Annotated in this window: 51 protein-coding genes and 1 tRNA gene (1 of these 52 running past the window's edge); 20 read left to right on the forward strand and 32 right to left on the reverse strand. The window is 52.9% G+C overall.

The genetic code is table 11. From position 1 onward, the window contains the following. The first annotated feature begins 1,097 nt into the window (after positions 1–1,097). Positions 1,098–2,873 carry a M23 family metallopeptidase gene (locus tag BM258_RS11085; protein ID WP_175528035.1) on the forward strand — a complete coding sequence of 592 codons (1,776 nt, stop codon included), beginning with the start codon at positions 1,098–1,100 and terminating at the stop codon, positions 2,871–2,873. A 100-nt stretch (positions 2,874–2,973) separates the two neighbouring features. Here BM258_RS11085 and clpB read toward each other — a convergent pair whose 3' ends face one another. Beyond that, a complete protein-coding gene (gene clpB, locus BM258_RS11090; RefSeq protein ID WP_090072242.1) occupies positions 2,974–5,559 on the reverse strand; it encodes an ATP-dependent chaperone ClpB in 2,586 nt (861 codons plus the stop codon). A gap of 275 nt (positions 5,560–5,834) precedes the next feature. On the opposite strand from clpB, the gene BM258_RS11095 reads away from it, so the two are divergent. Next, entirely contained in the window at positions 5,835–6,602 is a 768-nt protein-coding gene (locus BM258_RS11095) for an MOSC domain-containing protein (protein WP_090072244.1), read from the forward strand. Positions 6,603–6,724: 122 nt separating this feature from the next. On the opposite strand, the gene glpK is transcribed toward BM258_RS11095, so the two are convergent. From glpK to BM258_RS11115, 4 genes are all read right to left on the reverse strand, one after another. Beyond that, complete coding sequence (gene glpK / locus BM258_RS11100; RefSeq protein WP_090072246.1) at positions 6,725–8,218, reverse strand: glycerol kinase GlpK; 1,494 nt, start codon at positions 8,216–8,218, stop codon at positions 6,725–6,727. 71 nt (positions 8,219–8,289) lie between these two features. After that, complete coding sequence (locus tag BM258_RS11105; protein WP_090072670.1) at positions 8,290–8,997, reverse strand: MIP/aquaporin family protein; 708 nt, start codon at positions 8,995–8,997, stop codon at positions 8,290–8,292. A gap of 263 nt (positions 8,998–9,260) precedes the next feature. Then, a complete protein-coding gene (locus tag BM258_RS11110) occupies positions 9,261–10,877 on the reverse strand; it encodes an FAD-dependent oxidoreductase (protein ID WP_090072247.1) in 1,617 nt (538 codons plus the stop codon). 439 nt (positions 10,878–11,316) lie between these two features. Then, positions 11,317–12,117 carry a DeoR family transcriptional regulator gene (locus tag BM258_RS11115; protein ID WP_090072249.1) on the reverse strand — a complete coding sequence of 267 codons (801 nt, stop codon included), beginning with the start codon at positions 12,115–12,117 and terminating at the stop codon, positions 11,317–11,319. A gap of 503 nt (positions 12,118–12,620) precedes the next feature. Here BM258_RS11115 and BM258_RS11125 point away from each other — a divergent pair. Both BM258_RS11125 and BM258_RS11130 read left to right on the forward strand, forming a co-directional pair. After that, positions 12,621–13,532 carry a DUF707 domain-containing protein gene (locus tag BM258_RS11125; protein ID WP_090072253.1) on the forward strand — a complete coding sequence of 304 codons (912 nt, stop codon included), beginning with the start codon at positions 12,621–12,623 and terminating at the stop codon, positions 13,530–13,532. A gap of 158 nt (positions 13,533–13,690) precedes the next feature. Then, complete coding sequence (locus BM258_RS11130) at positions 13,691–14,674, forward strand: aldo/keto reductase (protein ID WP_090072671.1); 984 nt, start codon at positions 13,691–13,693, stop codon at positions 14,672–14,674. A gap of 137 nt (positions 14,675–14,811) precedes the next feature. Here the strand turns inward: BM258_RS11130 and BM258_RS11135 are convergent. The 5 genes from BM258_RS11135 to hemC form a co-directional block, all read right to left on the reverse strand. After that, positions 14,812–14,887: transfer RNA gene (locus BM258_RS11135), tRNA-Thr, on the reverse strand. Between the two features lie 267 nt (positions 14,888–15,154). Next, a complete protein-coding gene (locus BM258_RS11140) occupies positions 15,155–16,960 on the reverse strand; it encodes a heme biosynthesis protein HemY (RefSeq protein ID WP_090072256.1) in 1,806 nt (601 codons plus the stop codon). A gap of 18 nt (positions 16,961–16,978) precedes the next feature. After that, the gene (locus BM258_RS11145; RefSeq protein ID WP_090072258.1) at positions 16,979–18,646 is read right to left on the reverse strand and encodes a hypothetical protein; all 1,668 of its coding nucleotides are present in this window, start codon (positions 18,644–18,646) and stop codon (positions 16,979–16,981) included. 279 nt (positions 18,647–18,925) lie between these two features. After that, positions 18,926–19,639, reverse strand: a complete 714-nt coding sequence (locus BM258_RS11150; protein WP_175528036.1) for a uroporphyrinogen-III synthase — start codon at positions 19,637–19,639, stop codon at positions 18,926–18,928. 41 nt (positions 19,640–19,680) lie between these two features. Continuing rightward, on the reverse strand, positions 19,681–20,622 hold the full coding sequence (gene hemC / locus BM258_RS11155; RefSeq protein ID WP_090072673.1) for a hydroxymethylbilane synthase: 942 nt from the start codon (positions 20,620–20,622) through the stop codon (positions 19,681–19,683). Between the two features lie 186 nt (positions 20,623–20,808). On the opposite strand from hemC, the gene tsaD reads away from it, so the two are divergent. The 4 genes from tsaD to BM258_RS11175 are packed head-to-tail and all read left to right on the forward strand — an operon-like array spanning position 20,809 to position 23,718. Continuing rightward, complete coding sequence (gene tsaD / locus BM258_RS11160) at positions 20,809–21,909, forward strand: tRNA (adenosine(37)-N6)-threonylcarbamoyltransferase complex transferase subunit TsaD (protein ID WP_090072675.1); 1,101 nt, start codon at positions 20,809–20,811, stop codon at positions 21,907–21,909. Continuing rightward, a complete protein-coding gene (locus tag BM258_RS11165) occupies positions 21,906–22,958 on the forward strand; it encodes an NAD(P)H-dependent glycerol-3-phosphate dehydrogenase (protein WP_090072261.1) in 1,053 nt (350 codons plus the stop codon). The genes tsaD and BM258_RS11165 overlap by 4 nt, the downstream gene beginning before the upstream one ends. A 22-nt stretch (positions 22,959–22,980) precedes the next feature. Further along, complete coding sequence (locus tag BM258_RS11170; protein ID WP_090072262.1) at positions 22,981–23,265, forward strand: YciI family protein; 285 nt, start codon at positions 22,981–22,983, stop codon at positions 23,263–23,265. A gap of 33 nt (positions 23,266–23,298) precedes the next feature. Further along, positions 23,299–23,718, forward strand: coding sequence for an EVE domain-containing protein (locus BM258_RS11175; protein WP_090072264.1), 420 nt, complete (start codon positions 23,299–23,301; stop codon positions 23,716–23,718). Positions 23,719–23,840: 122 nt separating this feature from the next. On the opposite strand, the gene BM258_RS11180 is transcribed toward BM258_RS11175, so the two are convergent. Beyond that, positions 23,841–24,071, reverse strand: a complete 231-nt coding sequence (locus BM258_RS11180; RefSeq protein WP_090072266.1) for a putative antibiotic biosynthesis monooxygenase — start codon at positions 24,069–24,071, stop codon at positions 23,841–23,843. Positions 24,072–24,153: 82 nt separating this feature from the next. Here BM258_RS11180 and BM258_RS11185 point away from each other — a divergent pair, with 82 nt between their 5' ends. Further along, entirely contained in the window at positions 24,154–24,759 is a 606-nt protein-coding gene (locus tag BM258_RS11185; protein WP_090072268.1) for a TetR/AcrR family transcriptional regulator, read from the forward strand. Between the two features lie 27 nt (positions 24,760–24,786). On the opposite strand, the gene BM258_RS11190 is transcribed toward BM258_RS11185, so the two are convergent. From BM258_RS11190 to BM258_RS11210, 5 genes are all read right to left on the reverse strand, one after another. Next, positions 24,787–25,254, reverse strand: a complete 468-nt coding sequence (locus BM258_RS11190) for a GNAT family N-acetyltransferase (protein ID WP_090072270.1) — start codon at positions 25,252–25,254, stop codon at positions 24,787–24,789. A gap of 281 nt (positions 25,255–25,535) precedes the next feature. After that, positions 25,536–26,942 carry a 3-isopropylmalate dehydratase large subunit gene (gene leuC, locus BM258_RS11195; protein WP_090072272.1) on the reverse strand — a complete coding sequence of 469 codons (1,407 nt, stop codon included), beginning with the start codon at positions 26,940–26,942 and terminating at the stop codon, positions 25,536–25,538. Between the two features lie 287 nt (positions 26,943–27,229). Beyond that, positions 27,230–27,688 (reverse strand): 50S ribosomal protein L19, encoded by a 459-nt coding sequence (gene rplS / locus BM258_RS11200; RefSeq protein ID WP_090072274.1) that lies wholly within the window; start codon positions 27,686–27,688, stop codon positions 27,230–27,232. A gap of 277 nt (positions 27,689–27,965) precedes the next feature. After that, on the reverse strand, positions 27,966–28,940 hold the full coding sequence (locus BM258_RS11205) for an MBL fold metallo-hydrolase (RefSeq protein WP_090072276.1): 975 nt from the start codon (positions 28,938–28,940) through the stop codon (positions 27,966–27,968). Positions 28,941–29,104: 164 nt separating this feature from the next. After that, complete coding sequence (locus BM258_RS11210; RefSeq protein ID WP_090072278.1) at positions 29,105–29,551, reverse strand: Lrp/AsnC family transcriptional regulator; 447 nt, start codon at positions 29,549–29,551, stop codon at positions 29,105–29,107. A 123-nt stretch (positions 29,552–29,674) separates the two neighbouring features. On the opposite strand from BM258_RS11210, the gene BM258_RS11215 reads away from it, so the two are divergent. Next, positions 29,675–30,514, forward strand: a complete 840-nt coding sequence (locus tag BM258_RS11215) for a PhzF family phenazine biosynthesis protein (RefSeq protein WP_090072279.1) — start codon at positions 29,675–29,677, stop codon at positions 30,512–30,514. Positions 30,515–30,539: 25 nt separating this feature from the next. On the opposite strand, the gene trmD is transcribed toward BM258_RS11215, so the two are convergent. From trmD to BM258_RS11245, 6 genes are all read right to left on the reverse strand, one after another. Beyond that, a complete protein-coding gene (gene trmD, locus BM258_RS11220; RefSeq protein WP_090072281.1) occupies positions 30,540–31,292 on the reverse strand; it encodes a tRNA (guanosine(37)-N1)-methyltransferase TrmD in 753 nt (250 codons plus the stop codon). Between the two features lie 14 nt (positions 31,293–31,306). Then, positions 31,307–31,918 (reverse strand): ribosome maturation factor RimM, encoded by a 612-nt coding sequence (gene rimM, locus BM258_RS11225; protein WP_090072283.1) that lies wholly within the window; start codon positions 31,916–31,918, stop codon positions 31,307–31,309. Positions 31,919–32,012: 94 nt separating this feature from the next. After that, a complete protein-coding gene (gene rpsP, locus BM258_RS11230; RefSeq protein ID WP_090072284.1) occupies positions 32,013–32,420 on the reverse strand; it encodes a 30S ribosomal protein S16 in 408 nt (135 codons plus the stop codon). Between the two features lie 114 nt (positions 32,421–32,534). Next, positions 32,535–34,091, reverse strand: a complete 1,557-nt coding sequence (ffh, locus tag BM258_RS11235) for a signal recognition particle protein (RefSeq protein ID WP_090072286.1) — start codon at positions 34,089–34,091, stop codon at positions 32,535–32,537. 292 nt (positions 34,092–34,383) lie between these two features. After that, positions 34,384–35,013 (reverse strand): HAD family hydrolase, encoded by a 630-nt coding sequence (locus BM258_RS11240; RefSeq protein WP_090072288.1) that lies wholly within the window; start codon positions 35,011–35,013, stop codon positions 34,384–34,386. A 42-nt stretch (positions 35,014–35,055) separates the two neighbouring features. After that, positions 35,056–36,219, reverse strand: a complete 1,164-nt coding sequence (locus BM258_RS11245; protein WP_175528037.1) for a GGDEF domain-containing protein — start codon at positions 36,217–36,219, stop codon at positions 35,056–35,058. 394 nt (positions 36,220–36,613) lie between these two features. On the opposite strand from BM258_RS11245, the gene BM258_RS11250 reads away from it, so the two are divergent. The 3 genes from BM258_RS11250 to BM258_RS11260 all read left to right on the forward strand — a co-directional run bounded on the left by BM258_RS11250 (position 36,614) and on the right by BM258_RS11260 (position 39,155). Further along, positions 36,614–37,708, forward strand: coding sequence for a saccharopine dehydrogenase (locus BM258_RS11250; RefSeq protein ID WP_175528038.1), 1,095 nt, complete (start codon positions 36,614–36,616; stop codon positions 37,706–37,708). A gap of 311 nt (positions 37,709–38,019) precedes the next feature. Then, complete coding sequence (locus tag BM258_RS11255; protein ID WP_090072293.1) at positions 38,020–38,463, forward strand: c-type cytochrome; 444 nt, start codon at positions 38,020–38,022, stop codon at positions 38,461–38,463. A gap of 83 nt (positions 38,464–38,546) precedes the next feature. Next, on the forward strand, positions 38,547–39,155 hold the full coding sequence (locus BM258_RS11260; protein WP_090072676.1) for a cytochrome b/b6 domain-containing protein: 609 nt from the start codon (positions 38,547–38,549) through the stop codon (positions 39,153–39,155). A 22-nt stretch (positions 39,156–39,177) separates the two neighbouring features. On the opposite strand, the gene BM258_RS11265 is transcribed toward BM258_RS11260, so the two are convergent. Beyond that, entirely contained in the window at positions 39,178–39,621 is a 444-nt protein-coding gene (locus BM258_RS11265; protein WP_090072295.1) for an Lrp/AsnC family transcriptional regulator, read from the reverse strand. A gap of 250 nt (positions 39,622–39,871) precedes the next feature. Here BM258_RS11265 and BM258_RS11270 point away from each other — a divergent pair, with 250 nt between their 5' ends. Then, on the forward strand, positions 39,872–40,942 hold the full coding sequence (locus BM258_RS11270) for an ornithine cyclodeaminase (RefSeq protein WP_090072296.1): 1,071 nt from the start codon (positions 39,872–39,874) through the stop codon (positions 40,940–40,942). A 456-nt stretch (positions 40,943–41,398) separates the two neighbouring features. Further along, positions 41,399–43,339, forward strand: a complete 1,941-nt coding sequence (gene acs, locus BM258_RS11275; RefSeq protein WP_090072298.1) for an acetate--CoA ligase — start codon at positions 41,399–41,401, stop codon at positions 43,337–43,339. Between the two features lie 63 nt (positions 43,340–43,402). Here acs and BM258_RS11280 read toward each other — a convergent pair whose 3' ends face one another. The 4 genes from BM258_RS11280 to cowN form a co-directional block, all read right to left on the reverse strand. After that, positions 43,403–43,906 (reverse strand): GNAT family N-acetyltransferase, encoded by a 504-nt coding sequence (locus tag BM258_RS11280; RefSeq protein ID WP_090072300.1) that lies wholly within the window; start codon positions 43,904–43,906, stop codon positions 43,403–43,405. A 23-nt stretch (positions 43,907–43,929) separates the two neighbouring features. Then, on the reverse strand, positions 43,930–44,439 hold the full coding sequence (locus BM258_RS11285; RefSeq protein WP_090072302.1) for a cyclic nucleotide-binding domain-containing protein: 510 nt from the start codon (positions 44,437–44,439) through the stop codon (positions 43,930–43,932). A gap of 109 nt (positions 44,440–44,548) precedes the next feature. Continuing rightward, entirely contained in the window at positions 44,549–45,232 is a 684-nt protein-coding gene (locus tag BM258_RS11290; RefSeq protein WP_090072303.1) for a response regulator transcription factor, read from the reverse strand. 187 nt (positions 45,233–45,419) lie between these two features. Next, the gene (gene cowN, locus BM258_RS11295; protein WP_090072305.1) at positions 45,420–45,725 is read right to left on the reverse strand and encodes a N(2)-fixation sustaining protein CowN; all 306 of its coding nucleotides are present in this window, start codon (positions 45,723–45,725) and stop codon (positions 45,420–45,422) included. Positions 45,726–46,054: 329 nt separating this feature from the next. Between cowN and BM258_RS11300 the strand changes: the two genes are divergently transcribed. Then, positions 46,055–46,585 carry a L,D-transpeptidase family protein gene (locus BM258_RS11300; protein ID WP_244544682.1) on the forward strand — a complete coding sequence of 177 codons (531 nt, stop codon included), beginning with the start codon at positions 46,055–46,057 and terminating at the stop codon, positions 46,583–46,585. A 40-nt stretch (positions 46,586–46,625) separates the two neighbouring features. On the opposite strand, the gene BM258_RS11305 is transcribed toward BM258_RS11300, so the two are convergent. Next, positions 46,626–47,300, reverse strand: coding sequence for a YggS family pyridoxal phosphate-dependent enzyme (locus BM258_RS11305; RefSeq protein WP_090072306.1), 675 nt, complete (start codon positions 47,298–47,300; stop codon positions 46,626–46,628). A gap of 415 nt (positions 47,301–47,715) precedes the next feature. Between BM258_RS11305 and leuS the strand changes: the two genes are divergently transcribed. From leuS to BM258_RS11325, 4 genes are all read left to right on the forward strand, one after another. Then, positions 47,716–50,334 carry a leucine--tRNA ligase gene (gene leuS, locus BM258_RS11310; RefSeq protein ID WP_090072308.1) on the forward strand — a complete coding sequence of 873 codons (2,619 nt, stop codon included), beginning with the start codon at positions 47,716–47,718 and terminating at the stop codon, positions 50,332–50,334. Beyond that, the gene (gene lptE, locus BM258_RS11315) at positions 50,321–50,857 is read left to right on the forward strand and encodes an LPS assembly lipoprotein LptE (RefSeq protein ID WP_175528039.1); all 537 of its coding nucleotides are present in this window, start codon (positions 50,321–50,323) and stop codon (positions 50,855–50,857) included. Before leuS ends, lptE begins: the two co-directional genes overlap by 14 nt. 87 nt (positions 50,858–50,944) lie before the next feature. Further along, a complete protein-coding gene (holA, locus tag BM258_RS11320) occupies positions 50,945–51,979 on the forward strand; it encodes a DNA polymerase III subunit delta (RefSeq protein WP_175528040.1) in 1,035 nt (344 codons plus the stop codon). Between the two features lie 383 nt (positions 51,980–52,362). Continuing rightward, positions 52,363–53,604 (forward strand): TCR/Tet family MFS transporter, encoded by a 1,242-nt coding sequence (locus BM258_RS11325; RefSeq protein WP_090072314.1) that lies wholly within the window; start codon positions 52,363–52,365, stop codon positions 53,602–53,604. Positions 53,605–53,707: 103 nt separating this feature from the next. Here the strand turns inward: BM258_RS11325 and BM258_RS11330 are convergent, their stop codons facing one another. From BM258_RS11330 to mnmG, 4 genes are all read right to left on the reverse strand, one after another. Continuing rightward, positions 53,708–54,577: a ParB/RepB/Spo0J family partition protein gene (locus BM258_RS11330; RefSeq protein WP_090072316.1), complete on the reverse strand. Its 870-nt coding sequence runs from the start codon at positions 54,575–54,577 to the stop codon at positions 53,708–53,710. Between the two features lie 83 nt (positions 54,578–54,660). Next, positions 54,661–55,491: a ParA family protein gene (locus tag BM258_RS11335; protein WP_090072318.1), complete on the reverse strand. Its 831-nt coding sequence runs from the start codon at positions 55,489–55,491 to the stop codon at positions 54,661–54,663. A 28-nt stretch (positions 55,492–55,519) separates the two neighbouring features. Then, positions 55,520–56,167, reverse strand: coding sequence for a 16S rRNA (guanine(527)-N(7))-methyltransferase RsmG (gene rsmG, locus BM258_RS11340; RefSeq protein ID WP_210186730.1), 648 nt, complete (start codon positions 56,165–56,167; stop codon positions 55,520–55,522). Positions 56,168–56,243: 76 nt separating this feature from the next. Continuing rightward, positions 56,244–57,671 carry the 3' portion of a tRNA uridine-5-carboxymethylaminomethyl(34) synthesis enzyme MnmG gene (gene mnmG, locus BM258_RS11345; RefSeq protein WP_090072320.1) on the reverse strand. 417 nt of this gene lie beyond the right edge of the window, so 1,428 of the gene's 1,845 nt are visible here — the last part of the coding sequence; its start codon lies beyond the right edge, outside the window; the stop codon is at positions 56,244–56,246.

The following is a 57,671-nucleotide window of genomic DNA, read 5'->3' on the forward strand; positions in this document are numbered from 1 at the left end:
GACCACCAATCAAGCTTCTAAAAACGTAACGAGCTCTTTGTCTCATTCGGTCCATAAGGACCTCAAGACCAAGCCGTCCACGTTTCTCTTTAGTCATTCCATATTGTCAAAGATCAAAAAGCAAAATGCCTTTTCTTAGAACTCAAAGCCAACATTCTTAATCAGCCAAGTCCCAAATTTTGGGGCGAACCGCCCCGCCGCCAGCAGCGCCGCCGCTGTCGATGGATCGGTTTATAGACCCCACCCCAATCAGAGTCAAACACTAAAATACATTTTTATGACATATATCCCCACCCATCGGGATAAACATAAATATATAAATAAATTCAACAGCTTAGAGAAATCCACAATCCAAGATCCCAACCACAAAAATCCACCACAAACAAAAAAGCCCAGATTTCTGCCATTCATAAGCAAACTGCCAAACAAGCCGCAATTACACCCTTCAAACACCCCTAAGCAATATCACTCATAAGTCGCGCATTACTCCTTCCGCTTGGACCATATTCCCCCTCCCAGAGGCGCCAGAAGCATCACAGGAGAGACTTTGCACGGTCATATTTAGTGGCTCCGTGCGTTTTCTCTCCTTTATCTCTATTGTCATGGCCAAAGAAAACCAATGGACTAGTCTCATAAGATTAGCTCTATCACCTTCCACAAAGTGCTATATAAGAAGCCTAGATTTCATGGTATGAAGTCTAGTCCCTTTTTTTGCCGTATTTGCGTGTTCCCTAGCGATGTCTTAAAAGAGGGTAAAGGATCTGGACCAAAGCGTGCGCGCTATCGCCGCTGACCCGTTTCAGGGACCCAAATCCGCAACCGTTGTCTGATGAATTGAAAGCCATATGAGCACAACAAGTTTGCCACAGGCGCCCTATCAAAAGGCGCCCCAAAAGAGACTGCAAGCTTCAGAGCGCCTCAGCAGCAAAATTAGTCTCGGACAGATGCCTGCGCTCCTGTCTCCATCTGCGCGGCTCAATCCACCCGATCGCCGTACTTTGAATATACGCTGGCTGGTTGGAACCGTTCTGACCGGTTGTACTTCTATTTTTTTGATGGGGGGAGCTCTTGTTGCCGGCATCCAAAGCCAGGACAAGATGACCGAGCAGGCCTTCTATCAGCAGACGGAACAAGACAGAGAACTGGCCCCTGGCGAATTGATCACGGCAGGAACCAAAGGCAACCGCCTGTCGCGCTCCATACGTCCGGTTTCCCACCGACGCGAAATTCAGGTCAGCACCATTTCGACCCTCGGCGACGAAAATTTGGTGACCACCAAGCCATTCATGCTTATCTCGGCCAGTCTTGAAACCAAGAAAAGCCTGAATGTGAATTTTCCGGCGTTTGATCCGGTTCGAATCTTTTCTTCCTCAGCAGAAAAGAAACCGCAAACGTCAAACCTACAGGACGATCAGCTTTACTCAGCCAATGTAGAAGGCGAAATGCGCCTTCGCAGTGAGCCCCTCAACCTGGTCAGCAATTATAAGCTGGATGCGGGGCGCCCCAGCAATTTTGAAATTCGGCGTCTTGTTGATCAGTCCGCATTGTTCCTCTCCGCAGACAATGATCCGACAGAACCTGCCTTTGGCGTCATTGATCCGGGGCGGTTTGAATTCCCAGCCACATCGGTTGATGTGATGGCACCTTCCTATATCCGCATTGTGCCAGAAAATATGAGTTCCATCACCAAGACGGAACTCAATGGACAGGGCACCGAAACCGAGGAAAAGATCGTTGTTGCTGTACAGGGAGATACCGTCCGCAACCTGCTGCTAGAAAACGAAGCCACAGAAGAAGAAGCAGCCAATCTCGCAGACCTGTTTGCAAACAAGGCAGGCATCGAAGCGCTTTCCAATAACCAACGTATGCGCATTGTTTACCAGCTGGTGCATGATGGTATCCGCGAGCGCAAGCCTCTGCGAATCAGTCTTTATCTTGGAGAAGAACATCAGATTACGGTCGCGCGTTCGGATCAGGGTACCTTCCAGGTTGCTGATGAGCCGGTGGAAAGCACACTTTCTCTTTCTGCCGCTGCAGAAAATCTGACCAATCTCCAGAGCGGCCCGCGTCTTTCGGTGTATGAATCGGTCTATCAGACAGCCCTTAACAATGGCATCGCGCCGGAGATGATCGATGAAATGATCAAGATCATGTCCTTCGATGTCGACTTCAATGCGAAGGTCAAACCGGGCGACTCTCTACAGCTTTTCCATTCCGTACCGGAAGATGGCGATGCGGAAAAAGCAGAAATCATGTTCATCGAAATTCAGCTCAACGGTGAAACCAAGCGCTATTACCGCTATCGCACACAGGATGATGGCATCGTTGACTATTATGATGAGAATGGCCGTAGCGCGAAAAAATTCCTGATGCGCAAACCAGCACCCGGAGCCAAATTCCGCTCGCCCTTCGGCTGGCGACGCCATCCGATCCTGAAGATCATGCGTCTGCATAAGGGCGTTGACTGGTCCGCCCCGCGTGGCACGCCGATTCTTGCATCTGGCAACGGTCGCCTGATCACGCGCAAATGGTCCAGCGGCTATGGCAAATTCATACAGATCCAGCATACCAACGGCTATGCCACAGGTTACGCGCATATGACGCGCTTCGAGCCGGGTCTTGAGGTTGGCGATTATGTTCATCAAGGCCAGATCATTGGCTATGTCGGCTCAACCGGCCTTTCGACCGGCCCGCATTTGCACTATGAGGTGACGGTGAATGGTCGCCATGTGGACCCGATGCGCATTCGGCTGCCGCGTGGCCGCACCTTGAGTGGCGACATGCTCGCCAGCTTTACTCAGGAGCGGGAACGCATCAACGATCTTCTGGGCAAACCAAGCGAAGTGCAGGTAGCCCAGAACGATACAGACTAAGAACACAGCAATAGTGTGTGAATCAAAAAGCCCCGACAGCCAATCTGCCGGGGCTTTCTTTATCTGCTTTGCTTGCCTTAAGGCGAAAGAAGAGGCTCGTTTATTCTTCAACACCGAAGGTCAAAGCATCATCCTTGACCACCACATGCACGCGTGACCCATCCAGAATACCGCCCGAGAGCAGTTCTTCGGCAAGGGGGTCCTGAATATAGCGCTGGATCACCCGCTTCAGCGGACGAGCACCATAAGCCGGATCATACCCCTTGTTGGCCACCCATTGGGTTGCTTCATCATCCAGCACCAACTCGATCTTGCGATCAGCCAGAAGGTTGGCCAGATGCTTCATCTGAATGGCCACGATGGAAGCCATATGCTCGCGCATCAGGCGATGGAAGATAATGATCTCATCGATCCTGTTGAGGAACTCGGGCCGGAAGGCAGCCCGGACAACGTCCAGAACCCGCTCCCTGTCGGCCTCGCTAAGATCCGTTTCCTCCTTGCCAAGCAGGAATTCGGCCCCAAGGTTCGAGGTCATGATGATCAGGGTATTGCGGAAGTCCACCGTACGCCCCTGCCCGTCAGTCAACCGGCCATCATCCAGCACCTGCAGCAGAACGTTGAAGACATCCGGATGCGCCTTTTCGATCTCGTCGAACAGAATCACCTGATAAGGACGCCGCCGAACCGCTTCGGTCAACACACCGCCTTCTTCATAGCCCACATAGCCCGGAGGCGCACCGATGAGTCGCGCCACCGAATGCTTCTCCATAAACTCGGACATATCGAGCCGAACCATGGCATGTTCGTCATCGAACAAGAAATCCGCCAATGATTTAGTCAACTCGGTTTTGCCGACACCCGTTGGCCCAAGGAACATGAACGACCCGATCGGGCGATTCGGATCTTGCAGACCGGCCCGTGCACGACGCACCGCCTTGGAAACGGCAGCAACCGCTTCCGCCTGCCCGATCACCCGTTCGCCAAGCTCGGCTTCCATACGCAACAGCTTGTCCCGCTCGCCTTCCAGCATCTTGTCGACCGGAATGCCGGTCCAGCGCGAGATGACATGGGCAATATGGTCAGACTGAACAGACCGATCGACCATGGCACCGCCCTGCTGGGTTCGTTCCTCCACTTCCGCAAGCGTCGCTTCAAGCCGCGGAATTTCGCCATAGGCCAATTCGCCAGCCTTGGCCAAGTCACCACGACGCTGAGCCTGTTCAAGCTGAACACGGGCTTCGTCGAGCTGCTCCTTCAGCTTGGTTGCATCGGAAAGCTTGTTCTTTTCCGCCTGCCAGCGCTGGGTCAGCCCTGCCGATTCTTCTTCAAGTCCAGCCAGTTCCTCTTCCAGCTTTTCAAGCCGATCCCGTGAGGCATCATCGTCCTCTTTCTTGAGGGCTTCGCGCTCGATTTTGAGCTGAATGATACGCCGGTCCAATTCGTCCAGCTCTTCAGGCTTGGAATCCACCTGCATACGCAGCCTTGAAGCAGCTTCGTCCATCAGGTCGATGGCCTTGTCGGGCAAAAAGCGGTCGGTTATATAGCGATCCGAAAGCGTAGCGGCCGAGACTAGCGCGTTATCGCTAATTCGCACCCCATGGTGGAGTTCATACTTCTCCTTGAGGCCACGCAGAATGGACACCGTATCAGCCACCGTCGGTTCATTGACCATAACAGGCTGGAACCGGCGAGCCAGCGCCGCATCCTTCTCGACATATTTACGATATTCATCCAACGTGGTTGCACCAACGCAGTGTAGCTCACCCCGCGCCAGGGCAGGCTTGAGTAGGTTGGACGCATCCATGGCGCCATCAGACTTGCCAGCACCCACAAGCGTGTGCATTTCGTCGATGAATAGGATCAGTTCACCACTGGCCGCTTCCACTTCGCTGAGCACAGCTTTAAGGCGTTCTTCGAATTCACCGCGATATTTTGCACCAGCAATCAAGGCCCCCATATCCAGAGCCAGAAGACGCTTTTCCTTAAGGGATTCGGGCACATCACCATTGATGATGCGAAGAGCCAGCCCTTCGGCAATGGCAGTTTTACCCACGCCGGGTTCACCAATCAGAACCGGATTGTTCTTGGTCCGACGAGACAGCACCTGAATGGTACGGCGAATCTCGTCATCACGCCCGATAACCGGATCAAGCTTGCCGTCGCGCGCATCCTGCGTCAGATCGCGGGCATATTTCTTGAGCGCATCATAGCCCTCTTCTGCCGAAGCCGAATCAGCGGTGCGCCCTTTGCGAATTTCTTCAATTGCGCGATTGAGATTCTGCGGCGAAACGCCGGCCTTGTTCAGAATTTTGCCTGCGTCACTCTCAGTCAGCATGCTGATAGCCAGCAGCAACCGTTCCACAGTCACAAAGGAATCGCCGGCCTTCTTGGCAATTTCTTCGGCTTTTTCGAACAGTTTGGCCATATCTGGTGATAGATAAAGCTGCCCCGCACCCGCGCCGGAAACGGACGGGATGGATTTGAGATGATCTTCCAGCAGCAGACGCACCTGCGCCGACTGGCCACCAGACCGGTCGATCAGACCAGAGGCCATGCCTTCCTTGTCATCCATCAATACCTTGAGAATATGCTCCGGCAAAAAGGCCTGATGCCCCTGCCCGATTGCATAGGTTTGCGCTGACTGCATGAAGCCGCGCGCACGCTCCGTGTAGCGTTCCAAGTTCATTGTCACTCTCCTTGTGCACAGTCCTGATCATCCAGCCTTGGCATGATCGAGATGCCACCCTTGAATTTGACTATCGCACAAGCTCCTGATCTGTTCCAGCGAGCAGCACGATGAGCCAGCCAGCCTCCCTGCTATCCTAGCCAAAGAGGTCTCCCCCTCAATATGGTGTTGCATTTGCGCAACAAAAGAGGCAAGTATGAATTAATTTCCAGCTTAGACTACCCCCTCCTCCTTGCCCCGACATTGCGGGCCTTTTCCCGAAGGAAGCGCCTCCCATGAGCATTTCTCTCAAAGCCATATATCGCTACCCAATCAAGGGATTTACCCCGCAGCCTCTGTCGCAGATCGAGATTTCAGAAGGCAAGCCGCTGCCATGGGACCGGGCCTTTGCCATTGAGAATGGAGCCAGCGGCTTTGATACCAAAGCCCCCGCCCATCTTCCCAAGATCCATTTCCTGATGCTGATGAAGCAGCCCGAGCTGGCAGCCCTCAAAACCGCGTTTGACCCGGAAACCGGCGCACTGACCATTAGCAAAGAGGGAGAAAGAGTGGCCGAAGGCAATCTGTTCAACCCCGAATCCATGCAAACCGCGCTCGACTATCTGTCCAGCTATTGCGCCAAACCTTTGCGCGGCACGCCAAGCCTGCTGCATGCTGAGAATTTCGCCTTCACCGATTCCAAAACGCAGGATATCACGCTCATCAATCTGGCATCTGTTGATGCCATCAGCGAGAAGGCCGGCAGCGTGCTAGATCCCTTACGTTTTCGCGGCAATTTCTATATTGAAGGAGCCAAGCCGTGGCAGGAGCATGACTGGGTTGGCAAGGATGTAACCATCGGCGGCCTTCGCTTCCATGTCCGCAAGCGCACCAGGCGATGCGCGGCCACCAACGCCAACCCCACTACCGGTGAACGCGACCAGAATATCCCGAAACTGCTGATGACGCATTTCGACCATTGTGACTGCGGTATTCATCTGATGCCCTTGCAAAGTGGCGCCCTAAAACCCGGTGCTTCGCTGGAGTTCCCACCGGAGGAATAAGGCAGCCGTTTCTCTGTTCGTTTTTACTCATCAGAGAACAACAGGCAATAAAAAGTGGGGCACCTTTTCGGGCGCCCCATCAACTCAGTCAAGGTAGAGGGTATTTATATGAGGGGAGTGCCTTATTTAAAGGCCATTGTTGCTTTGACAGCAGTCTGCCAACCGGCATAAAGCTTGTCAGCTTCTTCTGCTTCCATCTTCGGAGCAAAAGTGCGATCAACGCCAAAGTTCTGAACGATGTCGTTCTTGTCTTTCCAGAAACCAACAGCCAGACCAGCCAGATAGGCAGCACCCAGAGCTGTTGTTTCAATGCACATCGGGCGTTCAGCCGGTGTCTGCAAGAAGTTGGCCTGGATCTGCAGCAACAGGTCGTTGGCAACCGCCCCGCCATCCACACGCAGTTTTTCAAGCTTGATGCCAGAGTCCGCTTCCATTGCCGAAACGACATCGCGGGTCTGGTAGCACAGGGATTCCAGCGTAGCCCGAACGAAATGTTCCTTGGTCGTCCCACGGGTCAGACCAAACATTGCGCCGCGCACTTCTGAATCCCAGTATGGCGCACCAAGGCCAACAAAGGCCGGAACCATGTAAACCCCATCAGATCCCTGCACGCGGGTTGCGTACAATTCACTGTCTCTGGCTTCACGGAACATGCGCAGGCCATCACGCAGCCACTGAATGGCAGAACCGGCAACAAAGATGGAGCCTTCAAGAGCATATTCCACTTTGCCGTCAACGCCCCAGGCGATGGTCGTCAGCAGGCCGTTTTTGGAAGGAACAGCCTTCTCGCCGGTATTCATCAGCAAGAAGCAGCCAGTGCCATAGGTGTTCTTGACCATACCTTCGGTAAAGCAAGCCTGACCGAACAGGGCAGCCTGCTGGTCACCAGCCATACCGGCAATCGGCAGTTCCATGCCCTGGAAGGCATCTTTGGAGGTCATGCCATAAACTTCGGAGTTCGGGCGGACTTCTGGCAGCATGGAAGCAGGAACGGTGAGATGAGCCAGCAGCTCTTCATCCCATTTCAGCTCATGGATGTTATACATCAGGGTACGCGATGCGTTGGTATAGTCGGTGACATGCACTTTGCCGCCGGTCAGCTTCCAGACCAGCCAAGAGTCAATCGTACCAAACAGCAGATCGCCTTTTTCGGCTTTCTCACGCGCCCCTTCCACATTGTCCAGAATCCATTTGACCTTGGTGCCAGAGAAATAGGCGTCGATCAGCAGGCCGGTTTTGCTGCGGAACTCGTCGTTAAGACCCTTTTCTTTCAACTCATTACAGACATCCATGGTCTGGCGAGACTGCCAAACGATGGCATTGTAAACAGGACGACCGGTATTTTTGTCCCAGACAACGGCGGTTTCGCGCTGGTTGGTAATGCCGATAGCGGCAACTTCCGACACCTTCACATCCGGAGCAGACAGCAATTCGGCCACAACGGACTGCACCGAAGACCAGATTTCCATCGCATCATGCTCAACCCAGCCCGGTTTCGGGAAGATCTGGGTGAATTCTTTCTGAGTGACCTGTGCAATCTGGCCAGAATGATCGAACAGGATCGCTCTTGAGCTTGTAGTGCCCTGGTCGATTGCAAGTACGTATTTCTTTTCCATTTGATAATTCCTCCACGATGTCTACGAGGCAGGCGCCTTTCGGCGCCCGCAAATTGTTTTTTATTCACCAATCAGGCAAAGAGAACCTGATAAAGCGCGGCGCCACAAATACCACCGCAGATCGGGCCGAGCACAGGAATCCACGCATAGCCCCAGTTGCTGCCGCCCTTGCCGGGAATGGGCAGAAGAGCATGGGCAATACGTGGGCCCAGATCACGGGCCGGGTTGATGGCGTAACCCGTTGTGCCACCCAAAGACAAACCGATTGCAACGATCAGGAAGCCGACGATCAGCGGGTTGACCCCATCAGCAAACTGGTTAGCACCGATGCCTTGCAGGCAGAAGAGCAGTACAGCCGTTCCGATGAATTCACTGATAAAGTTGGCAACAGGGCTCTTGATGGCAGGACCCGTTGAAAAGACGCCAAGCTTGGTGCCTTCATCTTTGGTTTCGGCCCAATGGGGACCATACATCAGCACGATTATGGCAGCACCAAGGAAACCGCCAACCATCTGGCCGGCAATATATTCCGGCACCAGAGCCCAGGGGAAAGCCCCAACAGCGGCAAGACCAATGGTAACGGCCGGGTTGATGTGCGCGCCGGTGAATTTTCCGGTGACATAGACTGCCATGGCAACCGCAAAACCCCAGCCAAAGGCGATCACGATCCAACCGCCTCCCTTGCCATAGGATTTTTCCAAAGATGCGTTAGCGCACACACCGGCCCCAAAAATGATCAGCAGCATGGTGCCAATCATTTCACCAATAAAGTTTTCCAATTCTTCCTCCACATGTATTTCTGCAACTGCAAGGAGCGCAAAGCGTCGCTCCTTTCCTTCCCCCGGCAGGCTGGCCGGCATCGTCCTCCCAAACGATGCCTAAGCACAGACGAAGGATATCTCTCCTTGGATGGAGCGGTGCAGGTGTTTCCAAATGGCCTGCCCGGATCCGGAACTCCGAGGAAAGAGAACAGCAAACGGCTTAACCCTATACAGAGGCACATTTAGTCGTGTGCTGAAACTTCTCTTGAAAACCGCTGCAATCAGAACGCAACCTCGATGCGCTTCATGACGGCCTGAGTTTCATTCGTGATGCGTGCTTCGTCCCATCCCAAAAGTTCGGCCATAAGAGCCACAACTCTCGGAACAGCGGACGCCGCCGCATTTTTATCGATCAATGCAAGAGTGATACGCCCGCAGATAAAGTCGGATGCAGAAACAGCAGCTTCCTTTTCAATGGCATAGGGCACTTCAGCCTCGATAAAGGCGTAGTCAGGATGCAGGCGCTGGTTCAACCCCTGCTCCTTGGCGAGGCGGGCAACATGCTCTGCCTGATCGCCATAGGCTTCATTCAGATGCTTGGCAACAGCCTCATCCAGATCATAGATTTTGGCGATTACGCCAGCCTGATCAGGTGAGAAGGCTTCAGCACCGATCACTTTCATGTCGTGTGTGCGGCTTCCTCCGACAGATCCGAAAACACCACCCTTGATGACGGTATCCACGGCCTGCTCGGCCATCAGACGATAGGTCGTCCATTTGCCGCCCGAAATGGTCACAAGACCGGAGTTGTCTTCGATGATCACATGGTCACGCGCCAGCTGCGAGGTGTCCTTGGCATTTGGATTAAAGACCAGCGGACGAATGCCGCTCCAGGCTGACTTCACATCCTTTTCGGTCACATCGATATCGAAATAGCGACGGACATAACTCAACAGATAGCTGATATCTTCCGGTGACACTTCCGGATGGGATTCCACCTTGCATTCATTGTCTGTCGTGCCCACAAGCGCCTGCCCCTGCCATGGCAGAATGAACAGCACGCGGCCATCATCAGTTTTCGGGATCAGCAGTCCGCCATCCGGCGGCACAAAGTTGGCATCGAGAATCATGTGAATGCCAGAACTGACCTTCAGGATAGGCTTGGCTGCCGCATCATCCATCTTGCGAATGCCATCGGCAAATGGACCCGTTGCGTTGATGACCTTCTTGGCTTTGACATCCCATTCTTCGCCCGTATAGGCATCACGCACACGAGCACCCGCCACATTCTTTGCTTCATCATGCAGAAGAGACACAACTTCCACATGGTTGGCCAAAACGGCACCGGCACGCTCGGCAGTCATGGCAATGGAGATGGCCATGCGCACATCAACAAACTGGCCATCATAATAGAGAATGCAGGCTTTCAGGCCCTTGGCGTGCAGCATAGGAAAGCGCCGGATAGCTTCCTTGGCGCTGATGATCTTGCTGTGGCCGATATTCATCTTGCCAGACAGGATGTCATACATCTTGAGACCGGCATAAAGGTAAGGAACCTGCCACCAGGAATAGACTGGAGTAATCAGCGGCAAACGGTTGGACAGATGAGGCGCATTGCGCAAAAATGCGCCGCGTTCATGTAGCGCTTCGCGCACCAGATTATATTGTTCCTTGTCAAGCCGTTTAACTGCAGCTTCAAGATAGCGCACACCACCATGCACCAACTTGGTGCAGCGACTGGACGTCCCTTCACAAAAATCATAGCGTTCAACAAGAGCCGTTCTCAGACCGCGTGTTGCCGCATCCAGAGCAATGCCACACCCTGTCGCGCCACCACCAATCACAAGCACGTCAAATGGGGTGTCGTCATGCAATTTTTTCAGAGTTTCGGATCTCATCTCTTCCTCCCGAATAAACCGACAAGGTCTGGTTTTCTTTGAAGCAGAGCCTCAAAATGTTCGTTTTTGTATCTTTTCTTTCGTTATTTATATCATTGCTCGAAATAATGTTCAATTGAGTAATGTCGATCCATTAAACGAAAGAATAAGAACACCAACAGACGTTGTGCAGAAAAGACGAAACGCATCTGATTTTCTACATTAAAACAGAAGCTTATGTGAGACAAGGGAAAGGAAGGCACCAAGAGAAAGAAGACACAAAAAGGAAGAGAACAGAGAAAAAGGAAAATGAAGCTTCTGAGGTACCAGAAAACAAACTATTCGAAAGGTGAGCGTAAAATTACTAGGTCCAAAATTTTCGTTTGAATAAAAACGAACATACTCGGGACACCGCGTCTTTAAGACCCGAAAGACGTCAATCACGGCCAAAGCCCAAAATTCAGCTCTCTGACACCAGATGTGCCGTAACGGTAGAGGATTTGATAAGCTCGTCATAGGGTGCAGGAGGCAGGCAATCCAGAAACAGACCATCAAGCTCCGTTATGTTGCCCAGTTTAACCATCGCACGCCGCCCGAACTTTGTGTGATCGGTTGCCAGAAAAGTCGTGCGAGAATTCTCTATAATCGTCTGGGCGACCCGAACCTCCCGATAGTCGAAATCCAGCAAGGTGCCGTCTTCATCAATTCCGGAAATGCCAATCACACCGAAATCAACCTTGAACTGTTTGATAAAATCGATAGTCGCCTCACCAATCACCGCCAGATCTCGCGGACGCACATGCCCGGGCGCAATTGAAACATCGAAGCTTTCCTGCTGGCTCAGCTTGGCAGCAACGTTGATGTTGTTGGTCACCACATTGAGATTCTTGTGATTGAGCAGGGCATCAGCCACAGCTTCAGTGGTCGTACCGATATTGAGAAAAAGGGATGCTCCATCAGGGATATGAGCGGCAACCATCTGACCGATTCTGGCCTTCTCGTCCTTCATCACTTCGCGCCGTTCGGTGTAATCGACATTGCGCGTATTGGAAATCAGGCTCGCCCCCCCGTGATAGCGGCGCAAAATGCCATGATCACACAAAAGCGCGATATCCCGCCGGATTGTTTGTGGAGTGATGTCAAAGAGGGCAGCCAGTTTTTCAATGCCAACAAAGCCCTCAGAGCGCGCAATCTCAACGATCTTTTCCTGTCTCTGATTGAGCCCCTTCTGGGTTACGCTGGCATTCTGGCCGGTTACCATTTTTCTTCTCCACTTTGATAAAGCCTGATTATTTCAAGCATATCCGCTTTCCTTATACACCGGATGGGCGAACGGGTTCCACCGATAAAGGGTAGCAATACGGAGATTAACCGAAGGTTTCCGGTGCTGCCAGCCTATCAAGGCCCAGACAGCTGCCACCGATACCGGTCAGTGTCTATCTGACGCATCCCCGACTTTGATCCATTTACCCCGCGCTAAAGCAGCGGATGACTATTCAGGTTCACAAGCAGAAATCTCTCTTGAAAAGTCCATCAGCCTTCTGCCTGCCATTTTCAAAGCCCATTGAACCTGCTAGTCGTCCAACAAACAAAATGATATTCAAATTCGAAAATAGCTTTTATACGCGTCTCCTGAGCGTTACGGCGACCAAGATGATGACAAATCCAGAATAGAAGGGATATACAGTCCAGGCATCGCATGTAGTCTCGCAGATTGGACGCATCGAGTTCGCGCGCAAGCCAAAGGCAGTATTCCAGAATCATATGAAAACAATCATTATCATGCGCTGCGCTCCCGATCTGGAGCATGAATTCTCTGGCGTCACGTCAGATGATATTTGTTTTCTGCCATCCTTCTATGGAGATACCGCGCCGCAGAAGACTAAGGACAGTCCCTATTTTCACTATTTCAAAGGCGGCAAATGGTCAGGCATTTATGACCTGTTCCAGAACTATCCCGAGCTGATCGACGGATTCGATTATTTCTGGTTCGTGGATGATGACATCCGCGCCTCCGGCCAGACCGCATTGGACTTCATCAATATCGTCAGGGAAAACAACTTCCAGCTGGCTCAACCGGCGCTGACGAGCGACAGCTATTGGGCTCACCGGATCACGCTGGAAAACAGAGGCTTGCTCTACCGCAATACCAATCTCGTCGAGCTCATGATGCCAATCATGCATCGCGATTTCCTCAAGCGTGCGCTCCCCCTTTTCAAGGACCGCGACGCTGCCATGGGAATCGATTTCATGTGGCATCAGCTGACCAGTGATCCAGCAAGGGATGTCGCCATCATCGACGCCACCCCCATGCAGCATTCACGCCCGAGGCAAAAGCTCCTCAAAAATGCGATGAAAAAATGCAACAAGGATATTTTTGAAGAGCGAGACAACACGATCCGGCAATTCTCGATTAAAAGACAAATGCCAGTCGTCCTTGGTGCCAAAACCCGACAGAACCTGATCATCAAGCGGAATGCCATGCTGCTGCTGCGCCTTGCGTTGGAGCTGGGGCGATTGCGCGCTGACATGAAAATGCAAAAACTCAGGCTTAGGGATTTTCGCAATCTCTTTATTCATCAGCTGTTTGGTAGAACTGATTCGGATACCTTTGATAGGCAATCACTCTCTTCCGCAAGGCGCCAGCTTTCAGCGACGAAGCCCCCCGAACGATAGCCCTCCCCGTCGGGTCCACGCTCTATAAGCGCATGCATGGCCAGTACGACCTCATGCTTATTTTTCCTGTTATCCGGCGCAGATCGCGGTAAGCTCGATCTCCATCAGACTATGATGCGCCTTTCCTCTTACCCTGAACAATGACCAAGGAGGCCACAATGCAAAAGAGACAATTGGGAAATGGACTGGAAGTCAGCGCCCTCGCTCTGGGCGCCATGGGCTATGGCAAAAGCCGGGAAATTGAAGACCGGGAAGATATGATCGCCCTGCTTCGCGCCGCCGTCGATCGCGGCATGGACTTCTTTGATACCGCCGAGGTCTATGGCCCCTGGACCAATGAGAAAATGGTGGGCGAGGCCTTTGCAGGCATGCGCGACAAGGTAATACTCGCAACCAAATTTGGCTGGAATATCGACCAGACAACAGGAGAGCATCTCGGCGGCGTCAACAGCCGCCCCGAACAGATCCGCTCGGTTGCGGAAGGCAGCCTGAAGCGCCTTGGCACAGACTATATCGATCTGTTCTACCAGCATCGTGTCGACCCCGATGTCCCGGTCGAAGAGGTGGCAGGAACGGTCGGGGATCTGATCAATGAAGGAAAAGTCCGCTGGTTTGGCATGTCTGAAGCCAGCGCCACGTCAATCCGCCGCGCCCATGCCGAATATCCCGTCGCCGCGCTGCAAAGTGAATATTCCCTATGGACCCGCGAACCAGAGGAAGAAATCATCCCGCTGCTCGAAGAATTGGGCATCGGTCTGGTTCCCTTTTCACCATTGGGCAGAGGTTTCCTCACAGGGAAAATCGACACAGTCACCGAATTCAGCTCCAATGACATGCGCAGCCAAATGCCTCGATTCGACGAAGAGTCCCGTGCCGCTAACAAACAATTTGTCAGCCTTCTTACGGAAATAGCAGAGCGTCAGGGCGCCACACCGGCTCAAATTGCCCTTGCCTGGCTATTGGCACGCAAGCCTTTCATCGTCCCACTCTTTGGCACGCGCAAACTGGAACGCTTTGATGAAAATATCGGCGCTCTTGACGTCATTTTGAGTGCGGAGGATCTGACCGAGATCGATGGAGCCGACCTCAAGGCACAAGGCGCCCGCTATCCGGACTCACTGCTCCAGTTTTCCGGAAAATAGCCCAAAAGCGAACAAGCAAGCTGCTGATGCTCTTCAAACCAAACCTGAATCCATCGGCAGCAAATAAAATAGCACGCACAACTCCAGCGCCCGCTTTACTTAAGCGATTAAACGGACAGATTGTTCAAAAGAAGAAATGGTGCCGCTGATAGGACTTGAACCTACGACCCACGCATTACGAATGCGTTGCTCTACCAACTGAGCTACAGCGGCTTACCAGTGTCCGGTCATGAGACCGATCCGTTTCTGGCCCCCGAAGCCTGCCTGCATCAAAAGCGTAATTCAACGCAAAGCCACTGATCAAACGATCAAAAACGGGGTGGCCTCTCTTAGCCAATTCCATGAACGAGAGCAAGAGGCAAAATCGCTTTGTGGTGGAAATTCCAGAAGGCGTGAACAGATCTGGTTAGAAAATCCTTCCAGACGAAAAAAGGGCCCGGTTTACCAACGGGCCCTCTTGTATTATTGAGCTGCACAGAATCAGAAAAGCTTGAACCGTTTTTCCGGTTTGTGCGCTGTGCCATCCTTCTTCGGTCCGGGATCGTCAGGAGGAAATGGCATCGGAAACTCGACTTCTTTCGGTTTTTCGATTTCAACCTTTTCAGCGGATTTTTCCACGCGCTCTGCTTTTGGTTCTTCCGCTTTGGCGTCCTTGGTTTCAGCCTCAGGCTTTTCCTCTTCTGCGCTTAGCATATCCTTGGCCGTCTCCGGCTCTTCTGGCTCAGCAGGAGGTGTCGAACCAGCTTCTTCTGCTGCGGCCTCTACAACATCGGATTCAGATGCGGCTTCCCTCTTCTCTTCTGTTTCGGCCTCGACGACAGGTTCTTTCTGCTGAGGCTCTTCAGGGGTGATTTCCTCTACAGTATCTTCAGAGACAGCGAAGGCCTTTTCCTTCTCTTGCGAGCCATCAGACGGAATGAGGACCATTTTCTCTTCAGAGGCAGGTTCCAGCTCGCTGCTATCCAGAACAGGCTGTTCAGCATGAGCCGCTTCGCGTACAGGCACTTTCCACTCATAGGCATCAATCTTCCCCGTTACAGGGGAAATCGGCTGCCAGACCTCGCTGATCTGCCCGTCAGCCGTCCATGCAGGGTCCCGATGAGCCCCCACAGCGCGAGCCAGCCACTGGCGAACCAGACCGAAGTCATTCTTCTCGCCTTCTTCGAGCTCGGCCATCAACATGCAGATACGCGGTGTCAGATGGCTTTCAGCCATTGGCTCGAGCAAACTGCGGGCTTCTGCCCATTCACGTGCATCAATAAAGGCGCGTGCCATGGCAAGCTTGGATTCGACATTGTCTGGCATCAGACCAAACAGAACCCGCATGCGCTTGAGCCGGTCCAGAGCGGTGTCCCCATCCTTAATATAGACATAGGCTTGGGCCAAATCCGGATGCGGCTCAATGCGCCAAGCCGCTTCAACCAGCTTGGAAGCTTTGCGATAATCCCGTGCGTCATTCAGAATGCGTGCTTGCATCGTGACAGCCGGAACAAGCCCTGGCGCCAGTTTGCATGCTTCGCTGAGCAATGGCCGCATGGAAAGATCCGCATTGTCTTCCCCTTCCAGCTCCATGGCCTGAGCGGTCAGGATCACAGCGCGTTGACGGCGGAAATCCGCCTTTTCTATATGCTTGTTGGCGTAATTCTGCGAAAGCGTCACCAGAGCGCCCTGCCAATCCTCACCGGCGGTCTGCATATCGAACAGGGCAGCACCAGCCCAACCCGGCGCCTTTTTGCTCTCGTCCGTTGCAGCCTTGGCCATTTGCAGCGCTTCTTCCATATCGCCGCGCCGCTGCGCTTCGATATAGAGCCCTCGCCGACCAAGGGCGCGGGTTTCATCGGTATCAAGCATGGCCTCAAAGCTCTGACGTGCTTTGGTGGGCTCGCCTGCCAGCTGCGCTGTTTGCGCCTCCAGCATCAGGGTCATCGGTTCCTGCCCGATCAGCTTGCGGGCCTTGGCGGCCTGCTTGCGTGCGAGAGCCAGATCACCAACGCCCACAGCAATCATGCCGGTGGAGAGCGCCTTATAGCCCTTGTCACGACGACGGGAGGAAAAGAAGCCAGTCACCGAGCGTGGCGAATTCCAGATGCTTTTGATAACGATCCACAACACGACGGCAACGCCCATCGCAGCCACAATGAGCAGAAAGCCCATCAGCAAAGAAACCTCGAAGCCCATATCGAGCCAAGGCCAGTTGATGATGATTTCCCCGGGGCGATCAGCCAGCCAGGCACCGCCAAACGCGATGGCCAGCAAGACAGCAAAAAAGATGAGTGCTTTAATCATAACGTTCCGTTCCCCACCTTAGCTCGCTTTATCGCTGGCGCCAGTGCCGAACTCAGCGCGAATGGTGTCCATCGCCGCATTCACTGCAATGCGAGCCTTCAATCCTTCAATCCAGTCGGCACCCGCTTTCGAAGTGCGGGCCGCTTCAGGCAAGGCGTCCCATTCTTCTGCGGCTTTCACCAGATCACCTTGTTTGATATGAAATTCGATAACGCCAAGCCGACTGGTCAGGCTATCGCCTTTCTGTTCACCATTGAGGGAGCGAACCTTGACCATGCTCTGAGCACTGATCAGGAATTTATCGAGCAAAGTCGTAGCCCCTGCGCCTTCCGCTTCGCGCAGGATATCGTCATATCTGGCGCGGAAGCCTGCAGCCAGCTGTTGCGCTGTTGGTGCGCCGGTTGCCGCATAGTCCTGAAGCGCAGTAACCGCCTCATGATCACCAACCACATTGGCAAAGGTCTTGAGCGCCAGCTCATAATTGGCACCCGATGCAACAGCATTCTCCAAACCGGCCAAGGCAATCGTGCGAGCCGAGCTCTGCATCCGCTCGGACAGGTTATTCTCTTCAAGAGCGGTGACCCGCTCGCGCAAGGATGACGTTTCCGTGGTCATCTTTTCCGAGAAATTGGCAAGATCGACAACCACATCATTGATGCGGCGATCGGCGGACGACAGAATGTCATCCCTTGCGGCTTGTAGATCCTCTTCGAGCTTGGCTGCCTGCTCGGCAGCCTTGCTTTCGATCAGCGCGCCCTGCTCTGCGGTCTGGGACTGCAAGGTCGCCAATTGAGCCTTGGCGTCAAGCAACTCCGTCTGCAGGGAATCAATGGCGCTAACACTTTCCTTCAACTCATCAATGCGACCGGCAAGCGCTTCAAGCTGCAAACCGACCGGACTGTTGCTATCCACCGGAGCAGCCTCTTCATCGCTGCCCCCTTCTTCTGATGCCGTTGCGCCACCATCAGCGCCGCCCAAAGCAGCAAGCTTGGTTTCAAGCGCTTCAATGCGTGCGCTCACGTCAGCAAGGTCCGCGGTTGGAATTTCTGAAAGACTGCTCTTGACGCTGGCCAGTTCCGACTGCACCCCATCGATCTTGCCAGTGTTGGCCTCAAGCCGAGCATCGACATTGGGCAGGGAAACCCAGCCCTGCTGCAAACCCACATAGCCAAGAGCGATAATCGCGACGCCACCGAGCAAACCACCCGCAAAGCCACCGCCAAAGCCGCCGCTTTTCGGCGCTTCGTCAGACCGGGGGGTTGAAGCCGGAGGCGCACCACTATCTCCGCCGCTACCAGCGCCCTGATCCATGGACGATTTCTCGCCAGTCACCTCGTCAGAGGCCTCGCTCTCGCCAATCCCCGTATCATCAACAGAGGACTCATCATCCGAAGCCGCGCTATCTTCAACAGCGCTGCGGGCCTCTTCATCCACTGGGTCCTTGGCAGGAGTCTTTTCATCTGGGCCGTCTGAAGCAACAGTCGTTTCTGAAGCCTTATCCCCCTCGGCACTGGCCTGTTCAGCCTTGGCAGCCTCTTTAGCTTCAGGCTTTGTTTTCTCTGCTTCTGTAGATGGCTTTTCAGCCGCAGGGGCTTCAGATTTGGTCACCTCTTCTGCGGTCAGATCAATGGTTTTGACCGGCTTACCTTTAGCCTCGGTCCTATTATTGGATTTGCGAGTTGTCATACCATTCCTCAATTCCCGCGAGACGGGACGATCACTTCTCAGCTCTGCCCTCTTGGTCTTCACAAAGGGCCAGATTCAATAAATCTTCATATGCAGTATCGACCTGCCATAAGGGTCTGGTCAGGGTGCAAATAAGTACCGACCCCGACCTCAAGCCTCCAACCTTACGGCGATCTGATGTCATTTTTGCGGCCACAAAAGCCACAAAGCCTGCATAGTTTACAATCTTGTGCCTTCCGGCAACATAGCTGCCACAAAAAATAAGCACTATTAGATTAATTAGTTATGGCCATTTTGCACGCATGCAAGCAAAGATCGCTCATTTGGTGCCTCGGCCACAACCAAAGGATAGCCCAAGCCCTCCAATGGAAGCGCAACAGCAGGGGAAAGGCAATAGAAAATAGCCTTGTGTAAGTGTTCAGACAGACCCACTTGTTCAATTAATGAAAGAAATATCCGACAGCTACGCTGCGAATAGAGCAGAATTCCATCCAGCTGCTCGGTCCGGATCGCCTCGCAAACCTCATCGCTCAAGCATGTAAGAGCTTGGCTTTCATACACCTCACATAAGCGAACGGAAAAACCGTCAGCCGACAGGGCCTCGGCGAGGCGCCCCGAGCGCACCTTGCCTGACAGATAGAGAATTTCCCCTTTTTGTGGATCAAGCGCGCTCAGAAGCTGCTTTTCCAATTCCGCACCATTGGGGGCCACAAAGGCAATTTTAATAAATCCGAGCGCAGCGGCCAGATCTGCCGTGCGCTTGCCGACACAATAGAGAGGCACGCTTTTCAACCGCTCAAGCTGATCGCCCGCCACCATGCGCAGCCCGTTGCGAGAGGTCACAACAAGAGCCTGCCATGATGCATCCGGAAAAGAAAAAGAGAGCGGCACGATCTTCATGACCGGAGAGGCGAGCCCCTCCACACCGAGTGTTTCGAGCGCCTTGATGGTCTGGTGCTGATCGATTTCAGGTCGCGTGACCAGAATTTTCAACAGCCTATCCTTCCATGGCTTAAGTCTTGTGGGCCTTAGCTCTATTGACAGGCCGCCAATACGGCGGCGAAGAAAGCTTCCCCTGCCTTTTCCTTGAGCCTGTTGGCCGCATTCACGCCAACCATTTCAGCTTCATCGGCTGATCCCGCAACGGTGATATCATAATGCTCGCTGCCATCGGGCAAAAGCACCAAGCCCGAAAAGGTCAACCGGTCACCATCCACTTGCGCAAGACCTGCGATCGGTGTGCGGCAGGACCCATCCAGCACACGCAGAAAGGCACGTTCGCAAGCAAGCTCCTTGGCGGTGGTCTCATGATGGATACCAGCCAGCAAACCGGAGATCATTTCGTCACCGATACGAGATTCGATGGTAATAGCCCCCTGACCGACAGCGGGCAAAAATTGGTCCACCTCGATGGGAGCCGTGATCACATCTTCATCCCCGAGTCGCTTCAAGCCCGCGCACGCCAGAAGGGTCGCATCGGCCACCCCTTCATCAAGCTTTTGCAGGCGGCGCTGAACATTGCCCCGATAGGTGATCACCTTAAGATCTGGACGCAGCTTTTTTACCAAAGCCTGACGACGCAAAGAGGATGTGCCCACCACTGCCCCTTCGGGCATATCCGTAAGGCAGGTATATTTGCGCGAAATAAAGGCGTCTCGCACATCTTCACGGGGCAAGAAGCAACTAAGCTCCAGCCCATCCGGCAACCATGTGGGCATGTCTTTGGAAGAATGGACCGCCATATCGATTCGCCCATCCAGTAGAGCGTCCTCGATCTCTTTGGTAAAAAGCCCCTTGCCCCCAGCTTCAGAAAGCGGGCGATCAAGGATACGGTCACCGGTGGTCTTGATTACAACAATCTCGAAGTCATCCTCGCCCATGCCATGGGTAGCCATCAGCCGGTTGCGCGTCTCATAGGCCTGTGCCAATGCAAGTTTACTGCCTCGAGTGCCGATTTTGATGAGTTTGGATTGCATCGAACGGGCCTTCATGCTCTTGTTGCGGTGTCCATCCCCGTTTCGCTTAAAGCGAGGCCCCACAAACAGGGCCCAAAAAAGGGGATGCCAATGATCTCTCTTTGCTCTAAAAGTCAGGCCATGCGGCATGTCGCTGCAAGCATCGCCTTTGAGGGGCACAATAAAGGCAATAAAGTAGTCCGCGCAATGATCGTTTTAGGCATAGAAACAAGTTGTGACGAAACCGCCGCCGCGGTGGTTAGACGATATGATGACACATCAGGTGATGAGCGCAGCGGTCAGGGCGAAATTCTTTCCAATGTGGTGCTCAGCCAGATAGAAGATCACGCAGCCTATGGCGGTGTCGTTCCGGAAATCGCGGCCCGTGCCCATGTGGAAGCCCTCGACGGCATCATCAAGACCGCCATGGCAGAAGCCGGAATGCGCTTTGATCAACTCGATGCTGTGGCAGCAACCTCGGGTCCGGGGCTTATTGGCGGCGTGCTGATCGGCCTGATGAGCGCCAAGGCCATTGCCGCCGCGCATGATTTGCCCCTTATTGCTGTCAATCATTTAGAAGGCCACGCACTCACCGCGCGCCTAACCAACAATGCCCCATTCCCCCATCTCATTTTGCTGGTCTCTGGCGGGCACAGTCAAATCCTGCTGGTCAAGGGTGTCGGCGACTATGAACGCTGGGGCACCACCATCGACGACGCACTGGGTGAAGCCTTCGATAAAACCGCCAAACTGCTCGGCCTGCCCTATCCCGGCGGACCGGAAGTGGAAAAGGCGGCCCTCAATGGTGATAGCAAACGCTTTGCGCTGCCTCGCTCCATGAAGGGGCGCGATGGCTATGATTTTTCCTTCTCTGGCCTCAAAAGCGCGGTACGGCGGGAAGCGGAAAAGATCGCCCCGCTAAGTGATCAGGATATCGCCGATCTGTGCGCCTCTTTTCAGGCCGCCATTTGCGATATTCTCGCTGACCGCATCGACAAGGCCCTTGTTACCTTCTCCGAACGCTTCCCTGAGAAGAAAGAACCCCAATTGGTTGTCGCCGGAGGGGTTGCCTCCAACAAGGCCATCCGGGCAACGCTCGACACGGTTCTGGCCAAGCGGGGCGCTAAACTGGTCGCGCCACCGATTAAACTGTGCACCGACAATGGCGTCATGATCGCATGGGCCGGTGCCGAACGCTTTGCGCTGGGCATGAGCGATCCTCTGGACGCTCCGGCACGCCCGCGCTGGCCACTGGACAAGGATGCCCAAGCCAAGATTGGCGCAGGCAGAAAGGGAGCCAAAGCATGAGTAAGCCGGTAGCAACGTTATCCGCATCAAATGTTTTCCAGCGCATTTCGGTGCTCGGCGCCGGTGCGTGGGGCACCGCTCTGGCGCTCAATGCAGCCCGGGCAGGACGAGATGTCGTGCTTTGGGGCCGCAACGCAGAAAGCCTTGATTCCATCAGCACAAAGCGCCAGTTGCCCGCCTATCTGCCGGGCATCACCTTTGATCAACCACTGGAAACCACCACGGATATCACCGAAGCCGCTGACGCAGACTGCATCTTGCTGGTCGCACCTGCCCAGATGACCGCAAGCATCGCGGAAACCATCGGGCTTTATGTGCGCAAAGGCACGCCGGTGGTGCTGGCCGCCAAGGGTCTTGAAAAAGGCACCCAGCGCATGATGAGCGAAGTATTGGCCGACTATCTACCGCAAGCGACCCCGGCCATTCTGTCCGGTCCGTCCTTTGCTGCCGATGTCGCCCGCGGGCTGCCCACCGCTGTAACCATCGCAACCCCTTCTGCGCCGTTGGCAGACAAGCTATGCGCAACCCTTTCAAGCCAGTCATTCCGCCCCTATGCCAGCACAGACATGATTGGTGTCCAACTGGGTGGTGCGCTCAAGAATATTCTCGCCATCGCCTGTGGCATCGTGCTTGGCAAGCAGCTCGGCGCCAGTGCTCACGCGGCGCTCATGACCCGCGGTTTTGCTGAAATGCAGCGCCTTGCCCTCAAGCTTGGCGCGCGTTCTGACACCCTGATGGGCCTTTCAGGCTTTGGCGATGTAGCGCTTTCCTGCTCCAATCATCAGAGCCGCAACTTTGCCTTCGGCTTCGCCCTTGGTGAAGGCAAGGCCTTGTCCGACCTCATGGCTCCGGGCGCCAAGCTTTCCGAAGGGGCCTATAGCGCTCGCGTTGCTTGCGAATTGGCCAACGCTCATGGTGTTGAACTGCCCGTCGCTCAGGCCGTAGCCGACGTACTGGAGCAGAAAGACAGCATCGACGAAGCCGTAACCAAGCTGATGAGCAGACCGCTACGCGCCGAGAGCGAAGTCCCTTCCAAACCGAATTCTTAAAGTCAAGAACAGGAGAACTCTCATGTATTTCATCGTAAACTGCACCGATAAAAAAGGCGCCCTGAACATCCGCAAGGCAAACCGCGATGCGCATCTTGAATTCGCGCATGCCAATGCCGACACCATCAAGGTGGGTGGCCCTGTCCTGTCTGACGAAGGCGAAATGATCGGCTCCTGCCTCATCTGTGAAGTAGAAGACAAGGCAGCCCTTGATGCATTCCTCGCTCAGGACCCATATGCAAAAGCAGGCTTGTTTGAATCCGTCACCTCCCAGCCTTGGAAATGGGTTCTGGGCAAACCGGAATAACAACAACCGCAATCAGATCAACCGGAGAGGCATATGGCTTACTGGCTTTTCAAATCCGAGCCCAACACCTGGGGCTGGGACCAGCAAATGGCAAAAGGCGAGGAAGGTGAACAATGGGACGGCGTGCGCAACTATCAGGCACGCAACAACATGCGCAAAATGAAGCTCGGTGAAAAAGGCTTTTTCTATCACTCGGTGAACGAAAAGCAGATCGTCGGCATCATTGAAGTGTGCGCTGAAGTTCATCCGGACACGACCGATGACACCGGCAAATGGGAATGCGTTGACATCAAGGCCGTCAAACCGGTCAAGACACCTGTCACGCTGGAAGATTGCAAGAATCATCCCGAGCTTGGCAATATGATTCTGGTCAATAATTCCCGACTCTCCGTTCAACCCGTATCAGACGAAGAATGGAAAATCGTCTGCGAGATGGCTGGCGTTGATCCTTGAGCGAGCAATAGATCAAGAAAAAGGGGAAGCCGGTTCATCCAGCTTCCCCTTTTTCTTTGCCTTTATTCCCTTCCGCGCTTTTGACCAGAAGAACTGGTCACCACACACCAGCTCCCCCTCATTTACGCCCTGACTGTGATAAATGCCTGCATCCGCTGCTGAATGAACGGGATGATGAGATACACCATGGCGATCACCACGAGCGGCACCATGATCATCGCCCGTTGCCAAAGCTGCCATTGCGGTGTCATCGCCGCTATCCCATAAAGCAACAGGGTCACCAGCGGATAGACAAAAAGCAGAATCATCAGCGCAAAACGGGCGCGGGACGGTTTACGTGCAGTCATATTCATGCGATCTTCCTTTCGAGACGATCCGTTCCGTTTAATAGATCTTTATATGAACGATACGTTCCGTTTCGTCAAGAGGAAAATCATGACTACCGAAACTGAAGACCCGGACCACAAAGAAAACAAGAAAACCCGCCACTCGATAGGGGCCAAAAAAAACCCCGATACCGAGACAGCTATTCTGGATGCGGCAGCTGATATCATCGCGGAAAAAGGCATCGGAGGCCTGCGCATGGAAGCGGTTGCTCGCAAGGCCAAGGCAGGCAAGGCGACGCTCTACAGATGGTGGCCCAGCCGTGGCGCTCTTCTGCTTGCGGTCTACCAACGCAAGAAACCGTCCGTATGCTACAGAGATACAGGCTCGCTCTATGAAGATTTCCTGCATTTTGCAAAGGATCTTATAGAGATTTGGCAGGGAGAGAATGGGCTGTTTTTCAAAGCCATCATCGCTGAATCCCAGTCGGATCCAGATGTCGCGGAAAAACTGAAAGACTATCACGCCGAAAGGCTTGAAGCGCTAGCCGCTGTGGTCACGCGCTCTCAACAGCGGGGCGAGATTCCCCAAAATGAAGATCCCACCACAAGAGCCGAGCTTGTCATCGGCCTATTGTGGCAAAGGCTGCTCAACAACCGGCTGGATGAGTCAATTGACGAGCATATCAAAATGCTCGCCAATAGTGATGAGACATAAGCCCCGAAGAAAAAGGGGTCATGTCTATTATTGCACCTTGGTATGTTCTTCGTGAATGCCAATGCTGAGACGAATCGAAGCTGTCGTGGAAAGATGGGAAATTTCCGCAATCTTTTCCTGTTGCACCGCATTGGGGTCATTCCACTGCAGCTCAAGCCAGTTGCGCTCATAGCCGATTTTCACCAAGGCTTCGATGACGGACTTGGTCACACCAATGCCACGCGCATCATAATCGACATACAGAATATCAACATGCCCGACCCGTTTGCCGGAAATGGTTTCTGGCAAATCAAAGAAGGTGCAGAACGCACTCAATTTACCATTCACATAAGCGCCTATAACCTCTGCGGTCCGATCGGTCAGCAAGGTTTCCGCGTAAAACATATCTGGCTGGCGAGGTGCACCGCGTTTGCGCTCCTGTGCGTAAGCCGAAATCAAAGGAGCCAGCTCGAGGGCTGCATCCAGTTCCAGGATCTTGGTCAAAAATTCGCTCATTCTCACTCCCGTATCGATTTAAGGCCACTAAAAATCTTGGCTGGCAAAACATGCCGGTTGCCTTCTATCCAGCAGCGATCAATTCATTAGACTATCTCTATGGTAAATAGTGCAGCAAATTACACAATCCATTGTGCAGCACCTTCCCCATTTATCCAAGCCGTACCAAACCAAAGCATAGGAACAAAAAAAGCCGGATCGCGCGACCCGGCCTTTCGTCCATGAAAACAGGCTATAAATCCAGCAGATCAGACCGAGATCCCAAATCCGCCGTAAGCCAATCAGTCCAGATCGCGCACATCAACAAAATGACCCGCAACCGCAGCCGCAGCAGCCATGGCCGGAGAAACCAGATGGGTGCGGCCCTTGAAGCCCTGGCGACCTTCGAAGTTACGGTTGGATGTTGATGCACAACGCTCACCCGGAGCCAGCTTGTCAGCATTCATGGCAAGGCACATGGAGCAACCCGGCTCACGCCATTCGCAACCAGCTTCGATGAAGATCTTGTCCAGACCTTCTTCTTCGGCCTGCACCTTGACCAGGCCCGAGCCCGGCACGATCATCGCATTGATGCCTTCCTTGACCTTGCGTCCCTTGAAGATATCAGCAGCAGCGCGCAAATCTTCAATGCGACCGTTGGTGCAGGAGCCAATGAAGATACGATCGACGGCAATGTCGGTCATCTTGGTGTTTGGCTTAAGACCCATATAGTCCAACGCACGCAGAACAGCATTGCGGCGTCCTTCATCTTCAATCTTTTCCGGATCCGGTGTGGAACCATCAATGGTCGTCACATTCTCAGGGCTCGTGCCCCATGAAACGATTGGCGGCAACGATGCAGCATCCAGCGTAACAACCGTATCGAATGTGGCATCCTCATCCGTATAGAGGGTTTTCCAGAATTCCAGTGCCTTGTCCCAATCAGCCCCTTTCGGTGCTTTCGGGCGGCCCTTGATATAGTTGAAGGTTGTTTCGTCCGGTGCGATCAGACCAGCGCGTGCCCCGCCTTCAATGGCCATGTTACACACGGTCATACGGCCTTCCATGGACAAGCCGCGAATGGCTTCACCACGGAATTCAATCACATGGCCGGTACCGCCTGCAGTGCCGATCTTGCCGATAATGGCCAGAACGATGTCTTTAGCTGTTACGCCTTCGCCCAGCTTGCCATTGACTTCGACCTTCATATTCTTGGCTTTTTTCTGCACCAGCGTCTGGGTCGCCAACACATGCTCGACCTCCGAGGTGCCGATGCCGTGAGCCAGAGAGCCAAAAGCGCCGTGGGTGGACGTGTGCGAGTCACCACAAACGATGGTCATGCCCGGCAGCGTAAAGCCCTGTTCCGGGCCAACGATATGAACAACACCTTGACGGTTATCCAGCTCGTCATAATATTCCACACCGAACTCGACAGCATTTGCGGCGAGCGTTTCCACCTGCAGCTTGGACTGCGGATCATCAATACCCTTGGTGCGATCGGTCGTCGGGACATTGTGGTCAACAACGGCCAGCGTACGCTGTGGTGCGCGCACCTTACGGTTTGCCATGCGCAAGCCTTCAAAGGCCTGCGGCGAGGTGACCTCATGAACGAGATGGCGATCAATATAGAGCAGGCATGTGCCGTCTTCCTGTTGATCAGCCACATGGGAGTCCCAGATTTTGTCATAAAGGGTCTTAGGTGCAGACATGCTCGTCATCAGTCCTCTTAACAAACGATTTCGAAAATGGGCTGCATCTGTAACCTGACTTTTTGGTCAAAAGACTGGTGGCAAATGGCTCTCTTTAGCGAGATAGACCCATCTTGCCAGACACGCCCAAATGTGGATTGTGTTTGTATTGCGATAAATCGGTGGTCAAGGTCAAGCAATATTCTAATGAAAAATTCCGATCAGGCGCAATTTCGATACAAAAAAGCCCGACACCGGCACGGTATCGGGCTTCTTCATATATTAACAATCAAACCGGACAGTCGGGCTTATTCAGCGTCAGCCTTGGCTGCAGCAGCTTCTGCTTTCTTGGCAGCGCGTGCTTCAGCAACCTTTGCCTTGGCAACGTCGTTCAGCTTGCGAGCGCGAGAGTTGGTTGCCTCAACGATACGAGCGGATTTACCACGACGACCGCGCAGATAGTAGAGTTTCGCACGACGGACTTTACCGCGGCGGATCACTTCAACACCTTCAAGCATCGGGCTGAAAACCGGGAATACACGCTCAACACCTTCGCCATAGGAAATTTTGCGGACGGTGAAAGCCTCGTTCAGGCCGCCGCCGGTACGAGCGATGCAAACGCCTTCATAGGCCTGCACACGGGTACGGGTACCTTCGGTCACGCGCACGTTTACGCGAACAGTGTCGCCAGCGGAGAATTCAGGGATTTCGCGTTTTGCAGCGATTTCGGCCATTTGCTCTTTTTCGAGCTCTTCAATGATATTCATGATGTTCACTCTTGTTGTATCACTACGACCAGAGCGTCCTAAGCAGTCCCGTTGGGCTCATTGATGCCCGCCTTGCCACAAAGGCCCGTTTCGCCGTACTTGTTGGAAATCAGATTTGGGGGTCTATACCCAATGCAGCACCGTTTGTCACCCCCAAAAGTGACTCAAATCGGCGCTTTTCGGCACTAATTGCACCAGAAGCGCGAATGCACCCGCTTTTGCTTCAATAACAACCTGTTTTCAAATCTCACCAACACAAATACACCTTACAAACCCTTTACAGGGAGCGGGTTTCTCCAATCTTCAGGATCACGGCATTTTCCTCGCCAAAGCCCTGATCAATCGCAGCCTGACGAAAACGAACCGGTGCCTCGAACGGGTCCTCTGGTGTCAGCATGATGGTACCCCAATGCATACCGATGGCCTTTTTGGCCCCCACCGCGCGGGCAATGGAGATGGCCTCTTCTGGCGTTGCATGCACCTCAACCATGATGGAAGGTGGTTCATAGGCGCCAATACCAACAATGGCATAGTCAAACGGCCCCGCCTTCTCGCCTACATCCTTGAAAATCTCTCCGGCGGCCGTATCACCGGAAAACCAGATTTTCCCATCGGGTGTTTCAATTGCAAAGCTGGCCCATAGGGTCTTTTTGCGATCAAACAAGCCGCGACCGGAGAAATGCACCGCTGGCAATGTCTTGATCGACAAGCCCGGCATCATCCATTCATCCCACCAGTCCTGCTCAACCACCCTCTTATAGCCACGGCGGGTGAAAAACGAACCCAGTCCGAGCGGGACGATCACCTGCGTCTCCCCCTTATAGGGATAAGCATCGATGGTCTTTTCATCCAGATGATCATAATGGTTGTGGCTCATCAGCAAAATATCAACCTTGGGCAGTTGCTCCACGCTCAAGGCTGCCGGCACGAAACGCTTCGGACCCATTCCCATTTTGCCGGCTCTTTCCTGCAAAAAGGGATCGGTGAGGAGAATTTTGCCACCGGTTCTAATGAGAAAGGACGCATGGCCCAACCATGTTACGCTGGGATTGCTGGCGGATGAAAGCTGCGCTTGCGTCTCGCCATGGTCCACCACATGCCAATCAGGCACCTCCGGCGCCTTGGTCTTGAAGGTCTGCTGATACAGAAAACGGGCAAAATCGCCAAATGTTGCACCCCCTTTGGGGCTTCCCGGCGGATTTTGAAATCTGCCCTTCACACGATTGGATGCTTTTGCGTTTTTTTCTTCCATGAATCCATTGCCTTGAAATTGCTTTGCTCGATCAAAACCACGGCAGCTCTTAAGAGAAAGAAACAGCCGAATACAGACCTTCTATGCTTGATGAGGTATGTATGCTTTTGAAAAATGCAAGCAGAACAGGGCCCAGATCACACAGCCAGATGACACAGTGGAAATCACACAGGCGGATTGCGCAGCGGCACGGGCTGGCGATGCACAATGCTGGTTTTGGTCCGCGCCATATCATGTAGTGGTCCGAGCAATCGGTCCAAGTCACCGATTTCGCGCAAAACCAGACGCGCAACGAAACAGTCTTCACCCGTTACGACAGAACATTCGACAATCTCCGGCAATGCCTCGAGCGTCTTCTCCACGCTATGCAATTTGCCCGGCAGAGGCTCCACCCGCAAAATGGCTTCGAGCGTATAGCCCAGTTTACGCCGGTTGATCCGAATGCCAAATCCTTCGATCACGCCCAGATCTTCCATCCGCAGAATACGATCACGAATCGAGGGCGCAGCCAGACCAACCGCAGCACCGATAGAGCGCAAGCTCATGCGGGAATCCCTGTAGAGCAAATCTAGGATGGCGCGGTCTATATCATCAGCAACAAAATCTGTCATGTAAGCCAATTTATAGATTATACCTCTCAAGAACAATAAAATAGCGCAGAACGAGATAACAAACCACCGATACACCCCATCAGACATCTTCTATCATAGTGGCAACAAACAGGAGTGATAGAAATGAAGATACAACGCATCGCGGCTTTTATAGAAAACGGCCTGGGTGGAAATCCGGCTGGCGTCGTCCTGCTCGACGCGCTTCCCAAGAATGAAGACATGCAGAAGGTGGCAGCCGAAGTTGGCTACTCGGAAACGGTGTTTGCTGCGCCAGATGGCGAGAGTTGGACAACACGCTATTTCTCGCCCGAATCGGAGGTGCCCTTTTGCGGTCACGCAACAATCGCATTGGGCGCTGTGCTCGCCAAAGAGCATGGAGCAGGACGCTATCAGCTCTCCCTCTCGGAGGGGGACATTGACGTAACCGCCAGCATGGAGAATGGACAAAGCCAGTCTACCCTCAGCTCACGGCCGACCCATAGTGAACCAGTCGGTGAGACCGTCATCGATGAAGCGCTTGACTTGTTCGGTTACAAACGGGACGATCTGGACCCCGTACTTCCGGCAAGGCGGATCAATGCCGGTGCGGCCCATCTCTTTTTTGCGCTGAAAAGCCGAGAACAGCTGGCTCGCATGCACTATGATCTCGCAGCTGGGCGCGCCTTCATGCAGCGACATGGTCTGGTGACGGTTGTCTTTGTCTGGCGGGAAAGCGAAGATCTGTTCCATGCCAGAAATGCCTTTGCCTCAGGCGGCGTTCTGGAAGACCCGGCAACAGGGGCTGCGGCCGCAGCCATCGCAGGCATGTTGCGCGACGAAGGCCTGACCGGGCGAACCGAGTTGACCATTCTGCAAGGCGCAGACATGGGCCGTCCTTCGCGCATCAATGTGCAATTTACCGCCCCGATAGGCAGTCCGGTTTTTGTCGGCGGAACATCCTCAGAGATTGAAGACCAGAGCTAAGTGAAAACAGAAAACGAGAGAGCGCTCAGCTCTCTCTCTTCGCTAGCCAAGATTCATAGAGATCAGGGCGGCGTTCTTTCGTCAGCTCGATGGCCTTTTTCTGCCGCCATTCGGCAATCTTGCCATGATGGCCAGAGGTTAGGATTTCGGGGATTTCCCGTCCTTCCCATTCAGTCGGGCGCGTGTAATGGGGATATTCCAGCAAACCGCTCTCGAAGCTTTCCTCTTCCCCTGAAGCGATCTTGCCCATGACACCGGGCAGAAGACGCACAACGGCATCCATCAGCACCATCGCGCCCAATTCGCCGCCGGAAAGGATATAGTCGCCAATGGAAATCTCTTCCAGTTCGCGACCGTCAATCACCCGCTGATCAACCCCTTCAAACCGACCACAAAGCAGAATCACACCACCAGCCTCTTTAAGCTGGTGCACCTTTTCCTGCGTCAAGGCTTTGCCACGGGGAGACAACAGAATACGCGGGCGGGTATCCCCCTCACCCGTCACATGATCAATCGCGCGGGAAACCACATCGGGCCGCAACACCATGCCGGCACCGCCGCCAGCGGGCGTGTCATCCACGTTGCGATGCTTGCCTTCGGCGAAGTCGCGGATGTGAACTGCCTCCAGCGACCAGATTTCATTCTCCAGTGCCCGTCCGGCAAGAGACGTGCCCAGAGGTCCGGGAAACATATCGGGATAAAGGGTCAGAACACTGGCACGCCAAGGCGTTTTCAAGCCTTCCGGCTCATCCTTCTCAAATGGATTTGCTTCCGACATGATCCTTGGAGTTCCTATTCTTTCTTGAGGCCATCCAGCAATTCAGGGGTCTTGGAAAAATCGACCCCCTCACCTTCCTGCGCCTTCTCGTCTTCGTCCGGCTCGTCCAGCAAACCTTCAGGCGGCATGACAAGAACATAGCCCTGCGAAACCTTCACTTCGGGCACAACCTCGCGGGTGAATGGAATATAGTAGCCTTTGCCACGTTTGGGCATGACATCAAGCATATCGCCTGCGCCAAAATCATGGATCGCCACGATGGAGCCAATTGACGAGCCATCTTCAAGCCGCGCGTCCAGCCCGATGAGATCGGAATGATAGAATTCCTCCTCCTCAAGCTCGGGCAGCTGTTCCCGATCGACATAAAGCCGCGTTCCGGTGAGCGCTTCAACATCATTGCGATTGTTGAGCCCTTTGACGCGACAGACAAAAACGGTCTTGGATTCCCGCGCCGACAGAAATTCGAACTGGCGCGTCCCGTCCGCCGTTTCCAGAGGTCCATAAGCGAACAAAGCATCGGGATCATCAGCAAACAGCTTGACCCGCACCTCGCCGCGTATTCCGTGCGCAGCTCCAAACTGGGCAATACAAACCTTGCCCTGAGGATCGGTAGGACCCTTGGCCATGACACTACTCCTTGCCGGCTGCCGGATTACAAGAATCCGGAATCAAAAAGGGAGTCCGGCCATAGCGGGCCGCACTCCCTCAAAAAAGCGAAGATTACTCAGCGCTTGCTTCTTCAGCCGGAGCTTCTGCTTCAGCAGCAGCCTCGGCAGCTGCAGCAGCTGCTTCTTCTTCTTTCATGCGCTGTTCTTCAAGACGTTCCTGAGCTTTCGCACCCGGCAGAGCTTTTTTCGGGTTGTTACGAGCAGGACGGGTTGCCAGACCAGCAGCATCAAGGAAGCGCAGAACACGGTCGGTCGGCTTTGCGCCTTTTTCGATCCAGTGCTGGATGCGCTCTACGTCGAGCTGAACGCGCTGTTCGGAATCTTTTGGAAGCAGCGGGTTGTAAGACCCAACTTTGTCGATGAAGCGGCCATCACGAGGAGAGCGCACATCAGCGATAACGATGCGGTAGTAAGGACGTTTTTTGGAGCCGCCGCGGGCCAGACGAATTTTCAGTGCCATGGAGTTTCCTTTCCAAATTCGGCATATTCTTGTTTCAATGGCCAACTTTTTAGCGACTGCCAGCAGTCCTTGGCCTTGTATTGGATGCAAACGGGATCTTGGAACAGACCCGGCTTAGCGTTTCTTCTTACCTTTGCCGGGCATACCGCCCAGACCGGGAAATTTAGGGCCGCCCAGACCGGGAAGACCTGGCATACCGCCGGGTAATCCTCCTGGAAGACCACCGGGGAGACCGCCACCAGGCAGGCCACCGCCCATTCCTTTGGCCATATCACCCATATCGGGCATCTGGCCGGATTTCTGCATTTCTTCAAGCTGGGCAGGATCTACCTGGGGCATGCCGCCACCGAACAGGCCGCCAAGGCCGCCCTTCTTCTTGCCCAGCATCTTCATCATGTCCGCCATCTGGCGATGCATTTTGAGAAGCTTGTTGATTTCGGACACCTGCACGCCAGCACCAGCGGCAACGCGCTTCTTGCGGCTTGCATTGAGCAGCTTGGGATTGCGCCGCTCGGCCCGGGTCATGGAATTGATGATCGCCACCTGACGGTTGACGACGGAATCATCAAGATTGGCAGCCGACATCTGCTTTTTCAGTTTGCCGATACCCGGCATCAATCCCATGATGCCGCTCATACCGCCCAGCTTGGCCATCTGGCCCAACTGATCCTTGAGATCCTCAAGATCGAATTTGCCTTTGCGCAGCTTTTCAGCAGCGGCGGCAGCCTTCTCGGCATCGATATTTTCGGCTGCTTTTTCAACCAGCGAAACGATATCGCCCATGCCCAGAATACGGCCGGCAATACGTTCGGGATGGAATTCTTCCAGCGCATCTGCTTTTTCGCCGGTACCCATCAGCTTGATCGGCTTGCCGGTAACCGCGCGCATGGAAAGAGCCGCACCACCGCGTCCGTCACCATCAACACGGGTCAGCACGATGCCGGTGACATCGCAGCGTTCGTCAAAGCTTTTGGCCACATTGACGGCGTCCTGACCGGTCAGGCTATCGGCAACCAGCAGAATTTCATGCGGGTTGGTGACCTTGCGGATTTCTTCCATCTCAACCATGAGAGGCTCATCCACATGGGTCCGGCCAGCGGTATCGAGCATGACCACATCAAAGCCACCGAGCTTGGCGGCATTGATGGCGCGTTCTGCAATCTGTGTTGGCGTCTGGCCAGCCACAATCGGCAGCGTCGCGATGTCATTCTGTTCACCAAGCACCCGCAGCTGTTCCTGCGCGGCAGGACGGCGGGTATCGAGCGAGGCCATCAAAACTTTCTTGCGATCGCGGGTCTGCAAGCGCAACGCGATCTTGGCCGTCGAGGTGGTTTTACCAGACCCCTGCAGACCAACCATCATGATGGGCACTGGCGATGGCGCATTCAGATCAATAACCTTGGCATCGGCGCCGAGCATCTCGACCATCTGGTCATGCACCAGCTTGATCACCATCTGCCCTGGGCTGACCGACTTAATCACTTCAACGCCAACCGCCTTCTGTTTCACCTGCTCGGTGAACTGGCGCACGACATCCAGAGCAACGTCCGCTTCGATCAGGGCGCGACGAACTTCGCGCAGGGCAGCATTGACATCGGACTCGCTAAGCGCACCGCGCTTGGAGAGCTTGTCAAAAATGCCGCTTAGGCGATCTGATAGCGATTCAAACATGCATTGCTCCTTCGTTGCTTCCCATCAGTAAGACATCTTTCCAATTTGGGCCTTTCCGCCTCATCTGCCAAGCAGATCCCCTAAAGAAAACCGCATAGCAAAAATACATCCGAGGGCGCAACGCGCTGTCGGATGTGGACTTCCCGGTTCTCTTTACACCTTTGCGGGACCGGGTCAGTGGCTCAAATTGTCTTGTCTCGTGATGAGAATGGGCGGTTTCTACGCAATATTGCTCTCTGCGTCAACTGGATTCAGCGCTGAATGCAATGAAAAGGCCAGATTTCAGGCCTTTTTACAAAAGTTCAGCACGCAATTCATCAATGGTGGCGACAATCTTGTCTGTTCCCGCCGTCTCAAACTCTTCTCTGGAGCCATAGCCCCAGAGCAGGGAAACGGTCTTCATGCCGTTGGCCTTGCCACCCAGAATATCATGCTTGCGGTCTCCGATCATCACCGAGCTTGACGCATTGGCGCCGGTCTTTTCTAGCGCATAGGTCAGAAGATCGGCCTTGTTGCCTCGTGTTCCATCCAGCTCGGCCCCGAACACGGCATCAAAATAGGAGGCCAATTCAAAGCGCTCCAGAATCGGATTGGCAAAGACATGCGGCTTGGAGGTTGCCACATAAAGCGGATGCCCTGCCGCCTTCAACTCACTCAGAAGCTCCGGAATGCCCGCATAGACCTCATTTTCATACAGCCCTGTCACCGAATAATGCTCGCGATAGGCAAGGACCCCCTCTTCTGCGCGTTCGGGACCAACCATCACAGCAAAGCTTTCCGGCAATGGGGGGCCGATGACCCAGTCGAGATCGTCCGGAACCTCGGAAATCCCGAGCTTGTCGAGAGCATAATGGGTGGAGCTGATGATGCCTGCCTTTGGGTCGGTCAGAGTGCCATCAAGGTCGAAGAATAGAGAAGTCATGAAAAACCACTGTCATTGTCTGGCTGCGTTTGCGAAGAAAAGTCAGACAGCCTTGCTAATCATCGTCGGCTCGGAGAAAACACCGGCTGTCATGAGGTTGTCATCCATCACTTCGCGAATGCGCATGGAAGGTTTGTAGGCCAGAACGCGATTGCGTCCGTCCTTCTTGGCAAGATACATAGCATAATCAGCTGCGGTGAACAGATGATCAAAGCTTTTCCCGACTGTTTTCACTGACACATAGCCTATACTCAAAGTGAAACTAATCGGGGCACCCTTATAATCAAAGGAGGTCTGCTCGATTTTACGTCGCACTCTCTCCAGAATGGCCGCGTGATCATATCCTTTGCCGCCCAAATAGATGGCAAATTCTTCCCCCCCCATACGCCCCATCAGAGCGGAGGTAGGCAATTGCAGTTTGGTAGTCTTCACAAAGTCGATGAGCACCTTATCGCCTGCATCATGACCATATGTGTCATTGATCGTCTTGAAATGATCAATATCCAGAATAGCCATAATAGCATCCGGTCCGCTATCAGGTAGTACGCCATTGATGCCTTTGACAAAGGCACGGCGATTGGAGATACCAGTTAAATCATCTGTTTCGGATGCGATACGATGTCTCTTTTCAGCCTTGTCCTTGATGAGAATCACCGTAGATATCGCCATCATCGTTGTGTTGAAGAAAATTTCCAGCAAGAACAGCTTCCACCATCCCGCTTCCATGCGCCCATTGATCACGGCAGCTGGCTGGGTCAGTGTGAAGAAGACGACGAAGCCACGAATGATGCCATGGACCACCAGGACGATTGATGTCGGCACTGCCATTGGCAAAGCCCGATTGCCAGCACCATTAAAGACAAGATGGGCATTGCTAAAGGCGACGCCCATGACAAACAGGGACTGCACCAAGGCATTCATATTCGGATCGGAATAGAGCCAGGGCGCCGCACCAGCCAAAATCAGATAGACAAACGGGGCAACAAAGAAAGGCCAAGTCGGCGTCTTGTGACCGTTAAAGGCCCGAAAACCGGCAATCATGCCCAAATTGGATGTAATCACCACAGCCGTGCATAACGCTGGAGCGAAGGATCCCAGTATCTCCTGCAATGCCAGAAAGGCAGCAGCCACAACACCCAGAACATAAGCCAACAACCAATATCCAGCGGCCGGTTCATCGGTATTGGTCCGCCAAACCACAGCCATCGTGGATGCCGAGACAAGCAAAGATAAAAATAGACAAGCATAAATAGACGCAATATCAAGCGCATTAAGCATAGATAAACGAGCCCCCAGTTGCATGCAGGCTAATCCAAAACTCTAAAAATAATCATAATCGTTACGATGAAATCGATTGCATTTTGGCGAAAAGGACAAGCACTCTGCTTTCAGCGACGGCCCGGTCCACACAGCTTTTCAAGCAAAGCGCAATCCGGCCCGCGAACAGAATGCCAACGGGGCACACACAAATGATTTTTCCTCACAAGGCCGCCTCTATCATTTTTCGCCAAAAGCGGTACATTGTCGCCAACAACAAACACAATCTCCCCAAGCCGGAAAATAGGGACTTATGGAGATGAAAAAGCCTACGGAGCCCCCCATGTCACCTACACCTTCAGATCAGAAAGCCCATTTCTGGCTACGTGACGAAGATCGCAGCACCGAACGCCGCACCGCATTGACACCCAAAAATGCCAAATTACTGATCGAAAAAGGATTTTCCGTAACGGTCGAGAAAAGCGAAAAGCGCGTCTGCACCAATGAGGACTATGAAGCCGTAGGCTGCGCCCTCGCCGAGCCGCGTTCATGGGTGGATGCTCCGAAGGAAACGGTTATTCTCGGTCTCAAGGAACTGGCAGAAACGCCGGACAAACTGCCTCACCGGATGATCCATTTTGCCCATATCTACAAAGACCAGACCGGCTGGGAAAAGGAGATGGCTCGCTTCGTCAATGGCGAAGGCCTGCTTTATGACATCGAATTCCTGACCAACGAAAACGGACGCCGCGTTGCCGCCTTTGGCTATTGGGCCGGATGGATGGGAGCCGCTCTGGGCGCATTCCGCCTCTTGGAACGCCGCGCTGGCCGCAATGAGATTACCAAGGGAGTCTCCCCGTTCGAAAGCCAGCAGGCGATCATAGACAGATTGAAAGCGTTGGCCGAAGAAGGCGAAGGCGATCTGCCAACCGCCATCGTCATTGGCGCCAAGGGCCGTTCCGGCACAGGGGCTAGCGAATGCCTTGAAGCCATCGGCATGACAGTAACCAAGTGGGACATCGAGGAAACCCGCATCCTCGACCGGCGGGCTCTTCTCTCTCACGACATGATGGTCAACTGCGTGCTCATGTTTGGCCCGGGCCTGTTGCTCGCCAACAAGACCCATTTAGCGGCAGAAGGCGCAAAGATGAAGGTCATTTCCGACGTATCCTGCGATCCATTCTCCGATTTCAATCCCTTGCCGATCTACAATGCCCCGACCAGTTGGGATGCTCCGGTGATTGAAGTGGCAAAGAATGGATTGGGCGACGCTGTTGAGGTCACCTCCATCGACAATTTGCCTTCCCTTTTGCCAGCTCAGGCAGCGGAAGAATTTTCAGACCAATTCATCACCTCGCTCCTGCGTTTTGATGATGGCATCGAGTGGAAGAACGCCAAAGCCAAATTCGAGGAAGTCCGCGCAAAAGCTAATCTCTGACAGCCTGTTCAAGGCCACAGGCCGACATTTCTTCTGACTTGTTTCAAGGGTGCGAGCAATTATCGCACCCTTTTTCTTTGAACAATCCCGTCAGACCGACTTATTGCCAATCGAAAAATGATGAATTTTCACAAAACTGAAACCAAGGACTTCTCTACTTGCAGACGACCTTTCGAAAACTCTCACGGAAAGTTCATTGATTGAATGCAATTAAACCATTCAATCAGTAGAAAGCCTGATTATATAATCTGAAGGCCATAAATTTTTGGCGAACCTGACCGGATTACTTAATGCAATAATGGGGACCAACCATGCATAAAATCGCTCTTGCTACCATCGCTTTGTCATTAATTGCTGCACCAGCCCTCGCTGGTCCGAAAGAAGACGCTGTTGCCGAACGCCAAGCCTACTTCAAAAAACTTGGTGGCAACATGGGCCCTCTGGCCAAGCTGCTCAAAGGCGACTATGACGCCGCAACCGCTCAGCAGCATGCAGATGCACTAGCAGACCTCACAACACAGGATATCAGTGGACTGTTTGTTGAAGGCACTTCCACCGAAGACATGCCCGGCAAAACCGAAGCGCTTCCGGTTATTTGGGAAGACATGGATGGCTTTGCCACCAAATATGAAGCATTGGCAACGGCAGCGGCCAACCTGAAGGCTGAAGCCGGCAAAGGCAAAGCCCAGCTGGCCGCCGCTTTTGGCCCTGTTGGTGCCTCTTGCAAAAGCTGCCACGATGGCTTCCGCGACTAATCAACAAAGGAGCCGGGTATAGGTTGATACCCGGCTCCACTTTATTTGATATTCATTTGCAGCACGAAACACAGGCTATGACAATGAACGAACAGCCAGAACAAGACCCGAATCTGGAACGCATCCGTCTTTGGGATCCAGCCATCCGCCTATTTCACTGGACCTTGCTCATTTGCGTTGTCGCCGCCTGGGGGCTGGGCGAATTTGGCCCGGATATCATGACCCTGCATTTCTATTTCGGCTATGCTGTTGCCGCGCTGCTGGGCTTTCGTCTGATCTGGGGACTGGTAGGGCCAAAAGTGGTGCGCTTTACCCATTTTATCTATAGCCCGAAAACAACGCTCTCCTATGCCTCGAAAATCATGGAACGCAAACCCAGCTACTGGCGCGGCCATAATCCGGTCGGCGCTCTGGCAGTCTTTGCCTTGATGGGTATCCTCATCGCTCAGGTCGCAACAGGTCTGATGGGAGATCCCGATGATTATATCAATGTCGGTCCGCTGGCCAGTTATGTTGGCTATGACACCGCCACGTTGGCCATCGAGATCCACGAAACACTGGCACCTATCCTGCTCTTGCTGGTGCTCGTTCACGTCGCCGCTATCGGCTTTTACAAGGTCTGGAAACGCGAAGACCTGATCAAGCCCATGATCACCGGCTGGAAATGGGTCAAAAAAGCAGAAACCGACTGATTTCAAACACCGCTATCAGCGATCAGATTGTGCTGAGCAGGATGCTTGTCTCACTGTTCAGCACCCCCTCGATCAAGCGGACCTCGCGCAGAACCCGGTCGAAATCCGACAGGGACGCTGTCTGGATTTCCGCTACAAGATCCCACGCCCCATTCGTCGTATGCAATGTGTGAAGCTCCGGCATGCCACGCAGCTTCCGGATCACCTGCGACGTCGATTTCCCCACTACCTCAATCAGCATGATTGCGCGAATACCATCCAGCTCATAATCTTCGCGCACACGCACCGTGTAGCCAAGAATCGCACCTGACTCCATCAGACGATCAAGCCTGTTCTGCACTGTCCCCCGCGAGACTTGCAGAATATCGGCCAGTTTGGAGAGTGGCGCACGCCCGTCATGGCGCAAAAGCGAGATGAGATCCCGATCCAGCTGATCAAAAATATGCTTGGCCCCTTGCGTCACCATGTAGTTTGCCCTCTCTCCCCTCGGAATATATGACCAATTCTGACGAATTGCCCAATTTTCACTTTAAATTTGTATAATCACTTATCATTTATTGAAGGGTTTTGCCATTTTTTCTGAAAATTTGTCTCGCTATTCTAATAGGACAATCATGATCCATCCGCTGCGCCGACCATCATCATGTCAGGTGCCCACAGAATGGATCCAAAGGCCTTCAGAGCCGCCTTCTTACAGATTTTCAGGAACGCATCCCATGCCAGCACCACAGAAAGACACACTCAATCTTGTTCCCTTTGTCAGCGTCGACAACATGATGAAGCTGATCCTGTCCATCGGCGTAGAAGAAGCAATCGAGGGGATAGCAGCCCAGATTGAAGCCGATTTCAAACGCTGGGAAAGCTTCGACAAGACGCCCCGCATCGCATCCCATTCCAAAGAAGGCGTCATCGAACTGATGCCGACCAGTGACGGCGAAGTCTATGGCTTCAAATATGTCAACGGCCACCCGAAGAACACCAAGGAAGGCTTGCAGACGGTCACAGCTTTCGGGCTTCTGGCCGATGTTTATACCGGTTATCCGGTGCTGCTGACAGAAATGACCATCCTCACTGCGCTCAGAACCGCAGCCACCTCCGCCGTTGCCGCCAAATATCTTGCACCAAAGAATGCAAAGGTCATGGCGATGATCGGCAACGGGGCACAATGCGAATTTCAGGCTCTGGCCTTCAAGCGCATTTGCGGCATCGATACCGTGCGCCTGTTTGACATTGACCCGATTGCCACCGACAAGGCGGAATTCAATCTGAAGGATTCCGGCCTCAAGGTTGTGCGCACATCAAGCCATCAGGAATGCGTCTCCGGCGCGGATATCATCACCACCTGCACCGCTGACAAACAGTGCGCCACCATCCTGACCGACAACATGGTTGGCTCGGGCCAACATATCAACGCCATCGGCGGCGACTGTCCGGGCAAGACGGAGCTGCATGGCGACATTCTGCGCCGTTCGGATATTTTCGTCGAATATCCGCCACAAACACGCATTGAAGGCGAAATCCAGCAGCTGGATCCGGACCATCCGGTCAAGGAACTCTGGAAAGTGATGACCGGACAGGAAGAAGGACGCACCTCCGAAGGTCAGATCACCCTGTTTGATTCCGTCGGTTTTGCCATCGAAGATTTTTCCGCCCTGCGCTACATCCATGATGTCATCAAGGGCACGCCATTCTACGACGATCTCGACATGCTAGCCGACCCTGACGAACCCCGCGATCTCTACGGCATGGTCCGCCGCGCAGAAAAGTCTCTGGCCGCTGCCGAATAGGCTTGGCATCCGGGCGAGAAGTAAAAAACGCGATCAATTTCAGGTCTCCACGCACTGCGCGGGGGCCTTTTCTTATGCCCTCAACTGATATCCGGTTTTTCCCTTATACGAAAGAATGAACAGGCACAAATTGGTTATATTCCAAGTTTTTATTTGCCTACTGGTCAAGGAAATTCAGAAAATACAAGAATAAAGTGACAAAATTTTCCTAATTGTTTAGCGAAACCCTTTTTCCTTCATGATGCTCTAGGCAATTGGTGGAATATTTTCTGTCCCGACCTCAGATATCATACAATTATACCTCCATATTACATACCAAAGAGCAATACCGCACACGTAGACGCTCTGCTATCGCCTAAGCATAATAGTCTGAACAACAAACCGAGCATCACCGCACCAAACACGCTCAAAAGGGGATGGTGCACAATTTCAATAGACGAGTTCTGGGAGGAACGCATGTCGGAGAACGTCTATCCTGTACCGACGGATGTGGCATCACATGCCCTGATCGATAACGATGCCTATTTGTCCATGTACAAGCAGTCAGTGGAAGATCCGGAAGCCTTCTGGGGAGAACACGGCAAACGCCTTGATTGGATCAAACCCTTTACCAAGGTGAAGAACACATCCTTCGATTATCACAATGTTTCCATCAAATGGTTCGAAGATGGCACGCTCAATGTGTCCGCCAACTGCATCGACCGTCATCTGGAAAAACGTGGCGATCAGACTGCGATCATCTGGGAGGGAGATGATCCGGCTGACGACGAGCATATCACCTATAGTCAGCTCCATGAGCGGGTCAGCAAACTGGCCAACGCCTATAAGGAAATGGGCGTCGGCAAGGGTGATCGCATCATTCTTTATCTGCCAATGATCCCGGAAGCAGCCTATGCCATGCTGGCATCGGCCCGCATCGGCGCCATTCATTCCATCGTCTTTGGCGGCTTTTCGCCCGATGCGCTGGCTGACCGCGTCAACGGCTGTGAAGCCAAGCTTGTGGTTACAGCCGACCAGGGCCTGCGAGGCGGCCGGACCGTTCCGCTAAAAACCAACGTGGACACCGCGCTTGAAAAGGTCGATCACGACGTCAAGACACTTGTCGTCAAGCGCACCGGCGGCGACGTGCCCATGACCAGTGGTCGCGACTTCTGGTATGAATATATGGTGGCCAAGGCCTCAGCCGATTGCCCGCCAGAACCGATGAATGCGGAAGATCCGCTCTTCATTCTCTATACGTCCGGCTCCACCGGCAAGCCAAAGGGCGTGGTGCACACCACTGGCGGCTATCTGGTTTACGCCTCCATGACCCATCAATATGTCTTTGACTATCATGAGGGCGATATCTACTGGTGCACCGCAGATGTGGGCTGGGTCACCGGCCATTCCTACATTGTCTATGGTCCGCTCGCCAATGGCGCGACCACGCTGATGTTCGAAGGCGTGCCCAACTATCCATCGCCTTCCCGCTTCTGGGATGTCTGCGACAAGCATAAGGTCAACATTTTCTACACGGCACCAACCGCCATTCGCTCACTGATGGGCGCCGGATCTGAACATGTTGAAAAAGCAGATCTTTCTTCTCTGCGCATTCTTGGCTCAGTGGGTGAACCCATCAATCCTGAAGCCTGGAAATGGTATTATGAAGTCGTCGGTAAAGAGAGATGCCCGATTGTCGATACATGGTGGCAGACGGAAACCGGCGGCATTCTGATCACGCCGCTACCCGGCGCCACCGATCTCAAACCTGGCTCGGCCACGCGCCCCTTCTTTGGCGTTCAGCCAGTCATGCTCGATAATATGGGCAATGAAATCGGGGAAACCGCATGCGAAGGCGTGCTCTGCATTGCCGACAGCTGGCCGGGCCAGATGCGTACGGTCTATGGCGATCATGACCGCTTTGTCTCGACCTATTTCGAAACCTTCAAGGGCTACTATTTCACCGGTGACGGCGCCCGCCGTGATGCAGATGGCTATTACTGGATCACCGGCCGCGTTGATGATGTGATCAACGTTTCTGGCCACCGTATGGGCACAGCGGAAGTGGAAAGCGCTCTTGTGGCTCATGAAAAGGTATCCGAAGCCGCCGTGGTGGGCTATCCGCACGATATCAAGGGTCAGGGCATCTATGTCTATGTCACCCTGATGGAAGGCGAAGAGGAAAGTGAAGAGCTGCGCAAGGAACTGCGCAACTGGGTCCGCCATGAAATCGGCCCGATCGCTTCGCCGGACCTCATCCAGTTCGCTCCGGGCCTGCCGAAAACCCGTTCTGGCAAGATCATGCGCCGCATTCTGCGCAAGATAGCCGAAGACGATTTCGGATCACTGGGCGATACCTCGACACTGGCTGATCCAACTGTGGTGGAAGATCTCATTGATAACCGCCAGAACCGGTAAGATCTGGACATAGACGCAAAAGAAAAACCCCGTCGGCCAATCCGGCGGGGTTTCTTTATGCCTTCAACGGTCTGCAGGCCGACAATAACGCATCAAATAGGTGGGAAAGATGATCCCGTTCGGCAGCTCGACCTCATCTTCACACACCGCTTCAAACCCAAGCGAATGGTAAAAGGACATCCCGCTCAAGGATGCCTGACAATCAAACTGGACAATATCGGGCGCTGCATTGAGACAACGATCAAAAAGCGCCCGACCGATGCCATGACGCATCCAATCGGGATGCACGACGAACTGGCGGATATGACCAACGCCGGCGACGCTCGGCAGGCCATGATAATCACGGCTCCAGCCCCCTGCCCCAACCAACAGATCGTCATCAGCCTCAGCCACATACAGCTGGCCGGACTGAATAAGAGGTTTGGAAACCTGAGAAATAAAGGGAACGGATTGTTCAATTAGATCAGGAGCATAAGCACCAGACAGTCCGCTTGAAAAAGACAAGACGCTCAGATGAACAAGAGCTTCAAAATCAGAAAGTGTGGCTGATCGCAGACGGTATGACATCCCAGACACCCATTTTGCGCGCCTTATCCGCGTTTGACAAAGGCCTCAGCCTCTTCAAGGGACATCTCTTCCTCAGCCTCATGCCCGAGTTTTGAGCGTACCTTTTCAAGATCATCCACCAAACCGGCCAAACGCCCTGCAACGCGATCATGAATGATGGCGGCAAGCTCGGGATATTCATCCATCACACGCCGGAAAGTCACGCGTCTGATCTGGATGACTTTGACATCCTCAATCGCCGTAGCCATCGCCGAGCGGCGTGTTTCTGCCATCAAAGCCATTTCACCAATCAAGCTTCCAGGCCCGAGCACCTGGCTTTGGAGATCAAAGCCATTCTCGGAAATCGTCATGCGGATTTGGCCTTCGGTGATGACAAAACCGGAATCGGCCAGATCACCCTGCCGAAAAATCACCTGCTTAGCCCGATAGGCGCGCATTTCGGCACCAAAGGCCAACAGCCGCAGTTGGTCATTGTCGAAATTGTCAAAGAAAGGGACCTGCTTGAGCAGGTCAATATCACTTGTCAGGCTCATTGATTCTTTTCAACCCGGTGAAATCCGAAAAACACCCCACTATAGGCGCGTCTCATCATTGCCTGTCAAGCAGCATCACCAAGCTCTGCCGCAGAAAGATCAATCATCTTCAGGGAACAAGCTTGTAGCCACCCGACTCGGTAATCAACAACTCCGCATTGGAAGGGTTTTTCTCGATTTTTTGCCGTAGACGATAAATATGGGTTTCGAGCGTATGGGTCGTAACGCCTGAATTATAGCCCCAAACTTCATGCAGCAGAACATCACGGCTAACCGGCTTGTCCCCCGAGCGATAGAGATATCTCAAAATCGAGGTTTCCTTTTCGGTGAGCCGCACCTTGCCGCCGGATTCATCTGCCAGAATTTTAGCCGCCGGCTTGAAGGTATATTGCCCCACGGTAAAGGTGGCATCCTCGCTATTTTCGTGCTGACGAAGCTGCGCTCTTATGCGCGCCAGAAGCACGGCAAAGCGAAAAGGCTTGGTGACATAGTCATTTGCCCCCGCCTCAAGACCAAGAATCGTATCTGAATCAGTGTCATGACCGGTGAGCATGATGATCGGAGCCCGGAAATCACCTTTCCGCAGCAATTTCACTGCTTCGCGCCCATCCATGTCAGGCAGGCCAACATCCATGATCAACAAGTCAAAATGATCCCCACGGGCAGCCTTTACGGCGCCAGCAGCACAATCGGCCTGAGTGATGTCGAATTCCTCATAGAGAGACAACTGTTCGATCAATGCTTCACGCAGCTCGGTGTCATCATCGACCAACAAAATCTTTCTCGCTGTCATCTCATGCTCCTGGCGTTGTCTTAGTCAGAAAATCACAATGGCCTGATTCAAGTCACACTGCGTATTCTATAGATAGAAACACTCACCGACCAGACAAGACCTAGCTCCACTTAAGGACAGCCTAAAGGAAATTCAATTCACAGCCAATCACGTCAGCGTCATGAACGCGTTATCCTTTTGCCATTGCTTAACAACACTCGATCTCGACCTTCTCAAGAAGAGCCATAGCCTCCTCGTCATCATACTCTTCAAACAGGTCCCGTATCAGGTTGATATGGGAGTGAACCAGAAACAAGGCATCTCCTGTTGCAGTATCGCCAGAGCGACTCTTTTCGATCTTTTCAAGAAAGGCTTGCCAATAAGCATTGTCGCTCGCTGGCCCCTTGGCCAACCGCTCGATGAAACCGACGATCCGTTCCGCATTCCTATCGCATTCAATGCCGATGAAACTGACATATCGATCCGTTGCTGTGTTGTCTTGGTCTTGTGACATCTTTCACCTTTGCCATCCACGGCAAATATTCCGCCGTCGCTTTTACATCTTGTTTCGCTGGTAGATCCACTCAGCTCCGATTTTGATGCAAGATGAATGCCGCTCAGTGGGCAGGCGAATAAAAATTTCAAAGACATAGATTCTTTTCACAATTGGCAGAAAAGAGCCAAAGGAGAAGAAAGATCAAAAGGATGATACATATTCCGATTGTAGCATTTATTTCCAGCCACCGACCTAACCACTGACAAAGAGCCCACAAAACGCACCTTTCGTTCTCTTTGCGACAATGCTACAGGCTTATAAGGAAAGACGGGTAAGGGGGAATAGAAATGGCAGGATTTTTAAGCACTATCACCATTCGCCAGAAACCGGGCTATAACAGCAAAGGCCTGCTGACATTTGGCAACCAGACCCTCTCTTGTGCTCTTGGTCGCAGTGGCATGGGGCCAATCAAGCTTGAGGGCAATGGTGTCACCCCCATTCTGACAACCCGCATGCTCTATGGTTTCTATCGCCCGGATAGAGAAAAGCGCCCTCTCTCCGCTATTCCCTTTTATCCCATGCAAACAGACATGGGCTGGTGCGACGAAGCAGAGCACAGATGCTATAACCGATTGGTTTCTTTGCCTTTTGCATCTTCACACGAGACCATGTGGCGCGAGGATCCACTCTATGATCTGGTGATCGTGCTCGATATCAACATAGCCCCGCGCGCCAAAAGACGCGGCAGCGCGATTTTCATGCATGTGGCAAGAGAAGGCTATACGCCAACCGAAGGCTGTATCGCCTTGAAGAAAGGCGGTCTGCGGCGCTTGCTTGGCTGGATGTCTCCTGAAACCAGAATTGATATCGCCCGTTAGATCTTGGATCTGGAAAAAAGAACGGAGGCTTGATGCCTCCTTAATCCTTCTTTTGCTTACGATGACCGAAGATGGCACTGCCAACGCGGACATAGGTGGCACCCTGTTTGATGGCTTCGGTATAATCCGAGCTCATCCCCATGGAAAGCTCTTTGATGTCATTGCGTTTGGCAATCTTACGCAGCATTTTGAAGTGAGGCTTCGGGTCTTCATCAAACGGCGGAATGCACATCAAGCCGCGGATGCTAAGGCCCAACTCAACCTGGCAAAAACCAATAAAATCATCAGCTTCATCTGGCAGGATGCCGGCTTTTTGCGGTTCTGCACCGGTGTTGATCTGGATGAACAGATCCAGTTCCCGGCTTTGCTTTTCCATTTCCACCCGGATGGAACGCGCAATCTTCTTGCGATCGATGGTATGAATGACGTCAAACAGCGCAACCGCATCCTTGGCCTTATTGGACTGCAGCGGCCCGATAAGGTGCAATTCAACACCCTCATAGGCTTCGCGCAATTGGGGCCACTTGCCCTTGGCTTCCTGAACCTTGTTTTCGCCAAAGACCCTTTGACCGGCCTTCAAGGCCTTTTCGATCACGTCTGCATCGAAGGTTTTTGAAACAGCGATGAGTGTTACGCTCCCATCCTCCCGTCCGGCTTCCTTTTCGCACTCCGTTATGGCTTGTTGAACCTCTGCCAAATGGGACGATATACTCATCTTGATTTTTTATACCTCTTGAAAGCACTTTCGGCGATTTGATTGATAGCTCTAGCTCGAAAATGCGCCTAACTGATGCAGAATATGATAATTCCAGCGTCCACATCATATGGATGAGTTGTTCACTGGTCCAGACACTTTATGCGTTGATATGCCTGCATTATGCACGATAAATTAGCCTCAACGCGCTCTCATCGCAAGATTGAACCGCATCAGGGCCAGATCTCACCTTAAAGGACTTGACGGAAGGTATGAATTCTGTTGATGGTCGGGCCTGAAAGTGACTTGGAGCGCATCCCCGGAAAGTCGCTCGACTTTTTGCATTGGGATTCGCGTAAATACAGATGAATAGAGCATTTTCGCTGATTTCTGAATTACCGAAAATGCTCTAGAGACGAGGCATTGGCGACGATCCATGGCTAATGAACGCTACAACGCACGCGAAGCGGAAGTTCGCTGGCAAAAGACCTGGGATACCCAGAAAATCTTCCAAACCACGAATGAAGACCCACGACCAAAATATTACGTGTTGGAGATGTTCCCCTATCCATCCGGTCGCATTCATATCGGCCATGTGCGCAACTATACCATGGGCGACGTCGTCGCCCGCTATAAACGCGCAAAAGGCTTTAATGTCCTGCACCCGATGGGATGGGATGCATTCGGCATGCCGGCGGAAAATGCCGCCATGCAGAACAAGATCCACCCCAAAGACTGGACTTACGAAAATATCGCAACCATGCGCGCCCAGCTGAAGCTGATGGGCCTGTCGCTGGATTGGGAACGCGAATTTGCAACCTGTGACGTGGATTACTACCATCGTCAGCAGATGCTCTTCCTCGATTTTGTCGAGAAAGGCCTCGCCTATCGCAAAAACGCCAAGGTCAACTGGGACCCGGTAGACCAGACGGTTCTGGCTAACGAACAGGTCATCGACGGCAAGGGCTGGCGCTCCGGCGCTGAAGTGGAACAGCGCGAACTGACACAGTGGTTCTTCAAAATCACTGATTTCGCTGACGATTTGCTCTCCGAAATCGACAATCTGACCCGCTGGCCTGACAAGGTGCGCCTGATGCAGCGCAACTGGATCGGTAAATCCGAGGGCCTACAGGTCCGCTTCCAGTTGAGCGAAGAAGTGCATGGCCATAGTGAAGTGGAAATCTTCACCACCCGCCCTGACACGCTGTTTGGTGCATCCTTCATGGGCCTGTCGGCAGACCATCCACTGACCAAGGAACTAGCCAAGGACAATGCCGAGCTGGCAGCCTTTGTTGAAGAATGCCACAAGATGGGCACCTCCGCGGCAGAGCTGGAAACTGCCGAGAAATTCGGCTTCGATACAGGCCTGAAAGTTGTCCATCCTCTTGATTCTTCGATTGAATTGCCGATCTACGTCGCCAACTTCATCTTGATGGATTACGGTACCGGCGCCATCTTTGGCTGTCCGGCCCATGACCAGCGTGACCTTGATTTCGCCCGCAAATACGGGCTGACGGTTACCCCTGTTGTGCTGCCGAAAGACGCAGATCCGGCAAGCTTCACAGTCGCTGATGAAGCCTATACTGGCGAAGGTACCATCTTCAATTCCGAATTCCTCGATGGCATGAGCATTGACGCTGCCAAAGATGCGGTTGCTTCCAAACTGGAAGCCGTCATCATCGACGACAAGCCTCAGGCCCTACGCAAGACCCAATATCGTCTGCGTGACTGGGGTATCTCCCGTCAGCGCTATTGGGGCTGCCCGATTCCGATGGTCCATTGCCCCGATTGTGGTGTGGTTCCAGAGAAAAAAGAAAACCTGCCAATCAAGCTGCCGGACGACATAAATTTTGACAAGCCGGGCAACCCGCTTGATCGTCATCCGACCTGGCGGGATTGCACCTGCCCCAAATGCGGCAAGGCAGCCAAGCGCGAAACCGACACCATGGACACCTTCGTGGATAGTTCCTGGTATTTCGCGCGCTTTACTGCGCCTTGGGAGACCAACCCGACCGACAAGAAGGCTGTCGATGAATGGCTGCCGGTTGACCAATATATCGGCGGTATCGAGCATGCTATTCTGCATCTGCTCTATTCCCGCTTCTTCGCCCGCGCCATGTGCGAAACCGGCCATATGACGGTAAAAGAGCCCTTCCAGGGCCTCTTCACCCAAGGCATGGTCGTGCATGAGACCTATAAAGGCGAAGATGGTCGCTGGGTATCGCCTGCAGAGATCACCGTTTCTGAAAAAGATGGCAAGCGCAGCGCTGTCCATAAAGAAACCGGAGAAACCATCACCATCGGCTCCATTGAGAAGATGTCGAAATCCAAGAAGAATACCGTGGATCCGACTGACATCATCGAAACCTACGGTGCCGACACCGCCCGTTGGTTCATGCTCTCTGACAGCCCTCCGGAACGCGACGTCATCTGGACTGAAGCAGGTGCAGAAGGCGCCCATCGCTTCATTCAGCGCATCTGGCGTCTGACACTTGATGTATCTGAATTCCTTGACTTTTCTGCGCTCGAAAAGCCGGAAACCTTGTCTGGTGAAGCCCTCGCCCTGCGCAAGCTGACCCACAAAACACTGGCAACCGTGGAAAGCACCATCGAGCAACTCGGCTTCAACCGTGCCGTTGCCCAGATCTATCAGCTGGTCAATGCCATTGCGTCCGCAGCCAAGAAGGAAAAGCTCGATAAGGATGCATCCCTTTGCTGGGTTGTTGATGAATCCATGCAGCTTCTGTTGTTGATGTGCTCCCCGATGATGCCGCATCTGGCCGAGGAATGCTGGTCGCAGCTTGGCAAGGAAGGTCTCGTTTCCACGCAAAGCTGGCCACAAGCGGACAGCGCCATGTTGACGGAAGACGAAATTACGCTGCCCATTCAGATCAACGGAAAAAAACGCGGTGAATTAACCGTTGCCGCGGACGCAGATAAAGATACAATCGAAAAGGCTGTACTCGCATCTGAACCCGTACTCAAAGCACTGGATGGCAAGGCTCCGCGCAAGGTCATTGTCGTGCCCAAAAGGATCGTCAATGTTGTTATCTGACAATCATAACAAGACGAAAATTCTGACCCTGGCCCTCTTTGTGGGCCTGGGTCTTGGCCTTTCTGCCTGTCAGGTTCGTCCACTCTATTCCTCGAACACGACAACAGGCCAAACGCTTGCAACAGAGCTTTCCGCGGTAGAAATTGCCCCTGCTGACAATCGTATAGAGCAGGAAATCCGCAACAATCTGATCTTCTCCTTCACCGGTGGTGGGTCACCAGAAGCACCCGCTTACAAGTTGGTTCTGGATACCAAATCCACCAGCGATGATCTGACCATTGAAAGCGGGACCGGCCTTGCAAAAACCACCCGTGTCAGCATGACCGCGACCTATACACTCATCAAGCTTTCTGACAAATCTCTGGCAACCAAGGGTTCCAGCTATTTTACGGCTGAATTTGCCCGCAGCACCCAGCGTTTTGCCAACGATCGAGCCAAGCTTGATGCAGAAAACCGTGCGGCTGAACAAATTGCCAATGATATTCAGCTGCGCTTGTCTGCTTTCTTTGCGGCAGGCACATAATATCGGATTAAGGCCGTCCGTATTTGAAGAACAGACGGCCTGATGTCCTGTTTTCCGACTGCAAAACCCGTTTTTCAAAGGCAAACAATGGCGCAAATCAAGACCAATATGGTCGATAGCTATCTGGTCAAACCCAATTATGCCCATAAGGTCATTTTGATTTATGGCCAGGATACGGGTCTTGTTACCGAACGCGCCGAACGCCTTGCAAAAACCTATCTCAAGGACAATTCAGATCCCTTTGCAGTGATCCGTCTGGATTCAACGGATATCGCCTCTGATCCTCTGCGTCTGGCCGATGAAGCCAATACCATTTCGATGTTTGGCGGCAACCGCGTCATCACCATCCAGATGAGCGGCAGCAAATCGATCATGCCGGCGTTGGAACCCGTTTTGTCCACCCCACCTCAAGATGCCTTCATCATCATCAAGGCGGCTGACCTTAAAAAATCGGCCCCCTTGCGCAAGGCCATAGAAAAGGCACAGAGCGCAGTCACCCTACCCTGCTATATGGACGCCCGAGAGGCTCTCAACGGCATCATAGACGAAGAATTAGCCCTCTCACGCCTGTCCATCACAAAGAATGCCCGAGCGATGCTTCTGGACAATCTGGGCGCCGACAGAATGGCCTCCCGTGCCGAGGTTCAAAAGCTCTGCCTCTTTGCCATGGATGATGGGGAAATCACCGAGCAGCATATCGAAGATATCGTCGGCGATGCTTCCAACCAACAGATTGATATGATTGTTGATTCTGCCGCGCTTGGAAGAACTGGCGAGTTGGATCGACGCCTTGAACAAATTCTAGGCTCCGGTAATCATCCTGCGGTTATCGGGTCGGCAGCTTTGCGTCATTTTCAGATGCTCGAGCGCGCCCTGAGCCTGATGGACAAAGGCACTCCGCCCTCCTCAGCGCTTGATAAGGCAGCCCCAATGCTTCATTTCAAGCGCAAACCGCTTATTCAGAGCCAATTACGTATATGGGACAGCAAAAAGGCGTCCCGCGCCTGTGAATTGCTCTCTCAGAGCCTGGCAAACAGCCGCAAGCATTATCAATTGGCCCCCACAGTGATCTCCGAGACCCTTCTAATGATTTCGGCAACAGCGCAGCGCAGCAACCGCTAAGCCATATTATTCCTGTCTGGATATTGTTTCACGTGAATCGTTTTTTGAATCAGTAAGTTGCTTTTACCGATCTCTCATTTTGTGAAAACAAATAGAGATAGATCCCTCTGTACTCTCCTGATCAGTATTTCAATGAATCACTAAGCCACAGCCAAGCCAGCACCCCAAGTCAAACTCGTTTCACGTGAATCAACCCGATTGGTCCATGCGCCCTCTAGGTTCTAAACACGCGCCGAGAAAATAGCGCGAAGAACTCTCTCCACTGCCTTTTCACTGCCCGAGATTGACTTTAATTTTTAATCATTTGAACCTATTGCGACGAACAAAAGCATAAAGCCGATCGGGTAAGATTTGCAATACGACCCCAACGTCTGGAAAACATAATGACACTCAACAGAATCCGGAAGAATGGGTCCCATGCAGCCTATTTTGCCATGATTACCGTCTTTTTGGATGCCTTCGGAATCGCCTTTATTTCACCAGTCCTACCGGATCTCCTGGAAGAAATAACAGGAAGCAACTTGGGCAACGCAGCAATCTATGGCGGCTACTTGACTTTCATCTATGCTTTCATGCAATTCATTGTTTCGCCCATTTTGGGAAATCTCTCCGATAGCTTCGGCCGCAGACCAATCCTTGTTGTTTCCCTTGGCGCATTGGGCATTGATTATCTGATAATGGGTTTTGCCAATTCCCTTTGGCTGCTGTTTTTTGGCCGCTTTATTGCCGGGATTTTTGGCGCAACCCACGCCACGGCTTCTGCCTTCATTTCAGATATCTCGAACGGAAAGCAGCGCACACGCAATTTCGGCCTGTTGGGTGCCAGCTTTGGTGCCGGATTTGTTGCTGGCCCCTTGATTGGTGGCATGCTTACAGACTATGGCGTACGCGTGCCCTTTTTTGCAGCTTTCTTCTTGATATTACTGAATTTTATCTACGGACTATTCATATTTCCCGAAAGCCTGCCCAAGGAGAAAAGGCGGAAATTTACGCTGACCGGCGTCAATCCCTTCAAGGGACTTGCCGAATGCACGCGCTTTCCATCCATAATGCCCCTGTTTCTGGCGCTCTTTCTCTTTCTCATCGCGGACCATGTTTATGTGTCTGTGTGGCCTTATTATACGCGCGAGGCCTTCGAATGGAGCAGCCGCCAGGTCGGACTAACCTTGGCCATCTTTGGCTTTTTTCATGCCCTTACACAGGCTTTTCTAGTCGGCGTTCTTCTCAAAAAACATGATGAATTGACCATCGCCTTGATTGGTATTGTCAGCAGCGCGGCAATCATGGCGACAATGCTCTTCATCACTCAGGGATGGGTCATCTATGCCTTCTTGCCTTTCACCGCGCTTGGTGGATTGGCGACACCCGGACTGCAATCTCTCATGACCCAGAGAGTGCCGGCAACCCATCAGGGACAATTGCAAGGTGGAATTGGCAGCCTCACCAGTCTCACGACCGTTCTGAGCCCACTGATCATGACCCGCACCTTTTATTTCTTCACTCAGGACCATGCTGCCTACTATCACCCCGCAGGCGTATTCGGCCTTTCTGCCTTCGTATGTCTGTTGGCAATAATCCCTCTGTCCTGTTTTACCAAACGCCATCGACGCAAAAACCAGCGTTAAGTGCCTAATCTTCTGGCCAAAGACCGATATTTCAATAACGTAGGCAACAAAAAAGGGAGCCTTTTTGGCTCCCTTTTCTACAAAATCTATCGATAAACGCGACTTATTGATTTTCCAAAATCGCGATAATCGCATCGAGCTGCTCAAGAGATTTATACTGAATCTTGAGCTCCCCACCCTTTTTCTTGGGTGCGATAAAAACATTCCAGCCGAGGCGATCCGTCAAACGCTTTTCCAAGGCCACCGTATCCGCATCTTTTTCTTTTTTCGGCTTTGGTTCCTTGACCTTTTCCTTTTCCTGACCAGCCTTTTCAGCATCGCGTACTGTCATACCGTCTTCAACGATACGGCGCGCCAGCTCCTCGGGATTCTCTGCCGTGATCAAGGCGCGAGCATGGCCAGCGGTCAGCTCACCCTTTTTGAGATAATCCTTAATGCTTTCAGGAAGCTTCAACAGCCGCAAGGTGTTGGCCACATGAGAGCGGCTCTTGCCAATAACGTCAGCGAGTTCAGCCTGCGTATAATCAAACTCGGCGATCAACTGATCATAGCCAAGTGCTTCTTCCAGTGCATTCAGATCCGCACGCTGAACGTTTTCGATGATCGCGAGTTCAAGCGCTTCTTTGTCATTTACATCATGAATGAGAACAGGAACCTCGTGCAGGCCAGCTGCCTGGGCGGCGCGCCAACGGCGCTCGCCAGCAATGATCTCGTAGGAATCTTCTTCATCTTTCACCGCACGACAAAGAATAGGGTTCATGATCCCCTTTTCCTTGACCGATCGGGTCAGATCATCGAGATCTTTTTCAACGAAATCCTGACGTGGGTTCCGCGGGTTAGGCCGTAAAAACTCAATAGGAATACGCCGTTGAGAGCGAGCTCGCTCAATCGCCTGCGCTTCATTATCCATATCTCCGATCAGAGCCGCCAATCCACGCCCCAAACGTTTGCCTTCAGCTGGTTTTTTTGCCATTTTTCCGCATTCCCATCAAACCCGTATAGCCCCTAAGCAACCGGGCCAGACTTCCCTTTGTCACAGTTATGCTGACCCGACAATCAGGCAGCCTTGTTACGCAATTTCTTCTCGCGCTGGATAATCTCCGATGCGAGTTTCAAATAAGCCTGACTGCCCGAGCATTTCAGATCGTAAAGCAAAGCCGGTTTACCATAGGATGGTGCTTCAGAAACGCGAACATTGCGCGGAATAATCGTCTCATAGACTTTATCCCCCATATGCTCGCGCACATCTTCAACCACCTGATTGGACAGATTATTCCGGCTGTCATACATGGTCATCACGATGCCATGGATAGAAAGTTCAGGGTTCAGTGCACCTTTGACCTGATTCACAGTTTGAATGAGCTGGGTCAAACCTTCAAGCGCGAAGAACTCGCATTGCAGTGGAACAAGAATGGAGTGCGCTGCCGCCATCGCATTGATGGTCAAGAGGTTGAGTGACGGCGGACAATCGATCAACACATAAGTGAAACGCTTTTCTTCTGGGATCTCATCACCCATTTTTCCATGTGTTTCGATGGCCTTGCGCAAACGAAAAGCGCGGTCCTTATCACCCGAAATTTCTTGTTCAAGCCCGAGAAGATCCATCGTCGACGCTGCAACAGACAGACGCGGCACGGCAGTCGGGATGGCAGCTTCCATCAGCGTTGCTTCATTAAGAAGCAATTCGGCGGTAGAAACCTGACGCGCCTGGCGATCGATACCCAATCCGGTACTGGCGTTGCCCTGAGGATCGACATCCACGATGAGAACCGTTTCTCCAATCGCCGCCAAAGCGGTACCCAAATTGATTGCAGTTGTTGTTTTCCCTACGCCGCCCTTCTGATTAGCAAGAGTCAGAACGCGGGGAGATTCAGGCAGTGAACTCATAAAGTGGCCTCACTTCGCATTTGTTTCACTATGCGTTTTTGGGTGATAAGCGGCGCAGAATAACGATCCGCGCTTCGGGATCCGTTCTGCTCACTTGTTGTACCAGATCTATATTCCAGCTAACACTGGCCTCACGCAATTCTCGATCAAAGTCCCGACCTTTGTGGAAAACACCCACACAAGTTTCACAAATGTGGGGATGAACAAAAGAACAGAGTTTATCGAGAGAAGCCAGGGCTCGGGCGCTAAAGGCATCCACCGGACCAGACCAGTCTTTTAATACCGATTCGATCCGATCTCCATGAACGACGACATTGAGCCCCAACTCGCGGGCAACTGTCTTGAGAAATGCACCCTTCCGGCCATTGCTTTCGATCATGTGAACCGAGTAATCCTCACCCGTATCAGCCAGCAGAATGGCAGTGACCAGCCCCGGAAATCCGGCACCAGACCCAAGATCAATCCAATGGCGCGCTTGAGGATAAGCCGCATAGATCTGCACACTGTCCGCTATGTGGCGCACCCAAATTTCATCAAGGGTTTTCGGAGCCACAAGATTCTGCGCTGGCTGCCACTTACGCACCAGAGCCTCATAGCGACCTAGCTTTTCCAGTGATTCACGTGAAACCGGAAGCATTGAATTGATCAACTCAATACCACGTTCCTTAGCGTCCATATGATCTTTCCATTTCCTTCAAACCGTCTGTAGGAGCGCAGCACCCTGCCCGCCAGAAAGCCGGTATCTATCAACATTACATACGCTTGCTATGTGCCAGAACAAGCGTCAAAGCCGCCGGCGTCATTCCATCGATACGCGAGGCCTGTCCAAGGGTCTGCGGACGGACATGCTTGAGCTTCTGCTTTAATTCGTTGGACAGTCCGTTGATATCTTCAAAGACAAGACTGGATGGAATCACCAAGGCCTCATCCTTCTTGAAGGTCTCGATATCATCAGTCTGCTTTTTCATATAGACCTGATAGAGCGCTTCGATCTCAAGCTGCTTGCGAACCTTGGGTGAAAAATTCCCAAATTCGGGCCACACTTCGGTCAATCGATCAAGGGTCAAATCCGGATAAGCCAGAAGCTCATAAGCTGTGCGGCGCTGACCATCCTTGTTGATTTTAAGACCAACCCGTTCCGCTTCATTTGGCGTCAGACTCTTTTCCTGAGCAAGAGCTGTAATGGCCTGAAGTTCTTCTTTCTTCTGTCCGAAAGCCTTACGCCGTTCTTCGCCGATCAGACCCCACCCATCAGCCAGATCCGTCAGGCGCTGATCGGCATTGTCCGCACGCAGAGAAAGACGATATTCCGCCCGCGAGGTAAACATCCGATAGGGTTCCATCACACCGCGTGTAATCAGGTCATCGATCATCACGCCGATATAGGCATCGGATCGTCCGAGAACCACACCATCCTGATCACCACATTGACGCGCCGCATTCATGCCCGCAATCAAACCTTGAGCCCCGGCCTCTTCATAGCCGGTCGTCCCATTGATCTGACCGGCCAGATACAAACCGGACACGCGCTTGGTTTCAAGCGTCGCCTTCAGCTCGGTCGGATCGATATAGTCATATTCAATCGCGTAACCATATTGCTTGATCTCGACATTCTCGAGACCCGGGATAGACCGGATATAGGCATCCTGCACATCTTCCGGTAACGAGGTTGAAATACCATTGGGATAGATCGTGTCAAAGTCGAGCCCTTCAGGTTCAAGAAACACCTGATGCCCATCCCGATCACCAAAGCGATTGATTTTATCTTCGATAGACGGACAGTAGCGCGGCCCTACCCCTTCGATTTTACCCGAATACATCGCAGACTTATGGATATTCTCACGAATGATCTGGTGTGTCTTAGGAACGGTACGGGTCACATGACAATCAATCTGCGGTGTCGCGATAGCATTCGTCAGGTAGGAAAAAGCCACAGGCTCATCATCCCCTGGCTGTGTACCAAGAGAAGAATAGTCAATCGTGGCACCATTCAGCCGCGCCGGAGTTCCTGTCTTCAAACGCCCTAATCGAAAATTCTCCGACATCAAACGCAAAGACAGATCATTGGCCGCTGGATCGCCCATGCGCCCAGCCGAGAAACTTTTTTGCCCGATATGAATAAGCCCACGCAGGAAAGTCCCTGTCGTCAAAACGACCGCACCGCAGGCAATTTCCTTGCC

The sequence above is a fragment of the Cohaesibacter marisflavi genome (assembly GCF_900115225.1).
GTDB classification, from domain to species: domain Bacteria; phylum Pseudomonadota; class Alphaproteobacteria; order Rhizobiales; family Cohaesibacteraceae; genus Cohaesibacter; species Cohaesibacter marisflavi.

Excerpts from the sequence above, each read along its gene's own strand:
- BM258_RS11175 (WP_090072264.1), top strand. The coding sequence starts at position 23,299 with ATGGCTTACTGGCTTTTCAAATCCGAGCCCAACACCTGGGGCTGGGAC.
- BM258_RS11085 (WP_175528035.1), top strand. The coding sequence starts at position 1,098 with ATGACCGAGCAGGCCTTCTATCAGCAGACGGAACAAGACAGAGAACTG.
- acs (WP_090072298.1), top strand. The coding sequence starts at position 41,399 with ATGTCGGAGAACGTCTATCCTGTACCGACGGATGTGGCATCACATGCC.
- rpsP (WP_090072284.1), bottom strand. The coding sequence starts at position 32,420 with ATGGCACTGAAAATTCGTCTGGCCCGCGGCGGCTCCAAAAAACGTCCT.
- leuS (WP_090072308.1), top strand. The coding sequence starts at position 47,716 with ATGGCTAATGAACGCTACAACGCACGCGAAGCGGAAGTTCGCTGGCAA.
- BM258_RS11305 (WP_090072306.1), bottom strand. The coding sequence starts at position 47,300 with ATGAGTATATCGTCCCATTTGGCAGAGGTTCAACAAGCCATAACGGAG.
- BM258_RS11115 (WP_090072249.1), bottom strand. The coding sequence starts at position 12,117 with ATGGTAACCGGCCAGAATGCCAGCGTAACCCAGAAGGGGCTCAATCAG.
- trmD (WP_090072281.1), bottom strand. The coding sequence starts at position 31,292 with ATGTCGGAAGCAAATCCATTTGAGAAGGATGAGCCGGAAGGCTTGAAA.
- BM258_RS11335 (WP_090072318.1), bottom strand. The coding sequence starts at position 55,491 with ATGAGTTCACTGCCTGAATCTCCCCGCGTTCTGACTCTTGCTAATCAG.
- BM258_RS11205 (WP_090072276.1), bottom strand. The coding sequence starts at position 28,940 with ATGGAAGAAAAAAACGCAAAAGCATCCAATCGTGTGAAGGGCAGATTT.
- glpK (WP_090072246.1), bottom strand. The coding sequence starts at position 8,218 with ATGGAAAAGAAATACGTACTTGCAATCGACCAGGGCACTACAAGCTCA.
- leuC (WP_090072272.1), bottom strand. The coding sequence starts at position 26,942 with ATGTCTGCACCTAAGACCCTTTATGACAAAATCTGGGACTCCCATGTG.
- rimM (WP_090072283.1), bottom strand. The coding sequence starts at position 31,918 with ATGGCCAAGGGTCCTACCGATCCTCAGGGCAAGGTTTGTATTGCCCAG.
- lptE (WP_175528039.1), top strand. The coding sequence starts at position 50,321 with ATGTTGTTATCTGACAATCATAACAAGACGAAAATTCTGACCCTGGCC.
- BM258_RS11190 (WP_090072270.1), bottom strand. The coding sequence starts at position 25,254 with ATGAGCGAATTTTTGACCAAGATCCTGGAACTGGATGCAGCCCTCGAG.
- BM258_RS11280 (WP_090072300.1), bottom strand. The coding sequence starts at position 43,906 with ATGTCATACCGTCTGCGATCAGCCACACTTTCTGATTTTGAAGCTCTT.
- BM258_RS11330 (WP_090072316.1), bottom strand. The coding sequence starts at position 54,577 with ATGGCAAAAAAACCAGCTGAAGGCAAACGTTTGGGGCGTGGATTGGCG.
- BM258_RS11215 (WP_090072279.1), top strand. The coding sequence starts at position 29,675 with ATGAAGATACAACGCATCGCGGCTTTTATAGAAAACGGCCTGGGTGGA.
- tsaD (WP_090072675.1), top strand. The coding sequence starts at position 20,809 with ATGATCGTTTTAGGCATAGAAACAAGTTGTGACGAAACCGCCGCCGCG.
- BM258_RS11210 (WP_090072278.1), bottom strand. The coding sequence starts at position 29,551 with ATGACAGATTTTGTTGCTGATGATATAGACCGCGCCATCCTAGATTTG.
- BM258_RS11165 (WP_090072261.1), top strand. The coding sequence starts at position 21,906 with ATGAGTAAGCCGGTAGCAACGTTATCCGCATCAAATGTTTTCCAGCGC.
- BM258_RS11325 (WP_090072314.1), top strand. The coding sequence starts at position 52,363 with ATGACACTCAACAGAATCCGGAAGAATGGGTCCCATGCAGCCTATTTT.
- holA (WP_175528040.1), top strand. The coding sequence starts at position 50,945 with ATGGCGCAAATCAAGACCAATATGGTCGATAGCTATCTGGTCAAACCC.
- BM258_RS11255 (WP_090072293.1), top strand. The coding sequence starts at position 38,020 with ATGCATAAAATCGCTCTTGCTACCATCGCTTTGTCATTAATTGCTGCA.
- BM258_RS11245 (WP_175528037.1), bottom strand. The coding sequence starts at position 36,219 with ATGGCTGTGGTTTGGCGGACCAATACCGATGAACCGGCCGCTGGATAT.
- rsmG (WP_210186730.1), bottom strand. The coding sequence starts at position 56,167 with ATGGACGCTAAGGAACGTGGTATTGAGTTGATCAATTCAATGCTTCCG.
- cowN (WP_090072305.1), bottom strand. The coding sequence starts at position 45,725 with ATGTCACAAGACCAAGACAACACAGCAACGGATCGATATGTCAGTTTC.
- hemC (WP_090072673.1), bottom strand. The coding sequence starts at position 20,622 with ATGCAATCCAAACTCATCAAAATCGGCACTCGAGGCAGTAAACTTGCA.
- ffh (WP_090072286.1), bottom strand. The coding sequence starts at position 34,091 with ATGTTTGAATCGCTATCAGATCGCCTAAGCGGCATTTTTGACAAGCTC.
- rplS (WP_090072274.1), bottom strand. The coding sequence starts at position 27,688 with ATGAATATCATTGAAGAGCTCGAAAAAGAGCAAATGGCCGAAATCGCT.
- BM258_RS11250 (WP_175528038.1), top strand. The coding sequence starts at position 36,614 with ATGTCACCTACACCTTCAGATCAGAAAGCCCATTTCTGGCTACGTGAC.
- BM258_RS11110 (WP_090072247.1), bottom strand. The coding sequence starts at position 10,877 with ATGAGATCCGAAACTCTGAAAAAATTGCATGACGACACCCCATTTGAC.
- BM258_RS11185 (WP_090072268.1), top strand. The coding sequence starts at position 24,154 with ATGACTACCGAAACTGAAGACCCGGACCACAAAGAAAACAAGAAAACC.
- BM258_RS11095 (WP_090072244.1), top strand. The coding sequence starts at position 5,835 with ATGAGCATTTCTCTCAAAGCCATATATCGCTACCCAATCAAGGGATTT.
- BM258_RS11260 (WP_090072676.1), top strand. The coding sequence starts at position 38,547 with ATGAACGAACAGCCAGAACAAGACCCGAATCTGGAACGCATCCGTCTT.
- BM258_RS11300 (WP_244544682.1), top strand. The coding sequence starts at position 46,055 with ATGGCAGGATTTTTAAGCACTATCACCATTCGCCAGAAACCGGGCTAT.
- BM258_RS11130 (WP_090072671.1), top strand. The coding sequence starts at position 13,691 with ATGCAAAAGAGACAATTGGGAAATGGACTGGAAGTCAGCGCCCTCGCT.
- BM258_RS11285 (WP_090072302.1), bottom strand. The coding sequence starts at position 44,439 with ATGAGCCTGACAAGTGATATTGACCTGCTCAAGCAGGTCCCTTTCTTT.
- BM258_RS11240 (WP_090072288.1), bottom strand. The coding sequence starts at position 35,013 with ATGACTTCTCTATTCTTCGACCTTGATGGCACTCTGACCGACCCAAAG.
- BM258_RS11270 (WP_090072296.1), top strand. The coding sequence starts at position 39,872 with ATGCCAGCACCACAGAAAGACACACTCAATCTTGTTCCCTTTGTCAGC.
- BM258_RS11290 (WP_090072303.1), bottom strand. The coding sequence starts at position 45,232 with ATGACAGCGAGAAAGATTTTGTTGGTCGATGATGACACCGAGCTGCGT.
- clpB (WP_090072242.1), bottom strand. The coding sequence starts at position 5,559 with ATGAACTTGGAACGCTACACGGAGCGTGCGCGCGGCTTCATGCAGTCA.
- BM258_RS11145 (WP_090072258.1), bottom strand. The coding sequence starts at position 18,646 with ATGACAACTCGCAAATCCAATAATAGGACCGAGGCTAAAGGTAAGCCG.
- BM258_RS11140 (WP_090072256.1), bottom strand. The coding sequence starts at position 16,960 with ATGATTAAAGCACTCATCTTTTTTGCTGTCTTGCTGGCCATCGCGTTT.
- BM258_RS11180 (WP_090072266.1), bottom strand. The coding sequence starts at position 24,071 with ATGAATATGACTGCACGTAAACCGTCCCGCGCCCGTTTTGCGCTGATG.
- BM258_RS11265 (WP_090072295.1), bottom strand. The coding sequence starts at position 39,621 with ATGGTGACGCAAGGGGCCAAGCATATTTTTGATCAGCTGGATCGGGAT.
- BM258_RS11125 (WP_090072253.1), top strand. The coding sequence starts at position 12,621 with ATGAAAACAATCATTATCATGCGCTGCGCTCCCGATCTGGAGCATGAA.
- BM258_RS11170 (WP_090072262.1), top strand. The coding sequence starts at position 22,981 with ATGTATTTCATCGTAAACTGCACCGATAAAAAAGGCGCCCTGAACATC.